Annotated in this window: 51 protein-coding genes, 2 tRNA genes, 2 pseudogenes and 1 riboswitch (2 of these 56 running past the window's edge); of the genes and pseudogenes, 37 read left to right on the top strand and 18 right to left on the bottom strand. The window is 68.4% G+C overall.

Features of this window, described 5'->3' with window-relative positions; all coding sequences use genetic code 11:
• Nucleotides 1-548, top strand: partial view of a DoxX family protein gene (locus tag BM417_RS14775; RefSeq protein WP_245821920.1) — the 3' portion only. Its footprint begins 181 nt before the window's first position; the window shows 548 of its 729 coding nt (coding positions 182-729); its start codon lies beyond the left edge, outside the window; the stop codon is at nt 546-548.
• Between the two features lie 10 nt (nt 549-558).
• Nucleotides 559-801 carry a hypothetical protein gene (locus BM417_RS14780; RefSeq protein ID WP_093593109.1) on the top strand — a complete coding sequence of 81 codons (243 nt, stop codon included), beginning with the start codon at nt 559-561 and terminating at the stop codon, nt 799-801.
• Here BM417_RS14780 and ilvD read toward each other — a convergent pair.
• From ilvD to BM417_RS14795, 3 genes are all read right to left on the bottom strand, one after another.
• The gene (ilvD, locus tag BM417_RS14785) at nt 798-2,642 is read right to left on the bottom strand and encodes a dihydroxy-acid dehydratase (protein ID WP_093593112.1); all 1,845 of its coding nucleotides are present in this window, start codon (nt 2,640-2,642) and stop codon (nt 798-800) included. The genes BM417_RS14780 and ilvD overlap by 4 nt on opposite strands.
• 76 nt (nt 2,643-2,718) lie before the next feature.
• Nucleotides 2,719-3,144, bottom strand: coding sequence for a vitamin K epoxide reductase family protein (locus BM417_RS14790; protein WP_093593115.1), 426 nt, complete (start codon nt 3,142-3,144; stop codon nt 2,719-2,721).
• On the bottom strand, nt 3,141-3,563 hold the full coding sequence (locus tag BM417_RS14795; protein WP_177320436.1) for a PH domain-containing protein: 423 nt from the start codon (nt 3,561-3,563) through the stop codon (nt 3,141-3,143). Before BM417_RS14795 ends, BM417_RS14790 begins: the two co-directional genes overlap by 4 nt.
• Nucleotides 3,564-3,795: 232 nt before the next feature.
• Between BM417_RS14795 and BM417_RS14800 the strand changes: the two genes are divergently transcribed.
• The 7 genes from BM417_RS14800 (at nt 3,796) to BM417_RS14830 (ending at nt 14,779) form a co-directional block, all read left to right on the top strand.
• The gene (locus tag BM417_RS14800) at nt 3,796-5,628 is read left to right on the top strand and encodes an acetolactate synthase large subunit (protein ID WP_093593121.1); all 1,833 of its coding nucleotides are present in this window, start codon (nt 3,796-3,798) and stop codon (nt 5,626-5,628) included.
• Nucleotides 5,628-6,134: an acetolactate synthase small subunit gene (ilvN, locus tag BM417_RS14805; RefSeq protein WP_030479767.1), complete on the top strand. Its 507-nt coding sequence runs from the start codon at nt 5,628-5,630 to the stop codon at nt 6,132-6,134. Before BM417_RS14800 ends, ilvN begins: the two co-directional genes overlap by 1 nt.
• Nucleotides 6,135-6,160: 26 nt before the next feature.
• Nucleotides 6,161-7,174 (top strand): ketol-acid reductoisomerase, encoded by a 1,014-nt coding sequence (ilvC, locus tag BM417_RS14810; protein WP_093593124.1) that lies wholly within the window; start codon nt 6,161-6,163, stop codon nt 7,172-7,174.
• A gap of 80 nt (nt 7,175-7,254) precedes the next feature.
• Complete coding sequence (locus tag BM417_RS14815) at nt 7,255-7,518, top strand: DUF397 domain-containing protein (RefSeq protein ID WP_089925599.1); 264 nt, start codon at nt 7,255-7,257, stop codon at nt 7,516-7,518.
• Nucleotides 7,519-8,342: 824 nt separating this feature from the next.
• Nucleotides 8,343-9,938, top strand: coding sequence for a phosphoglycerate dehydrogenase (serA, locus tag BM417_RS14820; RefSeq protein WP_407656144.1), 1,596 nt, complete (start codon nt 8,343-8,345; stop codon nt 9,936-9,938).
• A gap of 241 nt (nt 9,939-10,179) precedes the next feature.
• Entirely contained in the window at nt 10,180-13,455 is a 3,276-nt protein-coding gene (locus BM417_RS14825) for a S8 family peptidase (protein ID WP_407656150.1), read from the top strand.
• A gap of 286 nt (nt 13,456-13,741) precedes the next feature.
• The gene (locus BM417_RS14830; protein WP_093593785.1) at nt 13,742-14,779 is read left to right on the top strand and encodes a 3-isopropylmalate dehydrogenase; all 1,038 of its coding nucleotides are present in this window, start codon (nt 13,742-13,744) and stop codon (nt 14,777-14,779) included.
• A gap of 71 nt (nt 14,780-14,850) precedes the next feature.
• Here BM417_RS14830 and BM417_RS14835 read toward each other — a convergent pair whose 3' ends face one another.
• Entirely contained in the window at nt 14,851-15,270 is a 420-nt protein-coding gene (locus tag BM417_RS14835; RefSeq protein WP_093593130.1) for a YciI family protein, read from the bottom strand.
• Nucleotides 15,271-15,360: 90 nt separating this feature from the next.
• Nucleotides 15,361-15,497, top strand: a riboswitch (cobalamin riboswitch).
• Nucleotides 15,498-15,530: 33 nt separating this feature from the next.
• Between BM417_RS14835 and BM417_RS14840 the strand changes: the two genes are divergently transcribed.
• From BM417_RS14840 to BM417_RS14865, 6 genes are all read left to right on the top strand, one after another.
• Entirely contained in the window at nt 15,531-16,553 is a 1,023-nt protein-coding gene (locus BM417_RS14840) for a FecCD family ABC transporter permease (RefSeq protein ID WP_245821922.1), read from the top strand.
• Nucleotides 16,553-17,293, top strand: coding sequence for an ABC transporter ATP-binding protein (locus tag BM417_RS14845; protein ID WP_093593133.1), 741 nt, complete (start codon nt 16,553-16,555; stop codon nt 17,291-17,293). Before BM417_RS14840 ends, BM417_RS14845 begins: the two co-directional genes overlap by 1 nt.
• Complete coding sequence (locus tag BM417_RS14850) at nt 17,290-18,267, top strand: ABC transporter substrate-binding protein (RefSeq protein ID WP_093593136.1); 978 nt, start codon at nt 17,290-17,292, stop codon at nt 18,265-18,267. Before BM417_RS14845 ends, BM417_RS14850 begins: the two co-directional genes overlap by 4 nt.
• Before the next feature lie 616 nt (nt 18,268-18,883).
• The gene (cimA, locus tag BM417_RS14855) at nt 18,884-20,467 is read left to right on the top strand and encodes a citramalate synthase (protein ID WP_245821923.1); all 1,584 of its coding nucleotides are present in this window, start codon (nt 18,884-18,886) and stop codon (nt 20,465-20,467) included.
• 118 nt (nt 20,468-20,585) lie between these two features.
• The gene (locus BM417_RS14860; RefSeq protein ID WP_093593142.1) at nt 20,586-21,344 is read left to right on the top strand and encodes a fumarylacetoacetate hydrolase family protein; all 759 of its coding nucleotides are present in this window, start codon (nt 20,586-20,588) and stop codon (nt 21,342-21,344) included.
• A 67-nt stretch (nt 21,345-21,411) separates the two neighbouring features.
• Nucleotides 21,412-22,071 (top strand): response regulator transcription factor, encoded by a 660-nt coding sequence (locus BM417_RS14865; RefSeq protein ID WP_093593145.1) that lies wholly within the window; start codon nt 21,412-21,414, stop codon nt 22,069-22,071.
• Here BM417_RS14865 and BM417_RS14870 read toward each other — a convergent pair.
• Nucleotides 22,061-23,317 (bottom strand): FAD-dependent oxidoreductase, encoded by a 1,257-nt coding sequence (locus BM417_RS14870; RefSeq protein WP_093593148.1) that lies wholly within the window; start codon nt 23,315-23,317, stop codon nt 22,061-22,063. The genes BM417_RS14865 and BM417_RS14870 overlap by 11 nt on opposite strands.
• Before the next feature lie 379 nt (nt 23,318-23,696).
• Between BM417_RS14870 and BM417_RS14875 the strand changes: the two genes are divergently transcribed.
• The 3 genes from BM417_RS14875 to BM417_RS14885 all read left to right on the top strand — a co-directional run bounded on the left by BM417_RS14875 (nt 23,697) and on the right by BM417_RS14885 (nt 24,882).
• Nucleotides 23,697-24,434, top strand: a complete 738-nt coding sequence (locus BM417_RS14875) for an HAD family hydrolase (RefSeq protein ID WP_093593151.1) — start codon at nt 23,697-23,699, stop codon at nt 24,432-24,434.
• A gap of 150 nt (nt 24,435-24,584) precedes the next feature.
• Nucleotides 24,585-24,656, top strand: a tRNA-Gln gene (locus BM417_RS14880).
• A 153-nt stretch (nt 24,657-24,809) separates the two neighbouring features.
• A tRNA-Glu gene (locus BM417_RS14885) sits at nt 24,810-24,882 on the top strand.
• Between the two features lie 598 nt (nt 24,883-25,480).
• Here BM417_RS14885 and BM417_RS14890 read toward each other — a convergent pair.
• Complete coding sequence (locus BM417_RS14890) at nt 25,481-26,182, bottom strand: IclR family transcriptional regulator (RefSeq protein ID WP_053736944.1); 702 nt, start codon at nt 26,180-26,182, stop codon at nt 25,481-25,483.
• 73 nt (nt 26,183-26,255) lie between these two features.
• On the opposite strand from BM417_RS14890, the gene leuC reads away from it, so the two are divergent.
• From leuC to BM417_RS14905, 3 genes are all read left to right on the top strand, one after another.
• Nucleotides 26,256-27,662, top strand: a complete 1,407-nt coding sequence (gene leuC / locus BM417_RS14895) for a 3-isopropylmalate dehydratase large subunit (RefSeq protein WP_093593154.1) — start codon at nt 26,256-26,258, stop codon at nt 27,660-27,662.
• 2 nt (nt 27,663-27,664) lie between these two features.
• Entirely contained in the window at nt 27,665-28,267 is a 603-nt protein-coding gene (gene leuD, locus BM417_RS14900) for a 3-isopropylmalate dehydratase small subunit (protein WP_093593157.1), read from the top strand.
• Nucleotides 28,268-28,453: 186 nt separating this feature from the next.
• Nucleotides 28,454-29,110 (top strand): HU family DNA-binding protein, encoded by a 657-nt coding sequence (locus BM417_RS14905; protein ID WP_093593159.1) that lies wholly within the window; start codon nt 28,454-28,456, stop codon nt 29,108-29,110.
• 887 nt (nt 29,111-29,997) lie between these two features.
• On the opposite strand, the gene BM417_RS14910 is transcribed toward BM417_RS14905, so the two are convergent.
• Both BM417_RS14910 and BM417_RS14915 read right to left on the bottom strand, forming a co-directional pair.
• Complete coding sequence (locus BM417_RS14910; RefSeq protein WP_245821937.1) at nt 29,998-30,915, bottom strand: NUDIX hydrolase; 918 nt, start codon at nt 30,913-30,915, stop codon at nt 29,998-30,000.
• Complete coding sequence (locus BM417_RS14915) at nt 30,915-33,197, bottom strand: RNA degradosome polyphosphate kinase (protein WP_093593165.1); 2,283 nt, start codon at nt 33,195-33,197, stop codon at nt 30,915-30,917. The genes BM417_RS14910 and BM417_RS14915 overlap by 1 nt, the downstream gene beginning before the upstream one ends.
• A 313-nt stretch (nt 33,198-33,510) precedes the next feature.
• On the opposite strand from BM417_RS14915, the gene BM417_RS14925 reads away from it, so the two are divergent.
• The gene (locus BM417_RS14925) at nt 33,511-35,043 is read left to right on the top strand and encodes an LVIVD repeat-containing protein (RefSeq protein ID WP_143138651.1); all 1,533 of its coding nucleotides are present in this window, start codon (nt 33,511-33,513) and stop codon (nt 35,041-35,043) included.
• Here BM417_RS14925 and BM417_RS14930 read toward each other — a convergent pair.
• The 3 genes from BM417_RS14930 to cofC form a co-directional block, all read right to left on the bottom strand.
• Nucleotides 34,965-36,131 (bottom strand): acyltransferase family protein, encoded by a 1,167-nt coding sequence (locus BM417_RS14930; protein ID WP_093593174.1) that lies wholly within the window; start codon nt 36,129-36,131, stop codon nt 34,965-34,967. The genes BM417_RS14925 and BM417_RS14930 overlap by 79 nt on opposite strands.
• Before the next feature lie 138 nt (nt 36,132-36,269).
• Nucleotides 36,270-37,244 (bottom strand): hypothetical protein, encoded by a 975-nt coding sequence (locus BM417_RS14935; RefSeq protein WP_093593177.1) that lies wholly within the window; start codon nt 37,242-37,244, stop codon nt 36,270-36,272.
• Nucleotides 37,245-37,297: 53 nt separating this feature from the next.
• A complete protein-coding gene (cofC, locus tag BM417_RS14940) occupies nt 37,298-37,921 on the bottom strand; it encodes a 2-phospho-L-lactate guanylyltransferase (protein WP_093593791.1) in 624 nt (207 codons plus the stop codon).
• Nucleotides 37,922-37,992: 71 nt separating this feature from the next.
• On the opposite strand from cofC, the gene BM417_RS14945 reads away from it, so the two are divergent.
• The 4 genes from BM417_RS14945 to BM417_RS14960 all read left to right on the top strand — a co-directional run bounded on the left by BM417_RS14945 (nt 37,993) and on the right by BM417_RS14960 (nt 41,354).
• Nucleotides 37,993-38,700: a lysophospholipid acyltransferase family protein gene (locus BM417_RS14945; RefSeq protein WP_093593180.1), complete on the top strand. Its 708-nt coding sequence runs from the start codon at nt 37,993-37,995 to the stop codon at nt 38,698-38,700.
• 2 nt (nt 38,701-38,702) lie between these two features.
• Complete coding sequence (locus tag BM417_RS14950; RefSeq protein WP_093593183.1) at nt 38,703-39,713, top strand: NAD(P)H-dependent glycerol-3-phosphate dehydrogenase; 1,011 nt, start codon at nt 38,703-38,705, stop codon at nt 39,711-39,713.
• Complete coding sequence (locus tag BM417_RS14955) at nt 39,710-40,777, top strand: cystathionine gamma-lyase (protein WP_093593186.1); 1,068 nt, start codon at nt 39,710-39,712, stop codon at nt 40,775-40,777. Before BM417_RS14950 ends, BM417_RS14955 begins: the two co-directional genes overlap by 4 nt.
• Nucleotides 40,778-40,895: 118 nt before the next feature.
• Nucleotides 40,896-41,354, top strand: a complete 459-nt coding sequence (locus tag BM417_RS14960) for a cysteine dioxygenase (RefSeq protein WP_093593189.1) — start codon at nt 40,896-40,898, stop codon at nt 41,352-41,354.
• Here the strand turns inward: BM417_RS14960 and BM417_RS14965 are convergent.
• On the bottom strand, nt 41,335-41,979 hold the full coding sequence (locus BM417_RS14965; protein ID WP_093593192.1) for a pyridoxamine 5'-phosphate oxidase family protein: 645 nt from the start codon (nt 41,977-41,979) through the stop codon (nt 41,335-41,337). The two genes, BM417_RS14960 and BM417_RS14965, sit on opposite strands and share 20 nt — an antisense overlap.
• 67 nt (nt 41,980-42,046) lie before the next feature.
• On the opposite strand from BM417_RS14965, the gene pdxR reads away from it, so the two are divergent.
• Nucleotides 42,047-43,417 (top strand): MocR-like pyridoxine biosynthesis transcription factor PdxR, encoded by a 1,371-nt coding sequence (gene pdxR / locus BM417_RS14970; protein ID WP_093593195.1) that lies wholly within the window; start codon nt 42,047-42,049, stop codon nt 43,415-43,417.
• Here the strand turns inward: pdxR and BM417_RS14975 are convergent.
• Nucleotides 43,401-44,357 carry a GNAT family N-acetyltransferase gene (locus tag BM417_RS14975; RefSeq protein ID WP_177320438.1) on the bottom strand — a complete coding sequence of 319 codons (957 nt, stop codon included), beginning with the start codon at nt 44,355-44,357 and terminating at the stop codon, nt 43,401-43,403. The genes pdxR and BM417_RS14975 overlap by 17 nt on opposite strands.
• A gap of 57 nt (nt 44,358-44,414) precedes the next feature.
• Between BM417_RS14975 and BM417_RS14980 the strand changes: the two genes are divergently transcribed.
• The gene (locus BM417_RS14980) at nt 44,415-45,464 is read left to right on the top strand and encodes a D-alanine--D-alanine ligase family protein (protein WP_093593198.1); all 1,050 of its coding nucleotides are present in this window, start codon (nt 44,415-44,417) and stop codon (nt 45,462-45,464) included.
• On the opposite strand, the gene BM417_RS14985 is transcribed toward BM417_RS14980, so the two are convergent.
• Together BM417_RS14985 and BM417_RS14990 are read right to left on the bottom strand one after the other, a co-directional pair.
• On the bottom strand, nt 45,461-46,024 hold the full coding sequence (locus BM417_RS14985; protein WP_245821924.1) for a DUF3515 domain-containing protein: 564 nt from the start codon (nt 46,022-46,024) through the stop codon (nt 45,461-45,463). The genes BM417_RS14980 and BM417_RS14985 overlap by 4 nt on opposite strands.
• A 19-nt stretch (nt 46,025-46,043) precedes the next feature.
• Nucleotides 46,044-46,277, bottom strand: coding sequence for an Lrp/AsnC ligand binding domain-containing protein (locus BM417_RS14990; RefSeq protein WP_030467939.1), 234 nt, complete (start codon nt 46,275-46,277; stop codon nt 46,044-46,046).
• A 97-nt stretch (nt 46,278-46,374) separates the two neighbouring features.
• Between BM417_RS14990 and BM417_RS14995 the strand changes: the two genes are divergently transcribed.
• The 5 genes from BM417_RS14995 to BM417_RS15015 are packed head-to-tail and all read left to right on the top strand — an operon-like array spanning nt 46,375 to nt 50,239.
• Nucleotides 46,375-47,343, top strand: coding sequence for a thiamine-phosphate kinase (locus BM417_RS14995; protein WP_093593201.1), 969 nt, complete (start codon nt 46,375-46,377; stop codon nt 47,341-47,343).
• A 56-nt stretch (nt 47,344-47,399) separates the two neighbouring features.
• Nucleotides 47,400-47,810: a GNAT family N-acetyltransferase gene (locus tag BM417_RS15000; RefSeq protein WP_093593204.1), complete on the top strand. Its 411-nt coding sequence runs from the start codon at nt 47,400-47,402 to the stop codon at nt 47,808-47,810.
• 10 nt (nt 47,811-47,820) lie between these two features.
• Nucleotides 47,821-48,342 carry a gamma carbonic anhydrase family protein gene (locus BM417_RS15005; protein ID WP_093593207.1) on the top strand — a complete coding sequence of 174 codons (522 nt, stop codon included), beginning with the start codon at nt 47,821-47,823 and terminating at the stop codon, nt 48,340-48,342.
• A 20-nt stretch (nt 48,343-48,362) separates the two neighbouring features.
• Nucleotides 48,363-49,037, top strand: coding sequence for a uracil-DNA glycosylase (locus BM417_RS15010; protein ID WP_093593210.1), 675 nt, complete (start codon nt 48,363-48,365; stop codon nt 49,035-49,037).
• 26 nt (nt 49,038-49,063) lie between these two features.
• Nucleotides 49,064-50,239 (top strand): MFS transporter, encoded by a 1,176-nt coding sequence (locus BM417_RS15015; RefSeq protein WP_281251321.1) that lies wholly within the window; start codon nt 49,064-49,066, stop codon nt 50,237-50,239.
• Between the two features lie 19 nt (nt 50,240-50,258).
• Here the strand turns inward: BM417_RS15015 and rpmB are convergent, their stop codons facing one another.
• On the bottom strand, nt 50,259-50,450 hold the full coding sequence (gene rpmB, locus BM417_RS15020; protein WP_030467945.1) for a 50S ribosomal protein L28: 192 nt from the start codon (nt 50,448-50,450) through the stop codon (nt 50,259-50,261).
• A gap of 148 nt (nt 50,451-50,598) precedes the next feature.
• Here rpmB and BM417_RS15025 point away from each other — a divergent pair, with 148 nt between their 5' ends.
• The 3 genes and pseudogenes from BM417_RS15025 to BM417_RS48670 form a co-directional block, all read left to right on the top strand.
• Nucleotides 50,599-52,209 carry a DAK2 domain-containing protein gene (locus BM417_RS15025; RefSeq protein ID WP_093593216.1) on the top strand — a complete coding sequence of 537 codons (1,611 nt, stop codon included), beginning with the start codon at nt 50,599-50,601 and terminating at the stop codon, nt 52,207-52,209.
• A gap of 14 nt (nt 52,210-52,223) precedes the next feature.
• Nucleotides 52,224-52,721: pseudogene (locus BM417_RS49190) on the top strand (OB-fold nucleic acid binding domain-containing protein); the annotation flags it as partial.
• 1,020 nt (nt 52,722-53,741) lie between these two features.
• Nucleotides 53,742-55,406, top strand: a pseudogene (locus tag BM417_RS48670) (helicase-related protein); the annotation flags it as partial.
• A gap of 127 nt (nt 55,407-55,533) precedes the next feature.
• On the opposite strand, the gene BM417_RS47770 reads toward BM417_RS48670, so the two are convergent.
• Complete coding sequence (locus tag BM417_RS47770) at nt 55,534-55,671, bottom strand: hypothetical protein (protein ID WP_177320440.1); 138 nt, start codon at nt 55,669-55,671, stop codon at nt 55,534-55,536.
• 120 nt (nt 55,672-55,791) lie between these two features.
• On the opposite strand from BM417_RS47770, the gene BM417_RS15035 reads away from it, so the two are divergent.
• Complete coding sequence (locus BM417_RS15035; protein ID WP_143138653.1) at nt 55,792-56,922, top strand: exo-alpha-sialidase; 1,131 nt, start codon at nt 55,792-55,794, stop codon at nt 56,920-56,922.
• A 3-nt stretch (nt 56,923-56,925) separates the two neighbouring features.
• On the opposite strand, the gene BM417_RS15040 is transcribed toward BM417_RS15035, so the two are convergent.
• Nucleotides 56,926-57,671 carry the 3' portion of a coiled-coil domain-containing protein gene (locus tag BM417_RS15040; RefSeq protein ID WP_093593225.1) on the bottom strand. It continues 523 nt past the right edge of the window, so only the last 746 of its 1,269 coding nucleotides appear in the window; its start codon lies beyond the right edge, outside the window — the gene reads right to left on this strand; its stop codon occupies nt 56,926-56,928.

The following is a 57,671-nucleotide window of genomic DNA, read 5'->3' on the forward strand; positions in this document are numbered from 1 at the left end:
AGACGTCCACTGTGGACGAGCGCGACGACGACCTGTTCGACGACGACCGCAAGAAGTTCGGCTGGACGGCCGGTCCTGACATCGGACTGCTCGGCCTGCGCGCGGTGCTCGGCGGCATCTTCGTGCTGCACGGCCTGCAGAAGGTCTTCGGGCTCTTCGGCGGCCCCGGCATCAACGGCTTCGCGCAGTCGCTGGAGAAGATGGGCTACCGCGAGTCCGTGGTCCTCGCCTGGGTCACCGGCGTCACCGAACTCGCCGGTGGCGGCCTGCTCGTGCTCGGCCTCTTCACGCCGCTGGCCGCGGCGGGCCTGCTCGCCGTGATGGCCAACGTCATCGCGCTCCAGTACAAGGGCGGTTTCTTCGGCCCCAACGGCGTGGAGCTCGAACTGGCGCTCGCGGGCATGGCGTTCGCGGCGCTGTTCGCCGGGCCCGGCCGGGCCGCGCTCGACTACAACCGCAGCTGGTTCCGCCACCCGCTGGCGGCCGGTTTCATCGCACTCGTGCTCGGAGCGGGTGGCGCGGCGGTGACCTTCTTCGTCTTCCGGTAAGAACAGCCCTGTGCGGAAGAACCTGACGGGAGCGGTGCTCCAGCTCGCCCTGCTGGTGATCGGGACTCCGGTCGCCTACCTGGTGGCGTTCCCGTTCGGTCTCACCGCGAAGTCCCTGCTCCCGCCGCTCGGCCTGCTCGCGGGCCTCATCGTCAGCGGCGTCCTGGTCAAGAGAACGAACCAGCCCGTCAGCGGTCCGCTGACGGGCTGGCTGGTTTTCGGCGCCGCGATGGCGCTCGCACTGGTTCTCTAGAGGTCCGGGTTGCGCACCGCACCGGTCGACGCGTCGGTCGCCATCCGCGCGTAGGCCCGCAGCGCCGCCGTGACCGGACGGATCCGGTCCACCGGCTGCCACGGCCGCTCCGACGCCTCCATCTTGGCGCGGCGCTCGGCCAGCACGTCGGCGTCCACCAGCAGCTCGAGGCGCCGCTCGTGCACGTCGATCAGGATCCGGTCGCCGTTCTGCACCAGGCCGATCGTGCCGCCGCCCGCCGCCTCCGGCGAGATGTGACCGATCGACAGGCCCGACGAACCGCCGGAGAACCTGCCGTCCGTGATCAGCGCGCACTTCTTGCCGAGTCCGGAACCCTTGAGGAACGCGGTCGGGTGCAGCATCTCCTGCATGCCGGGGCCGCCGGACGGGCCCTCGTAGCGCACGACCAGGACCTCGCCCGCCTGGATCTCCTTGTTCAGGATCGCCGAGACGGCCTGCTCCTGGGACTCGACGACGCGCGCCGGGCCCTCGAAGTGCCACAGCTCCTCGTCGATGCCCGCGGACTTGATGATCGCGCCGCGCTCGGCCAGGTTGCCGCGCAGCACGTTCAGGCCGCCGTCACGGGTGTAGGCGTGCTCGTCGTCGCGGATGCAGCCGCCGGCCGCGTCGGTGTCCAAAGAGGACCAGCGGTTCGACGTCGAGAACGCCTCGGTGGTGCGCACACCACCGGGAGCGGCGTGGAACAGCTCGATCGCCTCCGCGGACGGGTTCTCGGCGCGGATGTCCCACTTGCCGAGCCACTCGGCCATCGTCGGCGTGTGCACCGAAGTGACGTCGTCGTTGAGCAGGCCTGCGCGGTAGAGCTCGCCCAGCAGCGCGGGGATTCCGCCGGCCCGGTGCACGTCCTCCATATGGTAGTCGGAGTTCGGCGACACCTTGGACAGGCACGGCACGCGGCGGGACAGGTCGTCGATGTCCTGAAGCGTGAAGTCGATCTCGCCCTCCTGCGCGGCGGCGAGGATGTGCAGCACGGTGTTCGTCGAGCCGCCCATGGCCATGTCGAGCGCCATCGCGTTCTCGAACGCCTTGCGGTTCGCGATCGACCGCGGCAGCGCAGACTCGTCGTCCTCGCCGTACCAGCGCCTGCACAGCTCCACGACCACGCGGCCGGCCTCGGAGAACAGCTCGCGGCGCGCGGCGTGCGTGGCCAGCGTCGAACCGTTGCCCGGCAACGAGAGCCCGAGGGCCTCCGTCAGGCAGTTCATCGAGTTCGCGGTGAACATGCCGGAACACGAACCGCACGTCGGGCACGCGGAGCGCTCGACCTCGGAGAGCCCGTCCTCGCTCACGGCGGGGGAAGCGGACGCGGAGATCGCGGTGATCAGGTCCGTCGGCGCGACGGCGACACCCTCGACGACGACGGCCTTGCCGGCCTCCATCGGGCCGCCGGACACGAACACGACGGGGATGTTGAGCCGCATCGCCGCGTTCAGCATGCCGGGCGTGATCTTGTCGCAGTTCGAGATGCAGACGATCGCGTCGGCCTGGTGGGCGTTGACCATGTACTCGACGGAGTCGGCGATGATCTCGCGGCTGGGCAGCGAGTAGAGCATCCCGCTGTGGCCCATGGCGATGCCGTCGTCGACCGCGATGGTGTGGAACTCGCGTGCGACACCGCCCGCCTCGCGCACCGCCTCGGCCACGATGTCCCCGAGATCGCGCAGGTGCACGTGGCCCGGCACGAACTGCGTGTAGGAGTTGGCGATCGCGATGATGGGCTTGCCGAAGTCGCTGTCGGTCATGCCGGTCGCGCGCCAGAGGGCGCGGGCACCCGCTGCGTTGCGGCCGTGAGTGGTGGTGCGAGAGCGGAGCTGAGGCACTGCTCCTCCAGATTCAGTTCATGAAAAAACGCGCGGGACGCGGGGGTGAGGCGTCCATCAGTCTGGGAGCGGTGCCTCAAAGGTTACTTGTGCGCAGACTCGCCGAGACCAGCAGACAGGCCAGTGCGAGCGTGATCACGTGCACGACGGTGCACCACAGGCAGATCTTGCCGATGATCAGGAACTCGGCCGCCACCAGGTAGACGACCATCAGGACGCCTACGCCGACCGCTGCGAGACGCACCCATTTCAGGGCGTCGACCCGCCACGCGAACGGGAGGCAGATCACGGTCAGGAACGCGAAGAACGCCAGTCCGAGGAACGCGACGGGGATGCCCAGGAGCTCCGACTGCTCGCTGGTGGTCACCGTCTCGCAGTCGATCACCGCGTCCGCCGAGCACAGCAGCGCGTTCGCGTTGAAGTGCGTGTACGTCAGATAAGCCGAGGTCAGCAGGCCCGCGATGGACAGCAGCAGGCTCAGCAGCGGAACTCGTTTGATCACTTCTCCGACTCTACGACCTCTTCCGCGACTTCCTCTTCCGCGACTTCTTCCTTGACCGTCGGGTCGGGCACCCGGCCACCGCTGATCAGCGACAGCGCCGGCAGGTGCATGAACCGCACCGCGGGCAGCGTCACCTCGGAGTCGTCGTCCTTCACGGCCTTGAGCCAGCCCTTCTGGACCAGCCGGATCGACTTCAGCTCGGCCCACTTCACCGTCGTGGTGCCGAACACACCGCGGGCGACGAGCTCCACCTCGGTGACCGTCGTGCGGTTGCGGACGACCCAGTACGCGTAGCCGAGCGGGAGAACGTAGAGCGCTTGCAGTCCCGGAGCGAGCCACGCCACAGGGGTGACGCAGATGGCGATCAAACCCGCTGCGAGCAGGGCCGTTGCCGGGATGCGAAAGACCAGCTTCTTCACTCGGACGATTGTTCCACGTCCACGATCCGGGAATTCCATCCCGCAGAGTTGACGCACTCTTGCGCGAGGCGATAACGTCCGCCTCATGCAGCGCACGCTCGTTCTCGTACTTCTCAGGCGCGTCGACGCCTGAGCCGAACAGCCTGCGTCGACGCGCGACCCTCGCACGACCCAACTTCGGGTTGTCGAGGGTTTTTTCGTGTCCGGACCCCGATACCCACGAGGCAAACCAATGACCAGCGCACCATCGCGACAGGCTTCCGAGCCCTCGTCGCCACGTCCAGGTCCGCGGCCCAAACCGGCTCCGCCCACTGGCGCGCCGATTCGAGTGACCGGGGCTCAGTCCCTCGTCCGCTCGCTTGAGGCGGTCGGGTGTGAAGTGGTGTTCGGCATTCCCGGCGGGACGATCCTTCCCGCGTACGACCCGCTGCTGGACTCCACGAAGGTCCGGCACATCCTCGTCCGCCACGAGCAGGGCGCAGGGCACGCGGCGACCGGATACGCGCAGGCCACCGGCAAGGTCGGGGTCTGCATGGCGACCTCGGGGCCGGGGGCGACCAACCTCGTCACCCCGATCGCGGACGCGAACATGGACTCCGTGCCCATCGTCGCGATCACCGGCCAGCAGTCGCGGCCGCTCATCGGCACGGACGCCTTCCAGGAGGCGGACATCTGCGGCATCACGATGCCGATCACCAAGCACAACGTCCTCGTGACCGACCCGGCGGACATCCCGCGGGCGATCGCGGAGGCGTTCCACATCGCGTCGACCGGCCGACCCGGCCCGGTCCTCGTCGACATCCCGAAGGACGTGCTGCAGGAGCAGACCAGCTTCTCGTGGCCGCCCGAGATGCGCCTGCCCGGTTACCGGCCGACGACCCGGCCGCACGGCAAGCAGGTCCGCGAGGCGGCGAAGCTGATCGTCAACGCCCGCAAGCCCGTCCTGTACGTCGGTGGCGGCGTGATCAAGGCCGACGCCCACGCCGAGCTGCTGCGCCTCGCCGAGGAGAGCGGCATCCCGGTCGTCACGACGCTGATGGCGCGCGGCGCGTTCCCCGACTCGCACGAGCAGCACATGGGCATGCCCGGCATGCACGGCACCGTCGCGGCCGTCGCGGCGATGCAGAAGTCGGACCTGCTGATCGCGCTGGGCGCCCGTTTCGACGACCGCGTCACCGGTCAGCTGAACTCGTTCGCGCCGGACGCGCAGATCATCCACGCGGACATCGACCCGGCCGAGATCTCCAAGAACCGCCGCGCCGACGTGCCGATCGTCGGTGACTGCAAGGAGATCATCACCGAGCTGATCGACGCGCTCCGCACCGAGCGCGAGACGGCGACGAAGGTCGACCTCGCACCGTGGTGGGAGACGCTGAACTCGATCCGCGAGACGTTCCCGCTGGGCTACGACTGGCCGGACGACGGCACGCTGTCGCCGCAGTACGCCATCGAACGCATCGGCCAGCTCTCTCCGGCGGACACGATCTACACCGCGGGCGTCGGCCAGCACCAGATGTGGGCCGCGCAGTTCGTGAAGTACGAGCACCCGCGCACGTGGATCAACTCCGGCGGCCTCGGCACGATGGGCTTCGCCGTTCCCGCCGCGATGGGCATCAAGGCCGGTCAGCCGGACCGCACGGTCTGGGCCATCGACGGCGACGGCTGCTTCCAGATGACCAACCAGGAGCTCGCCACCTGCGCCATCGAGGGCCTGCCGGTGAAGATCGCCGTGATCAACAACGGCAACCTCGGCATGGTCCGCCAGTGGCAGACGCTGTTCTACGGCGAGCGGTACTCCAACACGGATCTGGGGACGCACAAGCACCGCATCCCAGACTTCAAGCTTCTGGCGGAAGCACTCGGCTGTGTCGGCCTGCGGGCCGAGACGCGCGAGGAGGTGGACGAGGTGATCGGAAAGGCGTTGGAGATCAACGACCGCCCGGTCGTGGTCGACTTCGTCGTCGGCAAGGACGCCCAGGTGTGGCCCATGGTCGCGGCGGGCACCGGCAACTCCGAGATCATGGCCGCCCGCGGCATCCGCCCCCTGTTCGATGAGGACCTGTGATGACCAGGCACACGCTGAGCGTTTTGGTCGAGGACAAGCCCGGTGTGCTCGCGCGCGTCGCCGGCCTGTTCTCCCGCCGCGGCTTCAACATCGAGTCGCTCGCGGTCGGCCGCACCGAGTACCCCGACATCTCGCGCATGACCATCGTGGTGTCGGTCGACGAACTGCCGCTGGAGCAGGTGACCAAGCAGCTCAACAAGCTCATCAACGTCATCAAGATCGTGGAGCTGGAGCCGAGCGCTTCCGTTCAGCGACAGCTGGTGTTGATCAAGGTGCGCGCGGACGCGACAGTGCGGTCGCAGGTCCTCGAAACCGTTCAGCTCTTCCGAGCGAAGGTCGTCGACGTGTCACCGGAGGCCGTCACCATCGAGGCCACCGGCACGTCTGAAAAACTCGACGCGCTGCTGCGCATGCTGGAGCCCTACGGGCTTCGCGAGATCGTCCAGTCCGGCATGGTCGCCATCGGCCGTGGCGCTCGTTCCATCACCGCCACCGCGGTTCGTTAAGCATTACTGAGAGATAGGGAATTACTGTGAGCGTCGAGATCTTCTACGACGACGATGCCGACCTGAGCATCATCCAGGGCCGCAAGGTGGCCGTGATCGGTTACGGCAGCCAGGGCCACGCCCACGCGCTGTCCCTGCGCGACTCGGGCGTCGAGGTCCGCATCGGCCTGCAGGAGGGCTCCAAGTCCCGCGCCAAGGCGGAAGAAGAGGGCCTCGAGGTCGGCACCCCGGCCGAGGTCTCCGCGTGGGCCGACGTGATCATGATCCTGGCGCCGGACACCGCGCAGCGCCACATCTACGCCAACGAGATCGCCGCGAACCTCAACGAGGGCGACGCGATCTTCTTCGGCCACGGCTTCAACATCCGCTACGGCCTCATCACGGTTCCGTCCGGTGTGGACGTCGCCATGGTCGCGCCGAAGGGCCCCGGCCACCTGGTCCGCCGCCAGTTCGTCGACGGCAAGGGCGTCCCCGCGCTCATCGCCGTCGAGCAGGACGCCTCCGGCAACGCGCAGGCCCTCGCCCTGTCCTACGCCAAGGGCATCGGCGGCACGCGCGCCGGCGTCATCAAGACGACGTTCAAGGAAGAGACCGAGACCGACCTCTTCGGCGAGCAGGCCGTCCTCTGCGGTGGCGCCTCCGCGCTCGTCCAGGCGGGCTTCGAGGTCCTCACCGAGGCGGGCTACGCCCCCGAGGTCGCCTACTTCGAGTGCCTGCACGAGCTCAAGCTGATCGTCGACCTCATGTACGAGGGCGGCATCGCCCGCATGCGCTACTCGATCTCCGACACCGCCGAGTTCGGTGACCTGACCCGCGGCCCGCGCGTCATCACCCCCGCGGTCAAGGAGGAGATGAAGAAGATCCTGGGCGAGATCCAGGACGGCACCTTCGCGAACGAGTGGGTGGCCGAGGACGACAACGGCCGCGCCAACTACCGCAAGCTGCAGCAGGAGGGTGAGAACCACCCGATCGAGGCAACCGGCAAGAAGCTGCGCGACATGATGTCGTGGGTCGACCGCCCGATCACCGAGACCGCCTGACCTTTCCCAAGGTCTTTTTTCAAGGGAGGCCCGTGGAGCGTGTGTGACGCTCTGCGGGCCTTTCCGCTAACTTTTCCCGCATGACGGATAGTGCGCCGATCTACGACGACAAGGCCCACGTGCGCGGCAAACTCGACCTCCGCAACGCACAGTGGAAGCGCCCGCCAGAGCCGGAGCCGGAAGACGGCCACGTCGAGATCGCCTTCATCGAGCACACCGACGGCGCCACGTACGTCGCCATGCGCAACTCCAAGCAGCTCGAGCCCGTCCTGACCTTCACGATGGCGGAGTGGGACGCGTTCGTGCTGGGCGCGAAGGACGGGGAGTTCGACGAGCCCTGGTAGGGCACGCTGGAACGCGACCAACCCGCGTAACCCGCGCCGCGCGGTGCCACCCGGCGCCCGCCAACGCAAGGTGACCACCTACGAAGGTCTGGCGCGCGGTGGCAACCGGCGCACGCCAGCGCAAGGTGACCACCTACGCAGGTCCGGCGCGCGGTGCCACCCGGCGCCTGCCAACGCAAGGTGACCACCTACGCAGGTCCGGCGCGCGGTGCCACCCGGCGCCCGCCCTCGCAAGGTGACCACGTACGAGGCCTGGCGTGGCGATGCGAAGCGAGCCGTGTGAACCTCTGCCGCCCAGGATGCGGTGCACCCCGCACATGGCGATTGGGGCTTTACCTTGAGTGGGCGGGATGCTCCCCTCATGGGCACGGCCGGGCGCTTTTCAGCCCGGCCTTTTCCGGCCGTCAAGCATCCCGCCAGAGGCTCAAGGTCAAGCCCCAATCGCAACCCCGCACTTCGTCACGACCCGCGGGACCACCCTCGCAAGGCGACCACCCGCACGGAACGCGACCAACCCCGCTGGAACGCAACGACTCGCCCGCAACCCGCACCCGCACGGTCCGTTGGTCTCCACCCGCCCTACGTCAACGCCCCACCCGTTCCCAGGGCGTGGGCGCCACTCTGTCGGGTGAGCACCACGTCGAACCCTGCTTCGTCCCATACTGCAAGACGCGGGCGGTGACCTGAGCCACCCGGCGGAATGCGCGCGCAAGGCCGGTGTCTATGCTCGTTAACAGTCCGGACACATTGCGGTGCTCCGGTCGGCGCGGGCCAGCCGCCCCCGACCACGCCCGCGCCCCACGATCCGACCCTTCCTGGGAGCGATGTCCGTGAGCAACACGAGCCGACCTGTTGTCCTCATCGCCGAGAAGCTCGCGCCGTCCGTTCTGGACGCTCTCGGCGACGGCGTGGAAGTGCGCCACGTCGACGGCACCGACCGCGCGGCCCTTCTCAGTGCCGTCGCCGACGCGGACGCCCTGCTCGTCCGGTCCGCCACCCAGGTGAACGCCGAGGTCTTCGCGGCCACGCGCAAGCTGAAGGTCGTGGCCCGCGCGGGTGTCGGCCTGGACAACGTCGAGGTCCCGGCCGCCACGCAGAACGGCGTGATGGTCGTCAACGCCCCGACGTCCAACATCGTGTCGGCCGCCGAGCACGCCGTGGCCCTCCTGCTCAGCGTCGCGCGCCAGATCCCGGCCGCGCACGAGACGCTGCAGAACCACGAGTGGAAGCGCTCCAAGTTCAACGGCGTCGAGCTCAACGGCAAGACGGTCGGCGTGGTCGGCCTGGGCAAGATCGGCCAGCTGTTCGCGCAGCGCATCGCCGCGTTCGGCGTCGAGCTCATCGCCTACGACCCGTACGTGTCGGCCGCGCGCGCCGCCCAGCTCGGCATCGAGCTCGTCAGCCTCGAGGAGCTCCTCGAGAGGGCCGACGCGATCAGCATCCACCTGCCGAAGACGCCGGAGACCAAGGGGCTCATCGGTTCGGAGCAGCTGGCGAAGGCCAAGCGCGGCGTCATCATCGTCAACGCGGCCCGCGGTGGCCTCATCGACGAGGAAGCTCTCGCCGAGGCCGTGAAGGAAGGCCAGGTCGGCGGCGCCGGCATCGACGTCTTCTCCACCGAGCCCACGACCGAGAGCCCGCTGTTCAACGTGCCGGGCATCGTCGTCACCCCGCACCTCGGCGCGTCCACGGCCGAGGCGCAGGACCGCGCGGGCACCGACGTCGCGAAGAGCACCATCCTCGCGCTCGCCGGCGAGTTCGTGCCGGACGCCGTCAACGTCCAGGGCGGTGCGGTCGGCGAAGAGGTCCGCCCGTACCTGCCGCTGGTGCAGAAGCTCGGCACCGTCCTCAGTGCACTGTCGCCCAAGGCCCCGACCAGCGTCACAGTCGAGGTCCGCGGCGAACTGTCCAATGAGGACGTCGCGATCCTGCCGCTCGCCGCGCTGCGCGGGGTGTTCTCCAAGGTCGTCGAGTCGCAGGTGACGTTCGTGAACGCGCCGAGCCTCGCCGCGGACCTGGGCGTCAGCGTCGAGCTGGTCAAGGAGACCGAGAGCCCGAACCACCGCAGCCTCGTCACGGTGAAGGCCGTGCACGCGGACGGCAGCACGTTCAGCGTCTCCGGCACGGTCAGCGGCATCGCGCAGGTCGAGAAGCTGGTGAACATCAACGGCCGCAACTTCGACCTGAGGGCCGAAGGCACTGTGCTGCTTCTGGAGTACCCGGATCGTCCGGGTGTCATGGGCACGGTCGGCACGCTGCTCGGCGAGGCCGGCGTGAACATCGAGGCCGCGCAGATCAGCCAGACCGGCAGCGACGCGGTGATGGTGCTGCGCGTCGACCGCCCGGTCGACACCCAGGTGCTCGACCCGATCGGTGCCGCCGTGGGTGCGCGCACCGTTCGCTCTGTCGACTTCGGATAGTCACGACAAACGGGAAGGGGACGGGCAAAGTCCCCTTCCCGTGGCTATCGCTGTTCACAACGAAGTCGTAACAGGCAACTATCTGTAGACCACATTCATACTTTCGGGGCAGTCGCAGACACACGATCAGCGATTAGCGTCCCCACGAGGTTGACCCGGTGCCGTAGAGGGCACGGCACTGTCTTTTCGGGTCGAAGGCACACACCTCGGTTGGGGCAACGTTGTGAAGAGACGATCGAGTCTGGTGGTGTTCTCTGCCATCACCACACTGCTGATCGCACCTGCCACGGCACAGGCGCAGAGCGAACCGCTCGCGCAGCCGGTCAAAGGTGCGCACGGGTTGGACGCGAAAGCGTTGCACCTCAAGGTTTCTCCCAGGCTGAACGCCGCGGGCACGGTCACCGCGTTCGTCGCGCTGGACCGCAAGCCCGCCGTCGACGCGTTCGACGAGAAGAAGAGCCAGGGCAAGGAAGTCGCGAAGCAGGCCGCGAAGCAGGCCAAGAACGACACGTCGGCCGCGGTCGACCAGGTCGTCGGTGAGCTCAAGGCGAAGGACAACGCCACCAAGGAGCTTTACCGCACTTCCAACGGTGTCCCCGGCGTCGTCGTGAAGGCCGACGCGCAGAAGGTCCGCGAACTGGCCCAGCGCCAGGACGTTCTCGCGGTCTACCCGGTCGTGCCGAAGAAGCGCCAGAACTCGAACGCCGTCCAGCTCACCAGGACGCTCAACGTCTGGCAGCAGTACGGCAAGCTCGGCGACGACGTCCGCGTCGGCATCATCGACACCGGTGTGGACTACACGCACGCGAACTTCGGCGGTCCCGGCACGGTCGAGGCGTTCCGCGCCGTCGACCCGCGCGCGAAGGACCCGAACTTCCCGACCGCGAAGGTCGTCGGCGGTTACGACTTCGTCGGCGAGGACTACGACGGGGAGAGCACCGACCCGGCGATCAACACGCCGAAGCCGGACCCGAACCCCATCGACTGCAACGGCCACGGCTCGCACGTCGCGGGCACCACGGCCGGTTTCGGCGAGAACGCCGACGGCAGCACGTTCAAGGGCGACTACACCAAGCTCGACGCCGACAAGCTGAACGCGATGAAGATCGGCCCCGGCACCGCGCCGAAGGCCCAGATCTTCGCGCTGAAGGTCTTCGGATGCGAGGGCTCGACCAACGTCACCTCGCAGGCCCTGGACTGGTCGCTCGACCCCGACGGTGACGGCGACTTCTCCGACCACCTCGACGTGGTCAACCTGTCGCTCGGCTCCGACTACGGCGCACCGGACGACCCCGACAGCCTGTTCGTCAAGAAGCTGTACAAGGTCGGCGTCATGCCGGTCTTCTCCGCGGGCAACGGCGGCGACCTCTACGACATCGGCGGCTCGCCGGGCAACACGCCCGAGGCGCTGACCGTCGCCTCCACGCGCGACTCGTTCGTGCTCCGTGACGGCGCGCAGGTGGAGGGTCAGGGCCTCAAGCCCGGCCAGTACAGCCAGAACTTCACCGGCTACCTCGGCTACCGCAAGACCCTGCCGGTCGTGAAGCTGACGCAGGCGGGCAACCTCGACGGCTGCCAGCCGATCACCGACGCGGTCGCGGGCAAGTTCGTGTGGCTGGAGTGGGACGACAACGACGCGACGCGCCGTTGTGGTTCGGGTGGCCGCACGAACAACGCGCAGGCCGCAGGTGCACAGGGTGTGCTGCTCTCGTCCACTTTGAACAACTTCGCCGCGGGTATCGCGGGCAACGCGGGTATTCCGGTGTTCCAGTTCACCGGCGACGCGACCAACTCGGTCCGTCCGGCGCTGAACGCGGGCACGCTGACCGTCACCCTCGCGGGCGACCTGCGCACCTCGACGCCGACGTACGACCAGTCCATTTCGGACACCCCGAGCGCGTTCACCAGCCGTGGCACCCGCGGCCAGTCCATCAAGCCGGACGTCGCGGCCCCCGGTGACACGATCTCGTCTACCGCCGTCGGTTCCGGCAACGACCGCCTGGTGATCTCGGGTACGTCGATGGCGTCCCCGCACGTCGCCGGCATCGCCGCCCTGGTCCGCCAGGCGCACCCGGACTGGACGCTGGAAGAGGTCAAGGCCTCGATCATGAACACCGCCGGTGCGGACGTGAAGGAGGACGGCAAGACCTTCGCGCCCAACCGGGTCGGTACCGGCCGCGTGGACGGCAAGTCCGCGATCGACAACCAGGTCCTCGCGTACGTCGAGGAGGACAACGGCTACGTCAGCGCGAACTTCGGCGTCGTCGAGGTCTCGAAGCCGGTCGAGAAGTCCAAGACCATCAAGCTGGTCAACAAGTCCACGAAGTCCGTGGAGTACAAGGTCGGCTACACCGCGGCCACGACGATCCCCGGCGTGAGCTACGTGCTCTCGCAGGACAAGGTGAAGCTGAGCCCGCGCGGTGTCGCGAGGGTCAAGGTCACCCTGAAGATCACCGACCCGAAGGCCCTGCGCAAGACGGTCGACTCGACGGTCGAGCCGAACCAGCTCGACGTGCCGCGTCAGTTCCTCGCGGACGCCTCCGGTCGCGTGACGTTCACGCCGACCGCGGGTGCCACGGTGCCGCTGCGCCTGTCGGTCTACTCGGCGCCGAAGCCGGTCGCGGACATCAACACCGCGGACAGCCTCAGGTTCCGGGGCAACGACAAGCAGGCCGTGCTGAACCTGTCCGGCAAGGGCATCGACCAGGGCACGGGCTCGCAGGCCTACCGCTCGCTGGTCAGCGTCCTCGAGCTGCAGGCCCAGTCGCCGAAGCTGCGCGACTGCAGGCGCAACGTCACCGAGAACTGCGCGCTCAACGAGACCGCCAAGGGCGGCGACCTCCGCTACGTCGGCGCGGCCTCCACGGCCCCGCTGGCCAAGGCGCAGGGCAAGCCCGAGGAGGCGCTGCTCGCGTTCGGTGTCGCGACCTGGGGCAATTGGTACAACCTGGGCATGAACACCATCCCGTTCGTCGACATCGACACCAACGGTGACGGCACGGCGGACTTCGAGGTGTTCGCGACCCGCCTGACCGACACCGACCTGCTGGTCGCGTCCACGGTGGATCTGAAGACGGGCGAGACCGTCGACATCCAGGGCGTGAACGGCCTGTTCGGCGACGTCGACGCGAACGTCCAGGACACCAACGTCGTCGTCCTGCCGGTGCTGCTGAGCGCACTGGGCATCGACGCGACGAAGGACACGGCGCGCCTCTCGTACGTCGTGGGCGTCGGTGGCTACTACGCCGCGCCGGGCAACGCGAACAAGCTCGTCGACGTCATCGACCGCAACCTGTCCTACGACCCGCTCAAGCCGGGCCTGTGGGCGCAGGGCGGCGGCGACGCGGCGCTCTCGTACCTCGCCAAGCCGGGTACGGCGCTCGTGGTGAACAAGGACGAGGCGGCGCTGAAGGCCGACAAGTCCGAGGGCCTGCTGGTCCTCAACCACCACAACGCCAACGGTGACCGCGCGTCGGTCGTCACGGTGAAGTCGAGTGGCCGGGGCGGCGCCTACTAGGCGGCTCCAGGTCGGATGTTTGACGAGAGGCCCGGTTCTTCGTTTGGAACCGGGCCTCTCGGCATGTCACGGCCAGGAACTGCCTGCCGTCACCCCTTGACGCGACCCCGTTCCTGCGGTCGAGTGACACTCGAAAGTGGGATATGGGCCGTGTGGGTGTCCCGCAGTACGGGAGATAACACCCCGATGGGGTGTCCGGCATGCGGCGGGCGGCCTGGATGCCGGTAGCCTTTCGCGAAGGAAAGTAGTCCCACCAATTGGGGACTGACACCTGGGAGGTGTGTGGATGCGGCTCGCAGTGATCCCAGGAGACGGGATCGGGCCCGAGGTCATCGCTGAGGCCCTGAAGGTCCTCGGAGAGGTCGTTCCGGCGGCCGAGATCACTCGCTACGACCTCGGCGCGGCGCGCTGGCACGCCACGGGAGAGTTGTTGCCCGAGTCGGTGCTGGGGGAGCTTCGCCAGCACGACGCGATCCTGCTCGGCGCTGTCGGCGACCCGTCGGTGCCGAGCGGAATTCTGGAGCGGGGCCTGCTTCTGCGGCTGCGCTTCGAACTCGACCACCACGTGAACCTCCGCCCGGCTCGTCTCTACCCCGGTGTCCGCAGCCCGCTCGCGGACCCGCCGGAGATCGACATGGTGGTGGTCCGCGAGGGCACCGAGGGCCCGTACGCGGGCAACGGCGGCCTGCTCCGCAAGGACACGCCGCACGAGATCGCCACCGAGGTCTCGCTGAACACCTCGTTCGGCGTCGAGCGCGTGGTCCGGGACGCCTTCGCGCGTGCCGCGAACCGTCAGCGCCGGCACCTGACCTTGGTGCACAAGACGAACGTCCTCACGCACGCCGGCTCGTTGTGGTCGCGCGTCGTCGAGGAGGTCTCGCTTCAGCACCCGGACGTCACCGTGGCCTACCAGCACGTGGACGCGGCGACCATTCACATGGTCACCGACCCGGGCCGTTACGACGTGATCGTCACCGACAACCTGTTCGGTGACATCCTGACCGACCTCGCCGCCGCCGTCACGGGTGGCATCGGCCTGGCCGCGTCGGGAAACATGGACGTGACCCGTCGCAACCCGTCGATGTTCGAGCCGGTGCACGGTTCGGCGCCGGACATCGCGGGCCAGGGCATCGCGGACCCGACGGCCGCCGTGCTGTCGGTCGCGCTGCTGCTCGACCACCTCGGCGAGCACGAGTCGGCACGCCGGATCGAGGCCTCCGTGGCCTTTGATCTCGCTACCAGGGACCACCAGTCGCCTGGGGCCACCTACGCCATCGGCGACCGTCTCGCGGCACTCGTGTCGTCGAACGTCCGCACTGGCTGAGGTTCATCCGCAAGACGTTTTGAAGCCCGGCCGGATTTCTCCGGCCGGGCTTCGGCGTTTCTCCGCGTCGATCAGAGCTGGCCGTTGGCCTCACGCCACGCGCGCTCCTTCTGGATCCACTCGTTGTCCTGCGGGAACTCGTCGATCGTCGGCACCCGGCGGATCTCGGTCTTGAAGCCGGCGCCGGTCATCGGCATGCGCTTGGCCCACTCGATCGCCTCTTCCTTCGAGGAGACGTTGAGCAGGTAGAAGCCGTTGAACAGCTCCTTGGTCTCGCCGTACGGGCCGTCCGTGACGACCGGCGGTTCGGAGGAGTAGTCGACGACAACGCCCTCGGCCGGCTCGGAGAGCCCCTCGGCGGCCAGCAGCACACCGGCGCGGATCAGTTCCTCGTTGAACGCGCCCACCGTCTCCAGCATCTTGTCGAAGTCGAACTCGCCCATGTTCGCGAAGGCCTCGTCGGTAGCGCGCATGATCAGCATGTACTTCACGGTGTGTCTCCCTGCTCGGTGTCTTCCTCGGTGACGTCCACAGGTCGAACGGGCGGCAGGCCGGATCGACATCACACCCGGAGAATTTTCGAACTTTCTGTTTCCGCAGGTAGGGTCGGCTCAGTCGTGCGTGGGGGAAGACCGGTCGAAGTCCGGCGCTGACCCGCAACGGTAGGTCTCCTAGCCAGGGGACGAGCCCGAACACCCGCTCACGGTGCCCGAGATATTCCGACTCCGCCGTGGACTGCGGGAAGGACCCAGTGCTCTCCAAGATCAGCGCGCTCGTCGGCGTGCTCGCCGTCAGTCTCGTCGCGGGCGTCGCGCTCGGCCCCGTCTCCGTTCCGTTCGACCTCACGCTCGAACTGCTGTGGGCGGCGCTGACCGGCGGCACGATCCCCGCCGACCTCGCCGGGCAGTACCACATCGTCTGGGACATCCGGCTTCCTCGCGTCCTGCTGGCCGCGGTCGTGGGGGCCGGGCTGAGCACGGTCGGCGTCGCGATCCAGGCGATGGTGCGCAACGCGTTGGCCGATCCCTACGTGCTCGGCATCTCGTCGGGCGCGAGTGTGGGCGCGACGGCGGTGGCGACGCTCGGGATCCTGTCCGGCCTCGGCGTCTATGCGTTGTCGGTTGGGGCGTTCCTGACCGGTCTCGGCGCTACGGCCCTGGTCTACATAACCGCGCGCACGAGCCGAGGGCTCACACCGTTGCGGCTCGTGCTGACCGGGACGGCGCTCGCGTACGGGTTCTCCGCCGTGGCGATGCTGCTGGTGTTCCAGGCGCCGCGAGGTGAGGCGGCGCGGGCCGCGATGTTCTGGTTGCTCGGCAGCCTCGGCGGGGCGAACTGGCAGTCGCTGCCCGTCGCCGCCGTGGTGACCGCGGCCGGCATCGTCTACCTCGCGACGAAGGCGCGGCAGCTCAACGCGCTGGCGATGGGCGACGAGACGGCGACCACGCTCGGCGTCGCGGTCAACCGGTTCCGCACGCACCTGTTCATCGTCACCGCGGCCATGACCGGCGTGCTGGTGGCCGTCAGCGGTGCCGTCGGGTTCGTCGGGCTGATGCTGCCGCACCTGACGCGCATGGTCGTCGGCGCCGATCACCGCAAGGTCCTGGCGCTCGCCCCGCTTGCCGGAGCGTCGTTCCTGATCTGGGTCGACGTGGCCGCGCGGATGCTCGCGGCGCCGGAGGAACTGCCGCTCGGCGTCATCACGGCCGCACTCGGCGTGCCGTGCTTCATCTTCCTGATGCGCCGCAAGTCCTACGTCTTCGGAGGCCGTTGATGCGCGTGGAGCTCACCGGCGTCACCGTCCGGAACATCATCTCCGACATCACTTTGCACGCCTCTGGCGAGGTCGTCGGCATCGTCGGCCCCAACGGCAGCGGCAAGTCGACGACCCTGCGCTGCGTGTACCGGGCGTTGAAGCCGGACGCGGGCACCGTCCTGCTCGACGGTGAGAACGTCCACAAGCGACACGACGTCGCCCGCCACCTCGCCGCCCTGACCCAGGAGTCGCAGGTCGAGTTCGACTTCACGGTCGCCGAGGTCGTGGAGATGGGCAGGCTGCCACACGACCGCGATCCCTCGCGTGACTCCCGGGTTGTGTCCGAGGCACTGGCCACAGTGGATGTTTCGCATCTCGCCTCACGCAGCTTCCTCAGCCTTTCCGGCGGTGAGCGCCAGCGCGTGCTCATCGCCCGCGCGATCGCCCAGGAGCCGCGCGTGCTCGTGCTGGACGAGCCGACCAACCACCTCGACATCCGCCATCAGCTCGACGTTCTCGCGCTCGCGCGGGGCCTCGGCGTCACGGTTCTGACGGTTCTGCACGACCTGAACCTCGCCGCTTCTTTCTGCGACCGGCTGTACGTGCTGGACGAAGGCCGGATCGTCGCGTCCGGCACGCCCGCGGAAGTTCTCGTGCCCGAGTTGATCGCCAAGGTTTTCCACGTCACCGCGCACGTCGTGCGGCATCCGACCACGGGAGTTCCCCAGCTCCTGTTCGACCAGGAGGTCACCCCTTGAGAACCGTCGTCCTTGCCGCTGTGCTGTTGGTCTCCGGCTGCGGCGCCACGGTCGCCCAGGACACCTCCGCGTCCGACCCGGTGACGGTGGAGAACTGTGGCCGGCAGGTCACGTTCGACAAGATTCCGTCCAAAGTGGTCACCAACGACACCGGAATCACCGAGCTGATGTTCGCGCTGGGGCTGAAGGATCGGATGGCGGGTTACGTGGTGTCCGGTGTCGACACCGTCGACGTGCGCACCTCGCCCTGGAAGGCCGACTTCGGCAGTGTGAAGCACCTGTCGGACAAGATCTCCAAGGAGGTCGTGCAGGGGGTAAACGCCGATCTTGTGTTCGCCGGGTGGAACTACGGGTTCAGCGAGAGCACCGGGTTCACACCGGACTCGTTGAAGGCTCTGGGGATCGGGACCTATCAGCTGACCGAGGCCTGCCGGAACGGGGTGGGGAAGCAGCGCGGGATCATGCCCGCGTTGGACGCGCTGTACACGGACCTGCGCAACCTCGGGAAGATCTTCCGGGTCGAGGCCAAGGCTGAGGAGCTGGTCAAGGGGTACCAGGAGCAGATCTCCGCTGCCGGTCGGTTGATGGAGGGCAAGCCTCGGCCGAAGGTGTTCCTGTACGACAGCGGGCAGGACCAGCCGTTCACGTCCGGGAAGAACGCTGCGCCTCAGGACGTCATCTCGAAGGCCGGTGGCGACAACATCTTCGGGGATTTGAACGACAGTTGGACGACGGTCAACTGGGAGACCGTTGTGCAGCGGAACCCGGATGTCGTGTTGATCGTGGACTATGCGGATGGGGAGGCGAACACGCCTGAGCAGAAGCAGGCGTTCCTGGAGGGCTTCGCTCCGCTCGCCAACTCGCCGGCGGTTCGGGGGAAGAGGTTCTTCTCGCTGCCGTATGCGGCGTTGGTGGAGTCGCCGCGCAATGCCGCGTCGATCGAGGCCTTTGCCAAGTTCCTGTCGCAGGGGTGATTCGCGGGTCGGGTTCCGTGCGGGTGGTCGCCTTGCGAGGGTGGTCCCGCGGGTCGTGACGAAGTGCGGGGTTGCGATTGGGGCTTGACCTTGAGCCTCTGGCGGGATGCTTGACGGCCGGAAAAGGCCGGGCTGAAAAGCGCCCGGCCGTGCCCGTGAGGGGAGCATCCCGCCCACTCAAGGTAAAGCCCCAATCGCCGTGAGCGGGGTGCACCGCCACCCAGGCGGCAGAGGTTCACACGGCTCGCTTCGCATCGCCACGCCAGGCTGCGTGCGTGGCCGCTTTGCGTTGGCGGGCGCCGGGTGGCACCGCGCGGGGCCGGTTGCGATGGCTCGTCGCGTTCCAGCGGAGGGGTCGCCTTGCGTGCGTTTGTCGCCTTGCGAGGGGGTGCCGTCTTCCAGCCACAGGCGTGAACCCGTGACCAGATAGTGGGAGATTTCCTCCCGTCGCTTGGTACGCCGTGCCGGGCTGTGGCAGCATCCCGGACATGGTTCAGTACGTCGCCATCATTATTGACGAGCGCGTCGGGTAGTTGCCGCCCCTGGCACCCGACGCGCAGACCTCTCGCATCCCGCGGGGGGTCTTTTTGTTTGCCCGGATGAGGAGATGACCCCGATGGCCGGCCCGACCGACGAGTTTCACGTCTACGACACGACGCTGCGCGATGGCGCACAACGTGAGGGCATTTCGTACTCCGTCACGGACAAGCTCGCGGTCGCGCGGCTGCTGGACGGGCTCGGCGTCGGGTTCATCGAGGGCGGCTGGCCCGGCGCGCTGCCCAAGGACACGGAGTTCTTCGCTCGTGCGGCGGCCGGTGATCTGGAGTTGAAGCACGCCAAGCTGGTCGCGTTCGGGGCTACACGCAAGGCTGGGGTCAAGGTCGAGGAGGACCCGCAGGTCAAGGCGTTGCTCGACTCCCAGGCGCCGGTGGTCACGCTGGTGGCCAAGTCGGACCTCAGGCACATCGAACGCGCGCTGCGCACGGATGCCGACGAGAACCTGAAGATGGTGCGCGACACCGTCCGGTTCCTGAAGGACCACGGAAGGCGCGTCTTTCTCGACGCCGAGCACTTCTTCGACGGGTACGCCTTCTCGCCGGACACGAGTCTGCGCGTGCTGGAGTCCGCTGTGGAGGGTGGCGCGGACGTCGTGGTGCTGTGCGACACCAACGGTGGGCAGTTGCCGTTGGGGCTTGCGGAGACCGTTGCGGAGGTCGTGGAGAAGACCGGTTTCCGCGTTGGAATTCACTGCCAGGACGACACGTCCTGCGCGGTGGCGAACACACTTGCGGCCGTTCAGGCGGGCGCGACGCACGTTCAGTGCACCGCCAATGGATATGGCGAGCGAGCAGGCAATGCGGACCTGTTCGCCGTCGTGGGAAACCTCGTGACCAAGCTCGGCATGGAGGTGCTCCCGATCGGAGCGCTGGCCGAGCTCACCCGTGTCTCCCATGCGTTGGCCGAGATCGCGAACATCGCACCCGACACCCACCAGGCTTATGTCGGGTCGTCAGCATTCGCTCACAAGGCGGGTCTGCACGCGAGCGCGATCAAGGTGGATCCGGAGCTGTACAACCACATCGATCCGGAGACCGTCGGCAACGACATGCGGGTGCTGGTCACCGAGATGGCCGGTCGGGCGAGCATCGAACTCAAGGGACGTGAGTTCGGGCTCGACCTGGCCGGCCGGGGGACCGAAGTCGGCAGCGCGTTGAAGCGCGTGAAGGAGCTGGAGGCGAAGGGGTGGTCCTTCGAGGCCGCCGACGCCTCGATGGAGCTCCTGCTGCGCACCGAGCTGTCCGAACTGGACACTCCTCCGTTCACGCTGGAGTCCTACCGGGTCGTGCTCGATCACCGGTCGGACGGCGAGATCGTGTCCGAGGCCACGGTCAAGGTGCACGTGGCGGGGGAGCGGGTCATCGCGACAGCTGAGGGAATCGGGCCCGTGCACGCTCTGGACGCCGCGCTGCGCAAGGCGTTGCTGCCGCATCTGTCCTGGTTGGACACTGTGGAGCTGGCCGACTACAAGGTGCGCATCCTGACCGAGCATCCCGGTACCGACGCGGTGACGCGCGTCCTGGTCGAATCGACGGACGGCGAGCGCGAGTGGACCACCGTGGGTGTGCACGGGAACATCGTGGAGGCGAGCTGGCTCGCGTTGTGTGACGCGCTGGTGCACAAGTCCATGACTGTGCTTTGAGCTGTGTGTTGAACGAGTAGGCAGTACAGGCAGGGTGTTGCCCAAGCGACCGCCGGGGCGGCTTCAAGGCGGCCCGTCGCGGCCCAACCGGCGGCCGGGCGCCCCGTAAACTCTGGCTGTGCGCATCGCCCGAATTGCTCATCCTGCAGGCGTGGCCTTCGTCGCCGTTCAAGGCGACGAGGCCGCGGAAATCGCCGAACACCCCTTCGGCACGCCCACGTTCACCGGCCGGAAGTGGCCGTTGGCTGATGTGAGGCTGCTCGCTCCCATCCTGCCGACCAAGATCATTGGTGTGGGCCGGAACTACGCGGACCACGCCAAGGAACTCGGCAACGAGGTTCCCGCGGAGCCGTTGCTGTTCTTCAAGCCCAACACGTCGGTGGTCGGCCCGAACGTGGAGATCAAGCTCCCGGCCGTGTCCGAGCGCGTCGACTTCGAGGGCGAGCTCGCGGTCATCATCGGCCAGCCTTGCCGCGACGTGCCGAAGGCCAGGGCCGCCAGCGTGATCATGGGTTACACGATCGCCAACGACGTCACGGCGCGCGACCTGCAGAAGAAGGACGTGCAGTTCACGCGTGCCAAGGGTTTTGACACGTTCTGCCCGTTGGGTCCGTTCATCGAGACCGAGTTCGACCCCTCCGACGTCCGCGTCGTCACGGAAGTTGACGGGGAAGTCAAACAAGACGGCCGTACTTCGTTGATGGTGCACGACATTCCGTCGCTCGTGGAGTACGTGTCCGGCATCATGACGCTGCTGCCGGGCGACCTGATCCTGACCGGCACGCCGGCCGGTGTCGGGCCGATGAGGGCCGGACAGACGGTCTCCGTGACTGTGGACGGCCTTGGCACGCTCACCAATCCGGTCGCAAATAGGTAGCCGTACGGAGCAATCCGGCGTCCGGCAGGTTACGCATCCGGGTACCCGCGAGTAACTTCCCGGTGTCATGACGGACCTGGCGTCCACCCGCGTGTTGCTGGTCGACGGATCGCAGCTCATCACCGAAGGGCTGCGGCTTTCGCTGCATCGCACGCATTGCTTCCGCGTTGTGGGCATCGCCCACACCGTGGCCGAGGCTGCGCGCAGCCTGCGCGGCACTCTGGTGGACCTGGTCGTCACGGACTTCGACGTGCCGGGCGCCGGACCGCTGCGCACCGTGCGGGACACGGCGCAGTACCGGCCGAGCGCCCGCGTCGTCGTGCTGTCCAATGCGGACAGTCCGAGCTGGGCCCGCGCGGCGCTCGACGCCGGCGCGGTGGCCTACCTGCTGAAAACCTCGCCCGTGGCCGAGCTGTTACCGCTGATCGCGGCCGCGGTGCGGGGTGCTCCCGCCACGATCGACGCGCGGGTGGGATCGCTCGCGCGCCTGCCGTCGCGGATGCCGCCCCCCGCCTCGCTCGGCAGGCTGTCGGCACGTGAGTTCGACGTGCTGGCCGAGATGGCGAAGGGGATGGACAACGCGCGCATCGCCCAGCGGCTCTTCATCAGCAACGACACCGTGAAGACCCACGTGAAGGCGATCCTGCGCAAGCTGGGCGCCCGTGACCGCGCCCACGCCGTGGCGTTGGTGCTCGGCGAGAGCTCCGAGGCCTTCGTCACGACCTAGCGATGGTCTGCGGTGCCCTGCGCGCGAAGTCCGGCGCGTGCTCGGGGCGCGGCCCGATCGCGATCAGGTACGCCGGTACCGCCTGCAGGAACGGCAGCTTCTGCGCGACCCTGAGCATGAACGGCGTGCCCGTGCTCGAGACCGTCGCCGTGCTGTTGAGCTTGCGGCCCAGGAACAGCCGGTGGACGACCCGCTGCATGGTCTGGATCACCAGCGTCGGGAACAGCCGGCGTCCGCGCACCTTCGCGAGCGTCGCGCTCGTGACCCTGCCCTCTCGCAACGGCTTCGCGAGCAGCGTGGCCGCGGCCACCGCGTCCTGCACGGCGAGGTTGATTCCCACGCCGCCGACCGGCGACATCGCGTGCGCCGCGTCACCGATGCACAGCAGCCCGTCGACGTGCCAGTGCCGCAACCGGTCCAGCTTCACGTCGAGCAGCTTCGGGTCGTCGATGCTCTCGATGTGTTCGACCCGGTCCGCGAGCCACGGGATGAGCGTGACGACGCGGTCGCGGAACTTCTCGACACCCTCGGCGCGCACGGCCTGGTCCGTTCCTTTTCGGATCAGGAAAGCGCACTGGAAGTACTCGCCGCGTGGAATGAGCACGAGCCCGCTGCCGGCGCTGAACCTGCCGCCGCCGCCCTTGACGGGGTCGCTTTCGTTGCGCGGCAGGCGGAACCACCACACGTCCATCGGCGCGCCGAAGCTGTAGACCGGGAGCTCCACGGCCGCGCGCAGGATCGAGCTCCGCCCGTCCGCCGCGACGACGAGGTCCGCGGCGATCTCGCCCTCGTGCCCGCCGACGCGATCCCGGTACTTGACGCCAGTGACCCTGTTGCCGCTCTTGGTGATCGTGGTGACCTCGGTGTTCATCCGAAGCGTGAACGTCGGTTCGAGCTTGCCCGCGTCCGCCAGCAGGTCGAGGAAGTCCCACTGCGGCACCATCGCGATGCGCTTGTTCGGGCCCGGAAGCCGGGACAGGTCGGCGATCGTGGCCTTGGCGCCGCCGTCGAGCAGGGCCTCGATCTTGTCGACGTCCTGGTGCGGCACCTGCTCGAACGCCGGGCCGAGCCCCAGCTCGTCCAGCAGCGTGAGCGTTGACGCGTGCACCGTGTCGCCGCGGAAGTCGCGCAGGAAGTCACCGTGCTTCTCCAGCACCGTGACCTCGACGCCACCGCGTGCCAGGAGCAGTCCCAGCACCATTCCGGCAGGTCCGCCGCCGACGACGAGACAGGTCGTCCTCTCCATGTCGATCCCCTCTTTTCAACCGGTGTTGAATAAACCCAGCATGCTCTTGATCGCCAGGTGCGTCAAGCGGGGTTCGCGGTGGCGTGGCTCTCGTTTGGGACAGTCCAATGTAGACGGTCTGGGACTCCAGGCCCCGAAAAGGTTGCGGCTGGTGCGAAATGCCGTCGTGCGAGCTAGGGTGTCGCGCTCGCGGAACCGCCCGTTCGGGCAGGGATCGTTGCGCCGTCGAATAACACTCGACCGGGTGATTGCATTCGGCGCTCGGAGGAGTCCCGCTGGTTCGTTCGGGGCCTCAAGGTCTGCTGGATCGTGCAAGGATCTATAGGAATCACCTCGTTAGCCGAATCGGACGAGGGCCCCTCGCACCTAACCTTCCGGGGTGACAACTGCGTCCCCGACTTTCACGCGTAAGAGAACCGGCGAGATCCGCGCTGTCTGCCTGGACGTCGACGACACACTTGTCGACTACAGCAGTTCATCGCGAGCCGCGTTGGCCTCGATGGTCGGTAACGCCGACGCCTGGTCGTTGTGGCAGCGAATCACCGACGACCACGTCTCCCGCCAGCTCGCCGGTGAGCTCCAGTACGAGTCGATGCGCAACATCCGCACCCAGGCCTTCTTCGCCGCACTCGGCGAGGAGCTGACGCTGCAGGAAGCCACCCGCCGCGAGCTCGGCCGCCAGGAGGTCCTCACCTCCGGCTGGTGCCTGTTCCCGGACGTCATCCCGATGCTCGACTGGCTGCGGGCGACCGGCCTCCCGATCGCCGCGATCAGCAACGCGTCGGGCCGCCACCAGCGCGTGAAGATCGCCCAGCTCGGCCTCTCCGAGTACTTCGACGCGGTCCTCATCGCCGGCGAGGTCGGCTGCGCCAAGCCGGACCGCGTGATCTTCCACACCGCGTGCCTCGCCCTGGGCGTCTCGCCCGGCGACACCGTCCACGTGGGAGACCGCCTGCACGCCGACGCCATCGGTGCGCGCGACGCCGGAATGCACGGTGTCTGGATCAACCGCACCGGCCCGACCGGCGGCACACTCCCCGCGGGCCTGTCGTCCATCACGACGCTCGCGGAACTGCCGGAGCTCCTCGTCTGCGAGCTCTCCACCGCCAGCGCCTGAGAAGTGCTCCGAGACCGGCCCTCACCTGCGCGTATGCGTTCAGGTGGGGGCCGATTTCACTTCTGGTGGGGGCGTGGTCTAGTATTTCTCACGGCAGCAACGAGGACCTCGGAACTCCTGCGGGACAACGAAGTCGATCGTGAAAGCCAATGGGGTATGGTGTAATTGGCAGCACGACTGATTCTGGTTCAGTTAGTCTAGGTTCGAGTCCTGGTACCCCAGCTGCTGCGGAAGAACTGCCCTCGGGTAAGCTTCTGGAGCTGCTGAAAAGCAAGAACTGCAGTAACGGTAGTGAACAGCAAGAAAAGAACTGAATAGCCGGATTTGAACCGGACAGAATGATCTGATACGGTTCACTCCAGCAAGAAGTTCTAGGGCCCCGTCGTCTAGCGGCCTAGGACGCCGCCCTCTCAAGGCGGTAGCGAGGGTTCGAATCCCTTCGGGGCTACAGAGGTGTCAGAGGCCTGTCTGCGGAGTGCGCAGACAGGCCTCTTTCGCATGTGTCCTCTGGGGGCCGAGCCCCCAGACCCCCAGCCGGCGGGCTCCGCCCCCGGACCCCCGGCGTGAGTGTTGCCCGGACCGTTCGGTTAGCGCTTCGCTTCGCTTGCGAATGGGTGGGCCTCGCTTCGCTCGTCCTGTTGATATGGGTGACGGCGATCACCCCATTCGTTGGGCGCGCATTCTTTCGCTGGCCCTGCGGGGGCTCTTATCTCGTCGGAGCCAAGCAATACGGTCCTCTGTGGCATAGCCCTCTATCCATCAGGCTGCCGCCTGTCCGCCGCATTCGCTAGCGCCTCGCTCCGCTTGCCTGGTGCCTCAGTCGCTTCCCTCCGGCTTGGGTTCCCGCTGCGGACCCCTTCGCTCCTCGCCCCGCCGGGCTTGCCGCCTTCGGCGTGCCCTTGTTTTGGGTGGCGTTGGGCCGTATGGCCCTGGGGCCTGTTGAGACGTGGTTGCCGCGTGTCGTTTGGGATGGGCGGCGTGTCGGGCCGGGAAAAGGGTCGGCCGCCCTCCACGGGGGAGGGCGGCCGGGGGAGTGCGTTGGTGCTTTAGAGGCGGCTTTGTAGTGCTTCGGCTGCGGCCAGTAGGTCTGCTGCCCAGCGGGCGCCTGGGCGGCGGCCCATTCGGTCAATTGGGCCGCTTACCGAGACTGCGGCCACTACGGCGCCTGAGGAGTCTCGTACTGGGGCTGAGACTGACGCCACGCCTGGTTCTCGTTCTGCGACGCTTTGTGCCCAGCCTCGGCGGCGGACTTCCAGGAGGGTGCGTTCGCCGTAGACGGCGTCCGCCAGGACGGCGCGTTGGGTGCCTGGGTCCGACCATGCGGCCAGGACCTTGGCGCCTGAGCCCGCGGTCATCGGGAGCCTGGCGCCGATGGGGACTGTGTCTCGCAGGCCCGAAGGCGGCTCTGCCGAGGAGACGCAGACTCGTTGCATGCCGTCGCGGCGGTAGAGCTGCACGCTTTCGCCGGTGATGTCGCGCAGGCGTGGCAGGACCGAGGAAGCGGCGTCCAGCAACGGGTCTGTCGCGCCGCCCGCCAGTTCGGCCAGAGCCGCGCCCGGGCGCCAGCGGCCGTCGGAGCCTCGGCGCAGCAGCCGGTGCACCTCGAGGCCCACGGCCAGGCGGTGCGCGGTCGCTCGCGGGAGGCCGGTGCGGTTGCACAACTCAGCCAGGCCACAAGGATCTTTTGCTACGGCGTTCAACACGGCCACTGCCTTGTCCAGCACGCCGATCCCGCTATGCTGTCCCACAAGCCGATACTAACTTCCCAGACAGTGAGAAGTCCAGATCTGTCGGCGCGTCCATAATGTGGGAGATGTCGCGATGAGCCGCACGCTCGCGGAGAAGGTGTGGGAGGCACACGTTGTGCGCCACGGAAGTGGCGCGGAGCCGGACCTGCTTTACATCGACCTCCACCTGCTGCACGAAGTCACCAGCCCCCAGGCGTTCGACGGGCTGCGCCTTGCGAACCGCAAGCTGCGCAGGGCCGATCTCACGATCGCCACCGAGGATCACAACGTTCCGACCGTCGACATCGACAAGCCGATCGCGGATCTGGTGTCGCGCACGCAGGTTGAGACGCTCCGCCGCAACTGCGCGGAGTTCGGGGTGCGGCTGCACCCGATGGGGGACTTCGAGCAGGGCATCGTCCACGTGGTCGGCCCGCAGCTCGGCCTCACGCAGCCGGGTATGACGGTGGTGTGCGGCGACAGTCACACGAGCACCCACGGTGCGTTCGGTGCGCTGGCGTTCGGCATCGGCACGTCCGAGGTGGAGCACGTGATGGCGACGCAGACGTTGCCGTTGCGTCCGTTCAAGACGATGGCCATCAACGTCAACGGCCCGCTCGGCGAGGGCGTCACGGCGAAGGACATCATCCTCGCCGTCATCGCGAAGATCGGGACCGGTGGCGGACAGGGCTATGTGCTCGAGTACCGCGGCGACGCCATCGAGGCGCTGTCGATGGAAGCGCGCATGACGGTCTGCAACATGTCGATCGAGGCGGGCGCGCGCGCCGGCATGATCGCACCGGACGACACAACTTTCGACTACATCAAGGGACGCCCGCACGCACCGTCCGGCACGGACTGGGACGCGGCCGTCGAATACTGGAAGACGCTGCGCACCGACGACGACGCGACGTTCGACGCCGAGGTGCACATCGACGCCGTCGAGCTCACTCCGTTCGTCACGTGGGGCACGAACCCCGGCCAGGGCCTGCCCCTGGGCGCGAACGTCCCCGACCCCGAGAAGATCGTGGACGAGAACGAGCGCGTGGCCGCCGAGAAGGCGCTGACGTACATGGGCCTCGAGGCCGGCACGCCGCTGCGCGACATCCGCGTGGACACGGTGTTCCTCGGCTCCTGCACCAACGGGCGCATCGAGGACCTGCGCGCCGCGGCGGACGTCATCAAGGGGAAGCACGTCGCTTCAGGAGTACGGATGCTGGTCGTCCCCGGTTCGATGCGGGTGCGCAAGCAGGCCGAGGACGAGGGCCTGGACAAGGTGTTCCTCGACGCCGGTGCCGAGTGGCGGCAGGCCGGCTGCTCGATGTGCCTTGGCATGAACCCGGATCAGCTCGCACCCGGCGAGCGCAGCGCGTCGACCTCCAACCGCAACTTCGAGGGCAGGCAGGGCAAGGGCGGCAGGACGCATCTCGTCTCCCCGCTCGTCGCCGCCGCCACGGCCGTGCGCGGCACCCTCTCCGCCCCCGCAGACCTGGAGGTCTGAGCATGGATGCCTTCACCACCCACACGGGCGTCGGTGTGCCGCTGCGCAGGTCCAACGTGGACACCGACCAGATCATCCCGGCCGTCTACCTCAAGCGCGTGACCCGCACCGGGTTCGAGGACGGGCTCTTCGCCGCCTGGCGCGGCGACGAGCACTTCATCCTCAACCAGGAGCCGTTCAAGGCGGGCAGCGTCCTCGTTGCGGGCCCTGACTTCGGCACCGGGTCCTCTCGGGAACACGCCGTCTGGGCGTTGATGGACTACGGCTTCCGCGTCGTCATCTCGTCCCGGTTCGCGGACATCTTCCGGGGCAACTCCGGCAAGCAGGGGCTCGTGGCGGCGCAGTGCAGCCAGTCCGATGTCGAGCTGCTGTGGAAGTTGCTGGAGTCCGAACCCGGCACGGCGGTCACGGTGGACCTCACCGACAAGACCGTTCGCGCCAAGGACTTGGTTGCCCCGTTCGAGATCGACGACTACACCCGCTGGCGCCTTCTGGAAGGCCTCGACGACATCGCTTTGACGTTGCGCCACGAGCCTGAGATCAGCGCATTCGAGGGCAATCGCCAGACTTGGTTGCCCACAACGGATCCGCTTCCGGCGGTCTGAGAGGGGGCCGGATTCTCCCCGTCAGAGGGGCGAATCCGGCGCCTCCTGTCCCTCGAAGGGGCACAATTAGCCACGCCACAACGAAAAATCTGGCGTGGCGATTGGTATTTCTCGCGTTTTGGGCCTACCGTTGCGTTCTAGTCGGCCCGTCTCTTAGGGCCGTGAGCGTCCTGGGAGGGACTGACGGTGAATAAGGCCCAGCTCATCGAGGCGCTCGCCGAGCGCCTTGGAGACAAGAAGACCGCCGGCGCTGCTGTTGATGGCCTCGTGGACGTGATCGTCCGCAGCGTCAACAAGGGCGAGAAGGTCAACATCACGGGCTTCGGCGTCTTCGAGAAGCGCGCCCGTGCGGCTCGCACCGCGCGCAACCCGCGTACGGGCGAGACCGTGAAGGTCAAGAAGACCAACGTGCCCGCGTTCCGCCCCGGCTCGACGTTCAAGGACGTCATCAGCGGTGCGAAGAAGCTGCCGAAGGCCGTTGCCGCCAAGGCTGCCGCGAAGCCCGCCGCCGCCGCTGCCGCGAAGCCCGCGGCTACCAAGGCTCCGGCGACCAAGGCCGCGACGACCCGCGCGACGACCACGACGCGTACCCGCACGGCCGCGGCCGCCACCAAGGCGCCCGCGACCCGTCGCACCACCACGGCTGCTGCGGCGAAGCCCGCTGCTGCCAAGGCGCCCGCGAAGGCGACCGCCACGAAGACCGCCGCCAAGCCGGCCGCTGCTGCGAAGGCCCCCGCGGCCCGCAAGCCCGCTGCCGCCAAGACGACGGCTGCGGCCAAGCCTGCTGCGAAGACCGCGGCTGCGAAGCCGGCTGCTCGCAAGACGGCTGCCAAGAAGAAGTGAGACGGGCCTCCTGAGGGAGGCTGCGTCACTTCAGGAACCACGCGGAAGGCCCCGGTGTGCGCACACCGGGGCCTTCCGCGTGTCCGGGGAAAGGTCCTTGGCCTGCGGGAAAGGCGGGGGCGGGGCCGCGGAGGTGCCTGGCACGCCTGGGATGCGACGAAGGCGGCGGGCGAGTTCGTCCGGGCCTTGGGGAAGCCGCTGCGGGCTCGGTGATGCTGCCTGGCGCGCCTGGGGCGCGACGCAGGCAGTGGGCGAGTTCGCTGGGTCCTGGGGAAGCCGCTGCGGGCTAGGTGAAGCTGCCTGGCACGCCTGGGGCGCGACGAAGGTGGCGGGCGAGTTCGCCCGGGCCTTGGGGAAGCCGCCGCGGGCTCGGTGATGCTGCCTGGCGCGCCTGGAACATGGCGGAGGCGGTGGGGGAGTCGCTTGGGACGTCCGGGAAGCCGCGGCAGGCGTTGAGGAGCTGCCTGGCACGCCTGGAAGATGGCTGAGGCGGCGGCGAGACCAGCGCGTCGGCCGGTGGGAAAGGCGGAAGGTGGGCCAGCGCGCCGCGCCGGGGTCGGCGTGCCTGGAGAGCCGTCCCGCATTCGCCACAAGGCAGAAGAGAAGCCGGGGAAGGACTGTGCCGAGGCTCAGGAAACGTTCCGCCGACCCAGGGGCGGCCCGCCCGCGGCACGACTCCGAGGGCCACTCGGAATTCCGGAACCCGGCCGAGAGGATTGCCCGGCGCGGTTCCTCCGAACCCCCGGTCCGCCAATAGAAATAACGCCGGCACGCCTGCGTTCGCCCCCGGTGCAAGCGAAACCGCCGCCTTCCGGCCCGACTTGGTTGCCACAGGCGAACTTTCGTCAGAGCGGGAAGACGGCGGCTGAAAACGTCTGCAACAGCGGTTATGGACGTGGCAGCGGTGAGGCCAGGTAGTGCGCCGACACCAGCGTTGGCCAGCTCGAAGGTGAGTCCGAAGTGGACCACGAGCCGAACGGCCTGGTGAAGGCCAGCACCCACGTGCTGCCCTTCTTGCAGGGGATTTCGTCGAGCCGCAGTCCGCCCATCTCGGCCAGCGACTGCACGACGGACGGGATCACGCCGCCCTGCGACGAGACGACGGCCCGGCCTTCGAGAGCGGCGACCTCCAGCAGGCGCACGAGACCGGCGTCCGGGTCGGGCCAGTAGCCCTCCTCCGACAGCCGATGCTCCTCGACCATGTCCACCGACAGGTCCGTGGCCACGGCCCGGACGGTGTCCGCGCAACGCACCCTGGGCGCCGTGTGGACGCGCACCGGTGCCCATAGGGGCAACAACGCGCGCAGTGCCTCGGCCTGGCGCCAGCCCGCGTCTGAGAGCGGGCGGAGGTCATCGTCGCCGTCCCACTCGGAACGCTTCCCGGCCTTCGCGTGCCGCACCAGCACGACCACCAACAGGTCCGCGGGCAGGCGCGCGAACTCCGCCAGCACGTCCCGGTCCGGTTCGTAGGTCAGCAACTCCGACGCCTCGGCGACCGGCAGCCACCGCAACGTGTCGACCTCTTCGTTGGGGACGAACGAACCGGAAACGGCCTGAGCGGCGTAGTAGTCGACGGTCTTCGGCACGTCCTTCACCGAGTACGAGACCTGCCGGAGATGGCGGCCGAGCACGCAGGAGAAGCCCGTCTCCTCCTCGATCTCCCGCACGGCGCAGGCGGGAATCGTCTCTCCGTGGTCAAGTTTGCCCTTCGGCAACGACCAGTCGTCATAACGCTGACGGTGCACGACCGCGACTTCGACGTTTCCGTCCGCATCGCGCCAGAGCACCGCCCCAGCAGCTTTGATCACCCAAGAGCTCCGTGCTTGTGCAGCAGTTCCATCTGGTGGTCCCGCACGGACGAGCCGTCCGACGGCGAGGCTTCCCATTCTCCGTCAGATCGCAGAACCCAGCAGCGCGTGTGCGGGTCGAGCGCCGATTCGAACATGTCGGCCAGCTGCTTGGTCAGACGCGGGTCCGCCACGCGCAGGGCGACCTCGACGCGGCGGTCCAGGTTGCGGTGCATCATGTCCGCGCTGCCGATCCAGTACTCGTCGCAGGCGACGAAGTGGAAGACGCGCGAGTGCTCCAGGAACCGGCCCAGGATCGACCGCACCTGGATGTTCTCCGACAGTCCCTTGATGCCCGGCTTCAGGCCGCAGATGCCGCGCACGACCACGTCGACCGGCACACCGGCCTGCGACGCGCGGTACAGCGCGTCGATGACCTGCTCGTCCACGAGCGAGTTCACCTTGATGCGCACGCCGGAAGGCCCTCCGGCCTGGGCGCGCTCGATCTCCAGGTTGATCCGGTCGACGATTCCCTTGCGGACGCCGTAGGGCGCGACGAGCAACGAGCGGTACTCGTCCTGGCGCGCGTAGCCGGTCAGCACGTTGAAGAGGTCGGTGAGGTCCGCGCCGATCGTCGGCTCGGCGGTCAGGATGCCGACGTCCTCGTACAACCGCGCGGTCTTCGGGTTGTAGTTGCCGGTGCCGATGTGGCAGTAACGGCGGATCGTCGAGCCTTCCTGACGGACGACCAACGACGTCTTGCAGTGCGTCTTCAGGCCCACCAGGCCGTAGACGACGTGCACGCCGGCCTTTTCCAGCGCTCGCGCCCACTTGATGTTCGCCTGCTCGTCGAAGCGCGCCTTCAGCTCGACCAGCGCCACGACCTGCTTGCCCGCCTCGGCCGCGTCGATCAGCGCGTCCACGATGGGGGAGTCGCCCGAGGTGCGGTACAGCGTCTGCTTGATGGCGAGCACGTGCGGGTCGGCCGCGGCCTGCTCGATGAAGCGCTGCACGGACGTGGAGAACGAGTCGTACGGGTGGTGCACGAGAACGTCGCCCTCGCGCAGCGTCGCGAAAACGCTCTTCGGCGTCTCGCGCTCACCGAACGCCGGGTGCGTCGCCGGCACGAACGCCGGGTCCTTCAACGTCTTGCGGTCGATGCCGTAGAGCTGCCACAGGCACGACAGATCGAGCAGGCCTGGCACGGTCACGACGTCGTGCGGGTCGACTTCCATCTCCCGCAGCAACAGCTCGAGCATGTGCTCGGTCATGTCGTCGGCGACTTCCAGGCGCACCGGCGGGCCGAACCGGCGCCGGGCGAGCTCGCGTTCCAACGCCTGCAACAGGTCCTCGTCGCGGTCCTCCTCGACCTCGAGGTCCGCGTTGCGCGTCACGCGGAACGCATGGCACTCGATGACCTCCATGCCGGTGAACAGCTCGCCCAGGTGCGCGGCGATGAGTTCCTCCAGCGGCAGGAAGGTCGCGGAAGAAGACGACCGGTCCCCTTCCACCCGAACGAGACGCGGCACGTTGTCCGGCACCTTCACGCGGGCGAACCGCTCGCCGCCGCCCTCGGGATCGCGCACGGTCACCGCGAGGTTCAGCGACAGCCCCGAGATGTAGGGGAACGGGTGCGCCGGGTCGACGGCCAGCGGCGTCAGGACCGGGAAGACCTGCTCGCTGAAGTAGTTGGAGAGCCTCAGCCGGTCGTAGTCCGTGAGGTCGCCCCACGTCACGATGCTGATCCGGTGCTCTTCCAGACCGGGCCGGATGTGGTCGAGGAACGCGCGGGCGTGCTGCTCCACGAGCTCCTGCGAGCGCTTGGAGATCGACACGAGCTGCTCCTGCGGGGTGAGCCCGTCCGCGCTGCGCACCGAGAGACCGGTCTCCGCGCGCCGCTTCAGGCCCGCGACCCGGACCATGTAGAACTCGTCCAGGTTCGAGGCGAAGATCGCGAGGAACTTCGCGCGCTCCAGCAACGGCTGCGAGGAGTCCTCGGCCAGGGCGAGCACGCGGGCGTTGAAGTCCAACCAGGACAGTTCACGGTTGAAATACCGGTCGTCCGGCAGGTCGGTCGGTATCGCGCTCGACGTCACGGCGGGCGGTGCGGAAGGCACGCCGCGCAACGGAGCGGCGGCCGTCGGGCCTCGTTCGACCTTCGCCCGCGTGGTGGACACTCGCCGGGTCGCCGCGCGAGGCTGCTTGCGCGGGGTCGCCGCTTCCGCTTTCGCACGCGGGGTGCGGCGTCGCGAGGGGGTCGCCTTACCGTCGTTGCCGTCGTCCTTGCTCACGTCACGCATTGTGGCGCACTATCGTCGGAAGTGCCCCTAAGCAGGACGTCCGTTCGGTGAACTCCTCGTCACAGAACAGGCATTCGAAGAGCGGTAACGGCTCCGTCAGGGCTACGTTCGAGGGTCACCCGCTGCCCCGGACGCAGCATTCGCCAGCCACCCGCCGTGACGGCTTCGGCACTCACGTCGACGAGAACGCCGTCATCACGCAGAACGACGGCAGAGCCGTCACTGTTAAAAGTAGACACGGTCGCCTGCACGGACCAGAACCCTAGACGTTCGTCGGTACTCGTCTCATTCGCGCCGCTGCCAGGGTCGATCCATGAAGGTTATGGCCACGATCACCGCGGCGACCCTGTTGGCCTTCACCACGGCAGGACTGGCTTCGGCTGCCTCAGCCGAACCCAGGACTCCCCAGGTGGACAAACCACGACTCCAGGCGGCAGCCAAGAACGTTCGCCTGAAAGCCTCACTTCCCGGTACCGAACGGGCCATCTCGATCGCGTTCGCCCAGTACGGCAAGCGCGACGTGGCGTTCGTGAGCATGGAGACCGGGCTCAAGACGTTCGACGTCACCGACCTCGACAAGCCCAAGCTCCTCGACCACCTCACGAAGGAGGAGATGGCGCTGCCGGGTGACGACCCGACGAAGCGCTTCTGGGAGAACGAGGACATCAACGTCGACCCCAAGCGCAAGCTCGCGTTCCTGGCGCGGGAGGTCAACTCCTTCGGGCGCGCACTGCCCGGCGACCGCCCGACCGGCAACTACATCGTGTCCGCTGTGGACCCCGCCGACCTCAAGATCCTCAGCTTTCACCGGCAGAACACCGGTCACACCAGCACCTGTGTCAACGACTGTCAGTTCCTCTGGACGGCAGGACTGGACAGGTCGGACGCCAGGACCGGGCGGATCTTCGTCACGGACATCCGCGATCCGAAGACCCCGAAGGAACTTCCGGTCTCCGTCGACGTCCGCGGCAAGGCCGGCGAGGGGAAGATCACGCACGACGTCCAGGTCGACGCGCAGGGAATCGCGTGGGTCGCGGGCGATGACGGCACCCGCGGCTACTACACGCAGGGCTGGCACCGCGACCCGTTGAGCGGCAAGTACCGCGAGGCGAAGGCGTGGGATCCCGTCGCGTACGCGGGAGGCACGGTGCCGAAGGCGGACATGCCGACCTCGTTCACCCACAACTCGTTCCGCCCGATCGGCCGCACGCTGCTCGACGGCCCGTTGCCCACGCGGGAGAACCCAGCGGGCTCGTTGCTGCTGCACACCGAGGAGGCGTTCGGTTCGCCGACCTGCAAGACCGAGGGAAGGTTCGTCATTTCCTCACTGCAGGGCACGCACAACGGTGAGGGCTGGGGCGAGCAGCCCAAGGAGATGAAGACCGTCGGCATCTGGAGCCCGGACGACCAGGAGGGCACGATCCCCGGCAACGTCACGTGTTCCGCGCACTACTTCGACGTGCAGAAGAGGATCGTCGCCTACTCCTGGTACAACCAGGGCACGAGGTTCCTCGACATCTCCAACCCCGCCAAGCCGATCCAGATCGGGTACTGGCGGCCGGACACCGCGACCTCGTGGGCGCCGTACTGGCACCGCGACACCGTGTTCGTGGCGGACATCTCGCGCGGCGTCGAGATCCTTCAGCTGGAGAAGGGCGCCTACGAGGCCCAGGCGAGCGGCACTCCCGTGACGCTCACCGCCCACCACGCCAGGGAACTGGCCAGGGAGAGCGACCGGGAACCCGTGCCGCTCGCCCCGAACCCGTTCTACGGCTGGGCCTGCCCGATGGTCGCGAACCGCGACGACTCGGACTGCGGTGTGGGAGCCTGCGGCGCACCCTGCTGAGCGAGCCCTGCCTTGACGGCGGCTTTCGCGCGCTGGCGGGTGATCACGCGCCGGCCGAGGTTGATCATCGGGATCTCCACGGTCGCGTGCAGAACACTCGCCAGCGCCAGTCCCAGCGCCGTGACCACGACGGACTGACCGAGGCCGGACAACGCTGGCCAGAAGAACGCGATGATCGTCGCGGCGATCGTCTGCACCAGGTACAGCGAGTACGAGCGCTCGCCGACGAACTGCATCGGCTTCGTGGACAGGAAGGTCGTGGCCGGTCCCGGCGCGATCATCGCGGTCAGCAGCACTGCCGTCGCGAGCGCGTACACCGGGATGACCAGCACGTGACCGGGGATTCCGTTGATCCCGTCGAGGAATGCGGCGATCGGCTTCACACTCAGGTGCACCGCGACGAATCCCACGGCGACGATCACCTGCGCGAGCCGGCTCGTGAGCGGGCGCAGCAGGGCGAACCCGCGCGGGCTGTGCAGCGCGACCGCGAGCAGCACGCCGGTCAGGATCGAGAAGTAGTGCAGCGGCCAGCCGGGGTTGCTGTGCGACGCCGTGAAGTTCACGACCACGAGCGCGAGCAGCATGCCGAGGGCGGCCGCACCGGCACGGCGGCGCAGCACGACGGTGCCCAGCGCGATCGCCACCAGCGGCCAGACCAGGTAGAACTTCTGCTCGATGCCCAGCGACCAGGACTGTCCGTACGGGCTGGCGCCGGCGAACTCGTTGGTGAACGTGAGGAAGTACTTGAGCGCGGGGCCGATCCCGTTGCTGACGAACGTGCCGTAGAACGCCGAGGCGACGGCCGTCACGAGCAGGATCACGAAGTAGACCGGGAGAATCCGGAACGCCCGCCGCAGGTAGAACTCGCTGAGCGAGATCTCGCCGGTCCTGCGCTCCTCACGCAGCATCAGCGTCGTGATCAGGAATCCGCTGAGGACGAAGAACATCTGGACACCGGCCCAGCCCTGGAGCCAGTCGGGGCCGCCGTAGTGGAAGAAGACGACGAGCACCGCGGCAATGGCGCGCAGGCCGTCGAGAGCGGGAAAGCGGCGCAACGCCAGGTAGTCGGCGTGCGTCAGTGAACTCATGCAGGTACACCTCTGGGCCAAGCGTCGGGGAACGACGTCGGGGGATACGTCGTTTGCAGCAGGGGATACGGATGTAAAGGTGCCGGGGTTCCCCGTTGCGTTGCTTGAACCAACACTTTCGTGGCGTTCGTCACGGACTTAACACCTGCGCAGCGGTGAAAGCTCCGACAGCGGGGTGGCCGCCGCGACGCGCCAGCCCTGCTGCGTCAACGCTCCGCCGTGGACTTCCAGCCAGTAGGCGCCCTCGGTCGTGTGCATGGTCGCGCCGCTGCGGATGTCCGTGACGTAGGACGACTCGGACTGCCACGACACGAAGTCGCCGCTGACCCGCGGGAACACGATGCCTTCCGTCCTCGGCACGGACCTGATCCCGGCCAGCTCACGCGGTTCCGTCCAGCCCTCGCGCCAGCCGCGCAGTTCGGAGTCCTGCGCCCACACCACCGTGCGACCGTCGGAGGCCACGCCGCCGGCGGGTTCCGCGTTCGTCAGCTGCTCGGGCAACGCCGCCTCGGCGCGGAACTTGCCGTCCTGCAGCCAGATGACCGCGTCGCCGAGGAACACGGGTTCCTTGCCCTGGCCGACGATCCTGTCCTTCTTCTTGGCGAGGTCGTAGAGGTGCACGCCTTTGCTGTCCGACCAGGCGGCTTTGCCGTTGTGCACCACCGCCCCGCTGGCGCCGATCCGCACGGGAGCGCCGTCGTCGCGCGAGTCCCACGCGTAGGTCGTGGTGGTGTGGTCGGCCGGGTTCGGCGTCGTGGAGAACGTCACCCAGCGGCCGTCGAACTCGACGCCGAAGAGCTGCGCGTCGTTCTGCACCGCCATGACCTGCTGGCGTTTCCCGTGATCACGCAGCACGAGCTCGGTGGTCCTGTTGCGCGTGGTCTTCACCAGCGTCGTGCCGGCGTCCTCGTTCGCGGCGACGACGGTGACCTTCTCGTGCGAGCCCGCCTCTGTCCTGTTGCGCGACAGGCCGTCTTTCCAGTCCTGGGGCAGGTCCACCTTGCACGTGCTGAGCTTGCTCTCGGCCGTGTAGTCGGATGGACGGTCGATCGGAAAGGCGGCCACACAGCCCGCGAGGGCCGTGACACCCGCCAGCGCGATGAGCGCTCGCATCAGTCTCCCAAGTCGTGATCACCCCGGTGACCCGGAAGACGCGTGACGACTGCTCAGGTTGTCCAGGCGGGCAAGGCGTTCGCGGTGTGCGTGCCGAGACCGAGCATCTGCGCAAGCCGCAGATCCTCTTCCGTGTCCACGTCACAGCGCAACGACGGCCACGCCCCGATCAGCGCGACCGCACCGGAAACGCGGTGGTGCCCGGCCGATCCGACGCCGAACCTCGGGTCGAGCTCCCCGCCGGGCGCGGCGAGGAGCAGCGTCGTGCCGGTGCCCTGCCGGTCCGGGACGAACGCGCGCCGCCCGGCCGCCGCTTCGAGCGCGGCCTGCAACTCGTCGGGCCTGAGCGCCGGCAGGTCGGCCTGGAGCGCGCCGATGCGGGACGACCGGAGCGTGCGCGCGCCGTGCTTCAGCGCCGCGTTGAGCCCGGGCTCGGCGGGCTCCGGCAGCGACTCGACACCGAGAGCGGCCATTTCGGACGCGACGGCCGGGTCCGATGTGATCGTGACCACTCGGCGGACGCCGGGGGTGGCGATCGCGGCGCTCACCGTGTCGAGGGCGAGCGCGAGCGCCAGCGCCGCGTGTGAGACCGGATCTCCGCCGGTCGCGCTGGTCAGCCTGGTCTTGGCCCTGTCGAGGGTCTTGACCGGGACCACTAGGTCAACTTCATCCCGCACCTCGCCATAGTCCACGATTCGCGGACTACTGTGCTCTCGGGCGCAGATCTACGCAGGTTAGGAGAGGCCTCGTGGCCAACAGGGAGAAGGGCGGCTTCTGGGTCGGGGTCGCCGCGGCGATCGTCTACCCCATGTCGTTCGTGCTGGGCAGGCACCGGATCCTGCACGGGGAGCGCATCCCGCGCCAGGGGGCGGCCCTGCTCGTCATGAACCACATCTCGCACCTCGACCCGTGCTACGACGCCGTGTTCGTGCACCGCCGCTACCGGGTGCCCCACTTCCTCGCGAAGCACAGCCTGTGGAACGTGCCGATCATGGGCCGGATCCTGAAGGGCGCGAACCAGATCCCCGTCTACCGGGGCACCACGGACGCCCAGCAGAGCCTGCGCGAGGCGCACAAGGCGCTGGCGACCGGTCTGATCGTGGTGATCTACCCGGAGGGCACGATCACCAAGGACCCCGACGGCTGGCCCGCGAACTCGCGCACCGGCGTGGCCCGGCTGGCCTTGCAGCACGACGGCCCGGTCATCCCCGTCGCCCGCTGGGGCACGCTCGACCTCTACAACCACTACCAGAAGAAGTTCCGGCCGTTCCCGCGCAAGACGATCACGCACTTCGTCGGCGAACCGGTCGACCTCTCCGCGTACCGCGGCAAGGAGGAGACGCTCCCGATGCTGCGCGAGGTCACGGACCTGCTGATGGGCGCGGTCAAGGAGCACCTGGCCGAGGTGCGTCAGGAGCCGGCCCCCGAGGGCTTCTACGGACCGAGGAAGGCCTGACCATGGCGATCGAACGTGTTGCGGTGCTCGGCTCCGGTTCGTGGGGCACGGCCTTCGCGAAGGTCATCGCGGACTCCGGTCCCGAGGTCGTGCTGTGGTCGCGGCGTCAGGAGGTCGCCTCGGAGATCACCGAGACCCGCGTGAACTCCGGCTACCTGCCCGGCATCTCGTTGCCGCCCAACCTCGGGGCCACCTCCGACCCGGCGAAGGCGCTGGACGGGGCGGACGCGGTGGTGCTGGCCGTGCCGTCGCAGACGCTGCGGGTGAACCTGTCGGCGTGGAAGGAACTGCTGCCGCCGGACGCGACGCTGGTGTCGCTGTCCAAGGGCGTCGAGCTCGGCACGCTGAAGCGGATGAGCGAGGTGATCCGCGAGGTCGCCGGCGTCGACGAGTCGCAGGTCGCCGTGGTGTCCGGGCCGAACCTGGCCAAGGAGATCGCCGTCGAGCAGCCGACCGCGACCGTCATCGCGTGCACGGACCACGACCGCGCGGTCGACCTTCAGCTCGCGTGCTCGAACTCGTACTTCCGCCCATACACCAACACCGACGTGGTCGGCTGCGAGCTGGGCGGGGCGTGCAAGAACGTCATCGCGCTGGCGTGCGGCATGGCCGCGGGCATGGGCTACGGCGACAACACGATGGCGTCGATCATCACGCGCGGCCTGGCCGAGACGGCACGGCTGGGCGCGGCCCTGGGTGCCGACCCGCTGACGTTCGCGGGCCTCGCCGGGCTGGGCGACCTGGTGGCGACGTGCGCGTCGCCGTTGTCGCGCAACCGGTCCTTCGGCGAACGGCTCGGGCGCGGCGACACTCTCGCGCAGGCGCAGGAAGCCGCGCACGGACAGGTCGCCGAGGGCGTGAAGTCCTGCTCGTCGATCCGCGAGCTCGCGGCGGCGAACGGCGTCGACATGCCGATCACCGAAGGCATCCACAAGGTCTGCCACGACGGGCTGAGCGTGCGGGACCTCGGTGCCGCGCTGCTGGGCCGTGACCGGAAGCACGAACGCCAGTGACCCCCGACTTCGGTGACGGCACGCGAGTCGTGCACGCCACCCAGGGTGAGCCGGGCGAACCGTTCGGCGCGCAGCCGGTGTTCGCGTCGGCGTACCACCTGGGTGGCCAGGACTACTACGGCCGCGCCGGCAATCCGACCTGGCGGGCTCTCGAAGCCGCGTTGGGGTCTTTGGAAGGCGGGGAGTGCGTCGTCTTCCCGTCCGGGATGGCGGCCATCTCGACGTTGCTGCGGACTGTTCTGTCCACTGGGGACACTCTGGTCGTTCCGTCGGACGGCTACTTCCTGACGCGGAAGTTCGTGTCCGAAATGGACGTGAACGTGGTCGAGGTGCCCACGGCCGGACCGTATCCGTCCTTCGAGGGCGTTCGGCTGGTCCTGCTGGAGACGCCGTCGAACCCCGGTCTGGACGTCTGCGACATCGCGGAGCTGGCCGCGCAGGCGCACGCTGCGGGCGCGTTGCTGGCCGTGGACAACACGACCGCGACGCCGTTGGGACAGCGGCCGCTGGAGCTGGGCGCGGACATCGTGGTGGCCTCGGACACCAAGGCGGTCGCGGGCCACAGCGACGTCCTCTTCGGACACGTGACGACGGCTTCTCCCGAGCTGGCCACGAAGGTGCGGGACGCGCGGACGATGAGCGGCGCGATTCCCGGTCCGTTCGAGACGTGGCTCGCGTTGCGCGGCCTGGGAACCCTGGACCTGCGGCTCGCGCGGCAGGCGGAGAACGCGGCGGCGATCCACGCGTTGCTCAAGGGCCGGGTGGCGAACCTGCGCTGGCCGGGCGCGTCGGACGACCCCGCGTACCTCGTGGCGGCGCAGCAGATGCGGCGGTTCAACGGCGTGCTGACGTTCGAACTGCCGGACGTGGCCGCCGTCGAGAAGTTCCTCTCGCGCTCGAAGCTCGTGTCGGCGGCGACGTCGTTCGGCGGCCTGCACTCGACCGCGGACCGGCGAGCCCAGTTCGGCGACCCGGTGCCCGAGGGCCTGGTGCGTTTCTCGGCCGGTTGTGAGGACACTCGCGATCTGGTCGCGGACGTGTCCCACGCTTTGGGACTGGATTGACGGAGGGTCCCGTTTTCGGGACCCTCTGCTCCATGTCCTTCAACGCATGTTGCTGTTGTACCTGGCGATAGTCCCGCGTCCTCTTTTCGCGCACTCGCCTGGTTAGGACTTTTCCCCGATGTTCGCCGTTCCCGAGAACAGCGTCGTACTGCCTGAAAACACCCAGCTGCTGCACCCCGTCCGGGTGGCTTTGGCGTGGGCGGCCGACCGCGACCGCTGGAAGCACCTGCTCCGGTACGACCCGGAAGAGCGCTTCTCGGCGCTGGTCGACAAGACCGGTGACCAGGAGATCTGGCTGATGAGCTGGCTCCCCGGTCAGGTCGCGTCGCTGCACGACCACGACCACACCTCCGGCGCGTTCACCGTGGTCAGCGGCCTGCTGACCGAGGTCGTGACCACGAAGATCCAGGTCGTGCACACGCTGCACACCGGTCAGTCACGTGTGTGGGGCCCCGGCTACGTGCACCAGGTGCGCAATGACGGTGTGGATCCGGCCGTGTCGATCCACGTGTACCGCCACGGCGCACGCGCCATGACCCAGTACCGCTACGACCCGGTCAACGGCCCCGTGCGCTGACGTGTGGCGGGATCGCCTTGTCCGTCTCGTGCGGCACCGGCGCACCCCACGACTGGATGAGCGGCATGTGCCCGGCCCACACGAGGTTGGCTTCGAGGTCCGACGGCTCCTCGCCCGGCCCGCCGTCGCGCACCTTCACGCTCGCCTCGGTGAGGTCGATCTCCAGCGCGGCCGTCTGCGCGAGCTCCTTCTTGGACGGTTGCCGCGCGTAGTCCCAGCTGCCCGGCGTGACGTGCTCGACGATCGTGCGCAGGGCGTGCTGCGTGTCCTCGGCGATCTTCGCGGTGCCGTGGATGATCGCCGACCGGTAGTTCATCGAGTGGTGGAACACCGACCGCGAGTAGACGACGCCGTCCACCAGCGTGACCGCGACGCAGACCTGCTTGCCTTCGAGCATGCTCCTGATGGACCGTGAGCCCGTCGACCCGTGCAGGAAGATGGTGTTGCCGTCCCGCCCGTACGCGGTGGGGATGAGGAACGGCGCCCCGTCGACCTCCACGGAGAGATGGCACACGAGGCCCGCGTCGAGGATGTCGTAGAGCACCTGGCGGTCTTCGACGGCTCGCTTCTTGCCGCGGATCACGGTGCTGCGCGGGGTGGGAGAGAGCTGCACGTCAGAGGTCATGTCTCTACTGTGCGCGGGGAAGTGGCATCATTGAAGCGCCATTTCTGATCGATCTGAGAAGGCCACTTTGGCTGAGACCGCACTTCCCGTCGCGCTGGACCGCGAGTCCGCCGAGCCGCTCGCCGTCCAACTCGCCGACGCACTCCGCTCGGCGGCGTCGGAGGGACGCCTTCGCGCGGGCGACCGTTTGCCGTCCACGCGCGCGTTGGCCGACAGTCTCGGAGTCTCCCGCACGGTCACCGCCGCCGCCTACGAACAGTTGCACGCGGAAGGCTGGATCGCCGGCCGGCACGGCTCCGGCACGTACGTCACCACGACGCCGCCCGGCCCGTTGCGCAAACGTTCGCGCAAGCCGGTCGCGCCCGCCATCACCGATTTCGTGGACCTCGGTACCGGCGCGCCCTGGGCCGGTGGCCTCGATCGCGCGGCCTGGCGCAGGGCGTGGCGCGCGGCGGCGGACGCGCCCCCGTTGTCCCGTCCCGAACGCGCGGGCCTGCCCGAGTACCGCGAGGCCATCGCCGAACACCTGCTGCGGCACCGAGGCCTGGCCGTCAACGCCGACCCGGTGCTGGCCACCGGCGGCACCACCGCCGTGCTGACCGAGATCGCGGTCGCGGTGCTGAAGCGCGGCGACGCCGTGGCCGTCGAGGAACCTGGCTACCAACGGGCGGTGGGCGTCTTCCGCGCCAACGGCCTGAAGGTCGTCCAGGCGGCGGTCGACGCCGAAGGGCTGCTGCCGGAAGCCGTACCGGCGGGCGTGAAGGCCGTCTACTGCTCGCCCGCCCACCAGTACCCGCTGGGCGGCCGCATGTCGGCGGGCCGGAGGGTCGCGCTGGTCGAACGGGCCCGCCGCGACGGCTGGCTCGTCATCGAGGACGACTACGACGGCGAACTCCGCTACGACGTCGCCCCGCTGCCGTCACTGGCGGCGCTCGCCCCGGACGTCGTGGTCCACCTCGGCACCACGAGCAAGATCCTCACACCCACCCTGGGCGCGGGCTGGATGGTCGCGCCGGAGCACATCGCCACGACCGTGCTGGAACATCGCGACCTGACCGGCACCAGCCCGTCCGCCGCGGGCCAGCGGGTCGTCGTCGAACTGGCCCGCATGGGCGACCTCGGCCGGCACCTGCGCAAGCTGCGCCGCGAGCTGTCCGAACGCCGCGCGCTCATCATCGACACGTTCGCGGACGCCGGAATCGAGGTGCTCGGGGACGACGCGGGCGCGCACGTCGTGGTGCTGCTGCCCGGTGCCGAACGGGAACGCGAGCTCACCAGGCAGGCGCTCGAACGCGGCCTGCGGGTGGACGGCCTGGCCCGGCACTACGTGAACCGGGCCAAGCTGCACGGCCTCGTCATCGGGTACAGCGCGTGCTCGCGGGAACAGCTGGTGAGCGCCCTGCCGGTGCTGACCGAGCTGCTCAGAACGAGCGGCTGACCACGACCACCGCGCGGTCCGTGACGAAGCCCAGCTGCTCGTTCACCCGGATCATGTGGGAGTTGGCCGCGTCGGTTCCGGTGTCGATGCGTTCGAGTTCCGGCCGGTCCGCGAGCAGCCACCGCACCATGTGCGCCTTGACGAGGCCGCCGAGCCCGTGGCCGCGATGGGCGGGCGTGACCACCGTGTCCTGCCAGCGCGCGGACGTCGTGTCGCCGGGATGGAGCGGCACGACGGTCAACGCCACGACGAGCCCGGTGGCTTCCTCGACGGCGACGACGACACGCTGCTCGACGCCGGCCGCCCGTGCCTCGGCCTCGTCGGTGCGCACCGCGTCCGGCGTCCACACCGGTGCGCGCACCGCCGACTCCGTGGCCGGGGCGTCGTTGATCGACTGCCGGGTTCCGGCCACCGACGCCAGCAGGTGCTCCGGCGTTTCGCCGATCCACCGTTCTACCCGATATCCGGACGGTGCCGCCAGTTCCCAGGAAGCAGGATCGGCGTCGGCGACCGTCAGCAGCTGCATCACCCGGGACGCGGCCACGTGGAACCCGCGCGCCACCGCCCAGCGTTCACCCGCGCTGTCCTTGGTCACACCCCAGCTCTCGAGCGTGTCCCGGCCTCGGGCGCGCAACTCCCGCAGCAACGCCTCCAGCAGCGCGGTGCCGACACCGCGCCTGCGGTGACCTGGGTGCACGGTGATCGGGCCGACCGCCAGCCGTGCGTTCGCGCCGCCGAGCAGACCGACGGAGGCGATGCCGACGCCCTCGCCGTCATGGCGGGCGATCAGGCGGATCACCTCACCGAAGTCCGGGTTCGACTCCCGCAGTGACGCGACGATCCGCTCCCTGCTCGACGCCGGATGGGCTGCGATCCGCACGTCCGCATAGGCCTGAACCGCGGCCTCGTCGTCCAGGTCGAGCGGTTTGATCTCCAGCACGTGATCGAGGCTAACTGGCGAGTAAGGACAATCGCCCAAACGGGTAGGGTCGCCCGCATGACGCAGCGCAAGACGAGGGTGGCCGTGGTCTTCGGCGGCCGCAGTTCCGAGCACGAGGTCTCCTGCCAGTCCGCCAAGAGCGTCCTGCCCTACCTGGACGCGGACCGGTTCGAGGTGCTGCCGGTCGGCATCACTCCGCAGGGGCAGTGGGCGCTCGGCACGGACCCGAACGCGCTGGAGGCAGGCGCCGGCAACCTCCCCACGCTGCGCAACCAGACCGTCACCGCGATCGAGCCGGGCCAGGCGCTCCGGGACGTCGACGTCGTCTTCCCGCTGCTGCACGGCGCGTGGGGTGAGGACGGCACGATCCAGGGTCTGCTCGAACTCGCCGGCGTCCCGTACGTCGGGCCGGGCGTGTTCGCCAGCGCCGCCGCGATGGACAAGGTCTTCGCCAAGAAGATCCTCCAGGCCGAGGGCCTGAACGTCGGCAGGTTCGTCGCTCTCGACCGCGCCGCGACCACGCTCACCCTCGACGAGCGCGAGCACCTCGGGCTGCCGGTGTTCGTGAAGCCGTCGCGCGCAGGGTCGTCCGTCGGCATCTCGAAGGTCTCCAGCTGGGACGACCTCGACGCCGCGATCTTCGAGGCGCGGCAGCACGATCCCAAGGTCATCATCGAGGCCGCCGTGCCGAACGTCCGCGAGATCGAGCTCGCGGTGCTGGAGTTCCCGGACGGCCGCGTCGAGGCCTCGCTGCCCGCCGAACTGCGTCCGGTCGGCGAGAGCGTCGAGTGGTACGACTTCAACGCCAAGTACGTCGACGACTCCTACGAGGCCGACATCCCGGCGAAGCTCGACGACGACATCACCGCGCGGCTGCGCGAGCTGGCCGTCACCGCGTTCAAGGCGCTCGACTGCCAGGGTCTGTCCAGGGTGGACTTCTTCCTGACCGAGCAGAACGAGCTGATCGTCAACGAGCTCAACACCATGCCCGGTTTCACGCCGATCTCCATGTACCCCAAGGCGTGGGACGCGACCGGCATCGACTTCTCGACGCTGCTGACCACGTTGATCGAGACGGCGATCGCCCGAGGCTCGGGACTCCGCTAGGGCGCGGTCCTGACCGGCTGCTTGGGCAGGAGGTCGCGCACAGTCGTGGAGATGTCCTGCAACGGCCCGGTGCCCGCTTCGTCGGGCACCGTCAGCGCCACGTACGCCTCGCGGTCCACGATCACCCACGTGGAGCTGCCCGATCCGGGCAGCTGGAGCCACTGCACGTCGGAGATCACCCGCAGCTGCGAGGTCGCCGACAGCTCGTTCGGCCGCGGCAGTCCACAGCGCAGAACCACCGGATCGTGTTTGGCGTCACCCCACGCCACCGTGGCGAGAGGTGCGGGGGAGGCGAGTTCCCGGCGCGGCAGCATGTCCTTCCCGGACGGCAGCCCCACCGGCAGCTTCTCGGTCAGTGTCACGCACGTCGGCGAGCCCGCGTCGGGCGCGTCGATCGAGACCAGTGCGAGGGGACCCGTGCGACCGGGTACGTCCTCCGTCTGGTTTCCCGTGCCCAGCACCAGACCGAGGCCGGCGACACCGATGGCGAGCACGACAGCGAGCCCGACCGCCGCGAGCAGCGGCCGGGACAGCGTTGGCGTGGATTCCTGCTGAGTCACCCGGTTATGACAACACGAGCTAGAGATGCACGACCGGGCAGGTCAACGTACGAGTGATGCCCTCGACGTTCTGGATGCGCGCGACCACGAGCTGGCCGAGCTGGTCGACGGTCTCCGCCTCGGCGCGCACGATGACGTCGTACGGCCCGGTGACGTCTTCGGCTGTGGCTACCCCGGCGATCCCGGAAATCTCGGAGGCGACTGCGGCGGCCTTGCCGACCTCGGTCTGGATGAGGATGTATGCATGCACCACGGCGTGCCCCTTCGTCGCGACAGGTTGGGTCGAGGTAGGAACGTGTCACGCAACGTACCCCAGTTGGGGTTCCGAATGCTCAGATTGGGAGGCAACTTTGCGTCCGGAGCCGCCGCGCGACGCGGAGACGGTCGCCGATGTGGGTGAGTTCAATCTCATCCACCGGGTGACGACCGGCCGGGCGCAGCCGGAGACGACCATCCTCGGTCCCGGTGACGACGCGGCCGTCGTCGCCGTCCCGGACGGACGGGTCGTGGCCTCGATGGACGTGCTCGTCGAGGGTGTCCACTTCAGACTCGACTGGTCCAGTCCCGAGCAGGTGGGCCGAAAAGCGGCCGCGGTGAACCTCGCCGACGTCGTCGCGATGGGAGCACTGCCGTCCGCCCTGCTCGTCGGCATCGCCTGTCCCGCCGACACCCCGGCGTCGGTCGTCGAGGGGATCATGTCGGGACTCTGGCAGGAGGCGGCGACGGCCGGCGCGGGCATCGTCGGGGGCGACATGGTCAGCTCCGGGACGCTCGTGATCTCCATCACCGCCATGGGAGACATGAACGGGCTCGAGCCGATCACGAGGTCGGGAGCGCTCGTCGGGGACGTCGTGGCGGTCGCCGGAAGGCTCGGCTGGGCCGCCGCGGGACTGGCCGTGCTCGGCCGCGGATTCCGTTCGCCGGTCGGCATCGTGAACGCCCAGCGCACCCCGGAACCGCCGTACGAGGAAGGCCCCAGGGCCGCCGAGGCGGGCGCCACGTCGATGATCGACGTCTCGGATGGACTGCTTCAGGACCTGAGCCACATCGCGGACTCCTCGGGCGTGGCGATCGACATCCGCACCGAGCTGCTGCCGTTGCACCCGCGCCTGCTCGACGTCGCGTCGGCGCTCGGCGGAGACGCGCGGCACTGGGCGCTGACCGGAGGCGAGGATCACGCCCTCGCGGCGACGTTCCCCGGCCCCAAGGCGGTTCCGCCCGGCTGGACGACCATCGGCACGGTGCGCGCGGGCGAAGGTGTGACGGTCGACGGCAGGAACTACGAAAAACCTCCCGGCTGGGAGCACTGGCGCGCGTAGTATTCAATTCCGTGGAACTATGCACGCGCGCGTATGACCATCCAGACTCGGTCAAGATGATCGCCGACCTCCAGCAGGTCTACGTCGAGCGCTACGGCGACGTCGACGTCACGCCGGTCGATCCGGCGCAGTTCGCCGCGCCGCTCGGCTACTTCGTCATCGGGTACCTGGACGGCGTGCCCGTCGCGTGTGGCGGCTGGCGCGTCAACGACGAGCTGGACGGCGCCGCCGAGATCAAGCGGATGTACGTCGTCGACTCCGCACGAGGCAAAGGCCTGTCACGGCTCGTGCTCGCGCATCTGGAAACCACTGCGCGCGAGGCAGGTCTGCGGCGGATGGTGCTGGAGACCGGATTGCGCCAACCCGAGGCGATCGCCCTGTACACGTCCAGCGGCTATGAGCGGATCGACAACTTCGGCGTGTACCGGGACCACCCGGAGAGCCGCTGCTTCGGGAAGTCGTTGTAGGTTCGGGCGCATGGCCATCTATGCGCTGGGGGACTACACGCCGCAGATCCACCCGGAGGCGTACGTGCACCCGGACGCGACGGTGATCGGCGACGTCCGCATCGGCGCGTTCTCGTCGGTGTGGCCACAAGCCGTGCTGCGCGGTGACTACGGGCGCATCGTCGTGGACGAGCGCACGTCGATCCAGGACGGCACGATCGTCCACTGCACCGAGGTCCACCCGGTGCACATCGGATCGTCGTGCGTCATCGGCCACAACGTCCACATCGAGGGCGCGACCATCGCGGACGACTGCCTGATCGCGTCGGGTTCGGTGGTGCTCAACGGTTCCATCGTGGAAAAGGGCGCGATCGTCGGCGCCGGCGCGGTGGTCTCGTTCGACGGCCACGTCCGCGAACGCACGATGGTGCTGGGAGTTCCCGCTCGCGAACGTGCCGGACACGTTGTGCCAGAACAGGCCTGGGCATTCATCGTGGAGAAATATGTTCAGAACATCGCTTTGTACCGGGAGAAGCTCCGTCGGCTCGATTGAGTGAGATAGGGTTCACAGCCGTGGCTCGTCCCCTCAACGAAGTTGTCGAAGCCGGTTGGGCTGAAGCTCTCGCCCCCGTTGCTGACCAGATCGCCGCCATGGGTGAGTTCCTGCGCGCGGAGGTCGCCGCGGATCGCACCTATCTTCCCGCGGGCGAGAACGTGCTGCGTGCATTTCAGCAGCCGTTCCACCAGGTGAAGGTGCTGATCGTCGGCCAGGACCCGTACCCGACGCCCGGCCACGCGGTCGGCCTGTCGTTCTCGGTTGCCCCCGACGTGCGGCCCATTCCCAAGTCGCTCATCAACATCTACAAGGAATACGCCGAAGATCTCGGTCACCCGATCCCGTCCAACGGCGATCTGACCCCGTGGTCCGAGCGCGGTGTTCTGCTGCTCAACAGGGCTTTGACCGTGCAGCCCGGCAAGGCGAACTCCCACCAGGGCAAGGGCTGGGAGAAGGTGACCGAGCAGGCGATCAAGGCTCTCGCCGCCCGGGACGCACCTCTCGTGTCGATCCTGTGGGGCCGCAACGCGCGCAACCTGCGCCCTTTGCTGGAACCGTTGCCCGCCATCGAATCCGCGCACCCGTCGCCTTTGTCGGCGCACTCCGGGTTCTTCGGTTCGAAGCCGTTCAGCCGCGCCAACGAACTGCTGGAGAAGCAGGGCGCCGACCCGATCGACTGGAAGCTCCCGTAATTGCCTCGGCAAGACGTGATCTGACGCTGACGGCCGCGGGCGCGGCCGTCAGCGAGTTCGGGAATTCCCTGTCACTGCTCGTTCTGCTCTTCTGGGCGACGCCGATCAGTCCGTTGCTGGTCGCCGCGATCCTCGTCGCCGAACTGCTGCCGTTCGTGCTCGGCGCGCCGCTCGCCGGAATGCTCGTCGACCGGCTGCCCAACCGCCGCCTGCTGATCGCCGCGCTGGTCTTCCAGGGCGTCGCGATCGCGGCTGTCGCGCCGTTGATGGGTCAGCCCGCGTTCGTGGTGGCGCTGGTGTTCCTCTCGGGCTGCGGCCGTGCGATCGCCCAGCCCTGCATCTCCGCTCTGCTGCCGCACATCGCCGGTGAAGAAGAAGCGACGCGCGGGTACGCGTGGCTCAGCACCGGGCGCAGTCTCGGCAGCATGGCGGGCGTCACCGGTGGCGCGTTGCTCGCCGGGTTCTTCGGACACCCCGTGGCGTTGCTCATCGACGGCGGCACGTTCCTCGCCTATGCGGTGATGCTGGCTTTCGTGCGCTCGGAACGCCGCCCTTCCGGCACACACGAGGCACGCCCCAGCGCGCTCGCGGGCATTAGGCACGTGCGGCAGGACCCCGTGCTGTTCGCGACGATCGTCGGGCTGGCCTTCTGCGTCGGCACGGTCGTAGTGGTCAACGTGGCCGACCCCGCGTTCGTGCGGTACGTGCTGCACGGCGACGAGTTCGTGCTGGGCGCGATGCAGGCGTGCTGGCTGGGCGGGATCCTGGTCGGCAACCGGGTGGCGGCGCGGCTGCGGACCGTTTCGCAGGTGGCCCACGCGATTGCCTTCGCCGCGGCCACCACGGGCATCGGCGTGCTGATCCCGGCGGCGTTCCCGTTCTTCGCGGCGGCAGGGACGGGCTGGGTCATCGGCGGTGTGTCGAACGGGGTCCATAACGTGGCGCTGAACGCCGCCGTGCGGTTGCGCACGCCTGAGGAGATGCGTGGGCGGGCGTTTGCCGCAGTCGGGTCCATGGTGATCGGCGCGAACCTGATCGGGACGGCTGCCGCAGGTGGGTTGCTGCTGGTCATGGGGCCACGGGCGGTGTTCGCGCTCGGCGGCGCCGGGGCGTTGCTCAGCGGCGTCGCCTGCCTGGTGTACGTGCGCCGGGCCCTGAAACGCGAAGAGAGCCCGGCCGAAGCCGAGCTCTCCTCGAACTAAAAACGAACTGTGGCGGTGATCAGCCGCGCACGACCTTGCCGGCCTTCAGGCAGGACGTGCACACGTTGATCCGCTGGCGCTGCGAGGCCGAAACCTTGGCGCGCACAGACTGGATGTTCGGGTTCCAGCGGCGGTTCGTCTTCCGCTGGGAGTGCGAAACCGAATGGCCGAAGCCCGGCCCCTTGCCACAGACGTCGCACACGGCAGCCACGTCAGCCACTCCTTCAGGTTCCTCAAGCGGTAAGTCTCGCGTCCCGGTGGGCGCGCAAGCGTGCACAAGCCTCAACCGGGCACGGCAACTCAACGAGGGTAGCCGGTGGCATCACCTGCGACCAAACCGGGTGGATACTCTCGCCGCCATGCAGGTCATGGATGCGGTCGCGGTGCGCAGATGGGCAGACGCCTGCGTGCGGTCGTTGGACGCCAATCGGGAGTCGATCGACCAGATCAACGTCTTTCCCGTGCCGGATGGTGACACAGGTACGAACCTGCTGCACACGATGCAGTCGGCGCTCGACGCGCTGCTGCGTTCGCCCATGTCGACAGTGGGGGACGCGCTGTCGGCGCTCGCCCGCGGCGCACTCGCCGGGGCGCGGGGGAACTCGGGCGTGATCCTGTCTCAGGTGCTCAGGGGCCTGGCGGAGACCGTGCAGGAGGTGTCGCTGGTCACCGGCACGGCGTTGCGCAAGGGCCTGCACCGGGCCGATGAGCTGGCCACGGCCGCTGTGTCCAAGCCCGTTCCCGGCACTGTCCTGTCCGTGCTGCACGCCGCGTCCGAGGCCGCTCGTGACTGCAAGTCGGACGAACTGGACGACGTGGTGATGGCGGCGTCGCGCGCGGGTGCCGTCGCACTGGCCGATACGCCCCGTCAGCTCGCCGTGCTGGCCAAGGCCGGGGTGGTCGACGCGGGCGGACGAGGGCTCGTTGTGTTGTTGGACACATTGGCCGCGGTGATCACCGGCCAGAGTGTGGAAACACCGATGGACGCGCCCTTGCTGCCGCGCACGCCGGAGTCGCTGACGACCGAGCGCGAGAGCGGGTCGTCGGAGTTCGAGTACGAGGTCATGTACCTGCTCGACGACACCTCGGACGAGGCGGTGGCCGAGTTGCGCGCCCTCTTGAACGGGCTGGGCGACTGCGTGTCGGTCGTGGGGGACGGGGCCTCGTTGTGGACCGTTCACGTGCACTGCAACGACATCGGCGCGGCAGTCGAGTCGGGTGTGCGCGCCGGCCGTCCGCACCGCATTACGGTGGCGCGGTTCGCTGATCAGATCACCGCGCAGGCTTCTCGGTTCGTGCGCGACCGGGCGATCGTGGTGGTGGTGAGCGGCGCCGTGGACCTGTTCCGCGCGGAAGGCGCCGCGGTGTTCGACCTCGCGTCTACTACGGCCACGCCCACGGACCTGTTGTCGGCCATCGTGTCGACGCGCGCGCGTCACGTCGCGGTGCTGCCAGGTGATCCGGACATCCGTACGGCTCTGGATGAGGCCGTGGCGTACGCACAGGCCGCCGGACAGGACGTAGTGGTGGTGCCGACGTTCTCGCCCGTGCAGGCCCTCGCGGCGTTGGCGGTGCACGATTCCTCTAGGCGCGCTGGTGACGACGTTGTCGCCATGGCCGAGGCCGCCGCCGCCACGCGCCGTGGTGAACTCTCGATCGCCGCCGACGAGGCCCTCACGTGGGTGGGCCGCTGCCAGCCGGGCGACCTGCTGGGCATGCTGGACGGCGAGGTCGTGCTGATCGAGCCGGGTCCCGCGGCGCCGGAGTCGTTGATGGACCTGTCCTGCCGCCTGATCGACCGCATGCTGGCGGGCGGCGGCGAGCTGGTGACGGTGATCCTGGGCGCCGACGCGCCCGATGGCCTGACCGAGGTGCTGGAGGACCACGTGCGGGTCACCCATCCGGAGGTCGAGGTGACGGCGTATCCGGGCGGACAGCCGGACACGGTCATTTTTGTCGGTGTCGAGTAGTTCAATAGGGCGCGATGATCTCCTTCGACGACAAGCTGCAGCCGTTGCTCGGCAAGAAGACCGCCGACGCACTGGAGACCGGCCTCGGCCTCACGACGGTCGGCGACCTGCTGCGCCACTACCCGCGCCGCTACGACGAGCGCGGGAAGCTGACCGACATCAGGTCGCTGGAAATCGACGAGCACGTCACGGTGCAGGCCGAGGTCCGCAAGTGCCAGAAGCGCCAGATGAAGGCGCGCCGCGGCCAGATGACCGAGGCCGTCATCACCGACGGCACCTCGGAGCTGCACCTGGTGTTCTTCGGCAAGCCCGCGTTCGTCGCCGAGCAGGAGCTCCTGCCGGGCACGCGGGCGTTGTTCGCCGGCAAGGTCGGCCGCTACCGGCAGAACCTGCAGCTGGTGCACCCGGCGTTCGAGGTCCTCACCGCGGAGCAGGACGGATCGTCGTTCCTGCAGGCCTTCCTGCCCGTCTACCCGGCGTCGCAGCACATCAACACGTGGAACATCGCGAACTGCGTGAAGCAGCTCCTGGAGATCTGGGACGGCGTGCCGGAGGACCCGCTGCCGGAGGACTTCCGTCTCGAGCAGGGCCTGATCGGCCTGGAGGACGCGCTGCGGTCGATCCACCGGCCGGACAGCTGGGCGCAGATCTCCGTCGCGCAGCTGCGGCTGAAGTGGGACGAGGCGCTGGCCGTGCAGCTGGCTTTGGCGCAGCGTCGCAAGGCTTCCACAGCTCGTCCGGCACCTGCCTGTGCGCGCAGGTCCGGCGGCATCCTGGACGCGTTCGACGCGCGGCTGCCGTTCACGCTGACGGCGGGCCAGGTTGAGGTGGGTTCGCAGGTCTCCGCTGATCTTGAGTCGACTGTGCCGATGAACCGGTTGTTGCAGGGCGAGGTCGGCTCGGGCAAGGCTCAACCGCTCGACTCGCTGGTCCTCACGCCTACCGGTTTCCGCCGCATGGGTGATGTGCACATCGGAGACGAGGTGATCGCCGCCAGCGGTGAGGTCACGGTGGTGACCGGTGTCTTTCCTCAGGGCGAGCGCGATGTCTATCGGGTGGTTCTGTCCGATGGCCGCAGCGTTGAGTCCGATTTGGAACATCTATGGGCTGTCAACACCACCGTGCGCCGGGACAGGGGCAATCCCCTCAAGGTCCTGACCTTGAGGGAGATTCGGGACGACCTCACGACCTCGAACGGTGCGTCCAAATGGCATCTGCCCGTGGTGACAGCGCCGGAACTGGACTGTCTGTCGGAACGGTCGTTGGATCCGTATCTGCTCGGGCTGCTCATCGGGGACGGGTCACTCTTGAACGGGCGCATCGTGTTCACCAGCGCTGATCCGGAGTTGCTGGTCGAGCTGATGGCCGCGCTTCCACGAGGAGCGCACTTGGTCAAATCTCCCTCAGCGCGAAAGTACGACTGGTACGTCCAAGGGTGTCGCAGAGGAACGAACCCCGTGCTCGATGCGCTGCGTGACCAGGGCGTATACGGCCACCGAGCCAAGGACAAGTTTCTGCCGGAGAACTATCTGGTCGCGCCTGTCAAAGACAGGCACGCGTTGTTGCAGGGTCTTCTGGACACTGACGGCACGCTGAACAGCGAGCACGGTTCCAACGTCACCTTCCTGTCGGCGTCGCCCAAGCTCGCGGACCAGGTCGCATGGCTGGCCGAGTCGCTCGGGGGCACCGGCAAGGTCAGGCCGGTTGTCAAGATGGGAAACACATACCACCTGGTCAGCCTTCGCCTGCCGAACGAGTTCCCGCCGTTCCGGCTCACACGGAAGGCTGAGCTCGTCAAGGAACGCACGAAGTACGAGAAGCCCGTGCGGGCGATTCGTGCGGTCGAGTTTGTCGGTCGTAAGCCCGTGCAGTGCATCTCTGTTGCACACCATGACCAGCTCTACGTCACCGACCACTTCGTCGTCACTCACAACACGATGGTCGCGTTGCGCGCCATGCTCCAGGCCGTCGACGCGGGCCGTCAGTCCGCGATGCTCGCACCCACGGAAGTCCTTGCGGCACAACATGCTCGCTCGTTGACCGAGATGCTCGGCGACCTCGCCCAGGCGGGCCAGCTGGGCGGCGCGGAGGACGCGACCCGCGTGACGCTGCTGACCGGCTCGATGAACACGGCCCAGCGCCGTCAGGCGTTGCTCGACATCGTGACCGGCGAGGCGGGCATCGTCGTCGGCACGCACGCGATCATCCAGGAGAAGGTGGAGTTCCACTCCCTGGGCCTCGTCGTGGTCGACGAACAACACCGCTTCGGCGTGGAACAACGAGCGGCGCTTTCGGCACGCGGCGAACGGGAGAACCCGCACGTGCTCGTGATGACCGCGACCCCGATCCCGCGCACGGTGGCCATGACGGTCTACGGCGACCTGGAAGTCTCGGCTCTGCGCGAACTGCCCGGCGGCCGCTCGCCGATCAAGACCTCGGTCGTCCCAGTCCGCGAAAAGCCCGCCTGGCTGGACCGCGCCTTCGCCCGAGTGCGCGAGGAGGTGGCGAAGGGCCACCAGGCGTACTTCGTCTGCCCGCGCATCGGCGACGAGGAACCGGCGAAGTCCGACGACGAGGACAAGCGCCCAGCCCTGTCCGTGATCGACGTGGCAACGATGCTCGCGCAGGGCCCGTTGCGCGGCCTGCGAATCGAAATCCTGCACGGCCGCATGCCCCCGGACGAGAAGGACGCCGTGATGCGCGCCTTCGCGGCCAACGAGGTCCACGTCCTGGTGGCCACCACCGTCATCGAGGTAGGCGTCAACGTCCCGAACGCCACCGTCATGGCCATCATGGACGCGGACCGCTTCGGCGTTTCCCAGCTCCACCAGCTCCGAGGCCGGGTGGGCCGAGGCAGCGCGCCGGGCCTGTGCCTGCTGGTAACCGAAATGCCGGAGATGACGGCCACGATGGAACGCCTGCGTGCCGTCGAGTCCACTCTGGACGGCTTCGAACTGGCCCAGCTGGACCTCGAACTGCGCCGCGAGGGCGACATCCTCGGCGCCGCGCAGTCAGGCCGCCGCTCGGGCCTGAAGATGCTGTCCCTGCTGCGCGACGAGGACATCATCGAGGACGCCCGCACGGCGGCGCAGCAGGTGGTGGACGCCGATCCGGACCTTGCCGAGCATCCAGGGCTGGCGGGGATGGTGGCGACGCTGCTGACGGAGGAACGCGCGGACTTCCTGGAGAAGACCTAGCCGGCGGGGCCGCGCGGTTGGTGCCGCTGGGTTGGTGTCGCTGGGTTCGTGCCGCACGGCTCGTGGCGTGGGTGGGCGGGGCAAGGCGCCGGGTTGTGCCGTGCAGGCCCGTCACCCCAGCACCCACTCACGGCCCGCCACCCGGTTCGGCCCGCAACCCGCCCACGGCCCGCAACCCGCCCACGGCCCGCAACCCGCCCACGGCCCGCAACCCGCCTACGGCTCCGCCGCCCGGTTCGGCCCGCCACCTCGCACGGCCTGCCACCACCCCCTTCTTGGCCTGCCCGCGACCATTCCTCCCTACTCACTCCATCTCCCACATCACCTGAAGGTGTGCGCGTGCCAGGTGCCGGAATTGTCCGGTGACCTGGGTACGTTCCCACCCGTGCGTCGCATGATCATCACCGCGCTGGCAGCAGCCCTCACCGTCCTCACCAGCCCGAGCCCCGCCCTGGCAAGCCCCGTCGTGCTGACCGGCGAGGAGTCCCGCTACCCGCACGCGATTCGCCTCGAACACGGTCCCCAGCGCGGCTCGATCCTGGTGGCGCTGCACGGTGACCACGTCGTGGACGTGCTGAAAGCCAGTCGTAGCGGCAAGAGGTTCAAGAAGATCGCCGCCTTCACCGACTCGGCCGGGTCCACGGCGAGCTGTTGCGGGCACCTCTACGAGCTCCCGCAACGGGTGGGCGACATGCCGGCGGGGACGGTGTTGTGGGCGGGCTCGGCCGGCTTCAAGGCGGAGACGCTCAAGGCGCGGATCTGGCGCAGCGACGACGCCGGTGCGTCGTGGCGGTACCTGTCTGAATGCGCGCGGGCCCGGCCTGGAGGTGGGCTGTGGGAGCCGGACCTGTCGGTCGACGCCGAGGGCAGGCTCAACTGCTACTTCTCCGACGAGTCCGACCAGGGACACAGCCAGTACATCGGGCGGACCGTGTCCAACGACGGCGTCATCTGGTCGGCCAAGCAGAAGGTCGTCGCCGTCGAGCCCGGCTGGTTGCGGCCGGGAATGCAGCAGGTCAAGCGGTTGCCGACGGGCGAGTACTACATGATGTACGAGATCTGCTCGCAGCCGAACCAGTACTTCTGCGAGGCGTACCACCGCACGTCACCGGACGGCGTGAACTGGGGCGACCCCAAGTGGCACGGCAAGCGGCCGACGACGAAGGACGGCAAGTACTTCGCGCACACGCCGTCGATCGTGCTCGCGCCCAACGGCACCGCCACGGGACGTGTGCTGCTCATGGGGCAGATGCTGATGTCCGCGAACGGCAAGGTCGATCCCGGCAACGGCCGGACGATCTTCGTCTCCGAGAACGGCGGCCGGGACGGCTGGTACGAGATCCCCGCGCCGGTTCCGGTGCCGGGCGCGCGCGACAACTACTGCCCGAACTACCACCCGACCGGCGTGCCGTCGCTCGACGGTCGGGAGTTCATCGGGTTCGCGAGCGACTTCGCGGCGAACGGCAGCTGCCACACGAGCTGGGCCACGAGCAGCCTGCCGCCGTTCCCCGGATAGAACTCAGTCCTGCTGCCGCGGCTTCGGCAGCTGCTCGGTCTTCTGCTCAACGGAAGGGGCGGCGTCGGCCTCGTCGGCGGAGCCGTCCTCCAGGGGCTTGAGCACCGACATCGCCGCCTCCACCGCTGCCTGCGCGGCGTGGAACTGCGTGGCGAGGTTGTCGTGCGCCGAACGCAACGACGACTCCTTCTCGGACGCGGCGGCGGCGCGCTGGTCGGCTTCGGCCACGGCCGCGGCCGACCTCTCCTCGGCCTGGCGCACCAGTGCCGACGTCCTGGCCTCGGCGTCGCGGACGAGCGCGACGGCCTTCTCGTCGGCCTCGCGCACCGTGGTCGCGGCCTTCTGCTCGGCCTCCGTGACGGCGGTCGTCGCCTTGTCCTCGGAGACGCGCAGGGTCGTCGCCGCCTTCTCCTCCGCCGCGCTGACCAGGGCGATCGCCTGTGTGGACGCGTCGGAGGAGATCTTCTCGGCCTTCGCCAGCGACTCGGCCTCGAGGTCGGCGAGAGCCTTCTCCGCCTCGGCCTGCCTGGCCTTGAGCTCGTCGTCGAGCCTCTGGAGCGTCTCGACGCGCTTGACCTCGGCCTCGGCGGAGATCCGCTCGGCCTCGGACCGCGCGTCTGCCAGCACCTTCTGGTGTTCGGCGGTCAGCGTCGCCTTGAGTCCGTCGTACTCCTTGTCCAGTTCGTCGTGGTACGCCTTGTACTTCGCGTCGAGTTCGACGCGGTGGGCGTCCAGGTCGGCCGACTTCT

This window comes from Lentzea waywayandensis, from assembly GCF_900115955.1.
In the GTDB taxonomy this organism is placed as follows: Bacteria; Actinomycetota; Actinomycetes; order Mycobacteriales; family Pseudonocardiaceae; genus Lentzea; species Lentzea waywayandensis.

Bases quoted from the DNA above. Each gene is read 5' to 3' on its own strand.
- BM417_RS14800 (WP_093593121.1), top strand. From the start codon at position 3,796: ATGACCAGCGCACCATCGCGACAGGCTTCCGAGCCCTCGTCGCCACGT.
- ilvN (WP_030479767.1), top strand. From the start codon at position 5,628: ATGACCAGGCACACGCTGAGCGTTTTGGTCGAGGACAAGCCCGGTGTG.
- BM417_RS14815 (WP_089925599.1), top strand. From the start codon at position 7,255: ATGACGGATAGTGCGCCGATCTACGACGACAAGGCCCACGTGCGCGGC.
- serA (WP_407656144.1), top strand. From the start codon at position 8,343: ATGTCCGTGAGCAACACGAGCCGACCTGTTGTCCTCATCGCCGAGAAG.
- BM417_RS14830 (WP_093593785.1), top strand. From the start codon at position 13,742: ATGCGGCTCGCAGTGATCCCAGGAGACGGGATCGGGCCCGAGGTCATC.
- BM417_RS14845 (WP_093593133.1), top strand. From the start codon at position 16,553: ATGCGCGTGGAGCTCACCGGCGTCACCGTCCGGAACATCATCTCCGAC.
- cimA (WP_245821923.1), top strand. From the start codon at position 18,884: ATGGCCGGCCCGACCGACGAGTTTCACGTCTACGACACGACGCTGCGC.
- BM417_RS14865 (WP_093593145.1), top strand. From the start codon at position 21,412: ATGACGGACCTGGCGTCCACCCGCGTGTTGCTGGTCGACGGATCGCAG.
- BM417_RS14870 (WP_093593148.1), bottom strand. From the start codon at position 23,317: ATGGAGAGGACGACCTGTCTCGTCGTCGGCGGCGGACCTGCCGGAATG.
- leuC (WP_093593154.1), top strand. From the start codon at position 26,256: ATGAGCCGCACGCTCGCGGAGAAGGTGTGGGAGGCACACGTTGTGCGC.
- leuD (WP_093593157.1), top strand. From the start codon at position 27,665: ATGGATGCCTTCACCACCCACACGGGCGTCGGTGTGCCGCTGCGCAGG.
- BM417_RS14915 (WP_093593165.1), bottom strand. From the start codon at position 33,197: ATGCGTGACGTGAGCAAGGACGACGGCAACGACGGTAAGGCGACCCCC.
- BM417_RS14925 (WP_143138651.1), top strand. From the start codon at position 33,511: ATGAAGGTTATGGCCACGATCACCGCGGCGACCCTGTTGGCCTTCACC.
- BM417_RS14930 (WP_093593174.1), bottom strand. From the start codon at position 36,131: ATGAGTTCACTGACGCACGCCGACTACCTGGCGTTGCGCCGCTTTCCC.
- BM417_RS14935 (WP_093593177.1), bottom strand. From the start codon at position 37,244: ATGCGAGCGCTCATCGCGCTGGCGGGTGTCACGGCCCTCGCGGGCTGT.
- BM417_RS14950 (WP_093593183.1), top strand. From the start codon at position 38,703: ATGGCGATCGAACGTGTTGCGGTGCTCGGCTCCGGTTCGTGGGGCACG.
- BM417_RS14960 (WP_093593189.1), top strand. From the start codon at position 40,896: ATGTTCGCCGTTCCCGAGAACAGCGTCGTACTGCCTGAAAACACCCAG.
- BM417_RS14965 (WP_093593192.1), bottom strand. From the start codon at position 41,979: ATGACCTCTGACGTGCAGCTCTCTCCCACCCCGCGCAGCACCGTGATC.
- BM417_RS14980 (WP_093593198.1), top strand. From the start codon at position 44,415: ATGACGCAGCGCAAGACGAGGGTGGCCGTGGTCTTCGGCGGCCGCAGT.
- BM417_RS15000 (WP_093593204.1), top strand. From the start codon at position 47,400: ATGATCGCCGACCTCCAGCAGGTCTACGTCGAGCGCTACGGCGACGTC.
- BM417_RS15005 (WP_093593207.1), top strand. From the start codon at position 47,821: ATGGCCATCTATGCGCTGGGGGACTACACGCCGCAGATCCACCCGGAG.
- BM417_RS15025 (WP_093593216.1), top strand. From the start codon at position 50,599: ATGCAGGTCATGGATGCGGTCGCGGTGCGCAGATGGGCAGACGCCTGC.